General features: G+C 63.1%; 60 protein-coding genes and 2 pseudogenes (1 of these 62 only partly in view). 10 read left to right on the top strand and 52 right to left on the bottom strand.

The genetic code is table 11. The features are described from left to right. Both VJ673_RS11030 and VJ673_RS11025 read right to left on the bottom strand, forming a co-directional pair. Nucleotides 1-1,378 carry the 5' portion of a 2-hydroxyacyl-CoA dehydratase gene (locus VJ673_RS11030; RefSeq protein ID WP_324126150.1) on the bottom strand. 686 nt of this gene lie to the left of the window's left edge, so 1,378 of the gene's 2,064 nt are visible here — the first part of the coding sequence; its start codon is at nt 1,376-1,378; its stop codon lies off the left edge, out of view. Then, nucleotides 1,375-2,322: an acyl-CoA dehydratase activase gene (locus VJ673_RS11025; protein WP_324126149.1), complete on the bottom strand. Its 948-nt coding sequence runs from the start codon at nt 2,320-2,322 to the stop codon at nt 1,375-1,377. Before VJ673_RS11025 ends, VJ673_RS11030 begins: the two co-directional genes overlap by 4 nt. 112 nt (nt 2,323-2,434) lie before the next feature. Here VJ673_RS11025 and VJ673_RS11020 point away from each other — a divergent pair, with 112 nt between their 5' ends. Continuing rightward, the gene (locus tag VJ673_RS11020) at nt 2,435-3,457 is read left to right on the top strand and encodes an AraC family transcriptional regulator (protein WP_324126148.1); all 1,023 of its coding nucleotides are present in this window, start codon (nt 2,435-2,437) and stop codon (nt 3,455-3,457) included. A 199-nt stretch (nt 3,458-3,656) separates the two neighbouring features. Further along, nucleotides 3,657-3,902: a YfhL family 4Fe-4S dicluster ferredoxin gene (locus VJ673_RS11015; RefSeq protein WP_324126147.1), complete on the top strand. Its 246-nt coding sequence runs from the start codon at nt 3,657-3,659 to the stop codon at nt 3,900-3,902. Nucleotides 3,903-4,200: 298 nt separating this feature from the next. Here the strand turns inward: VJ673_RS11015 and VJ673_RS11010 are convergent, their stop codons facing one another. The 12 genes from VJ673_RS11010 to gcvA all read right to left on the bottom strand — a co-directional run bounded on the left by VJ673_RS11010 (nt 4,201) and on the right by gcvA (nt 16,326). Continuing rightward, nucleotides 4,201-4,470: a cytochrome C oxidase subunit IV family protein gene (locus VJ673_RS11010; protein WP_324126146.1), complete on the bottom strand. Its 270-nt coding sequence runs from the start codon at nt 4,468-4,470 to the stop codon at nt 4,201-4,203. Beyond that, a complete protein-coding gene (locus VJ673_RS11005; protein ID WP_324126145.1) occupies nt 4,467-5,063 on the bottom strand; it encodes a cytochrome c oxidase subunit 3 family protein in 597 nt (198 codons plus the stop codon). Before VJ673_RS11005 ends, VJ673_RS11010 begins: the two co-directional genes overlap by 4 nt. Before the next feature lie 159 nt (nt 5,064-5,222). Continuing rightward, nucleotides 5,223-6,473, bottom strand: a complete 1,251-nt coding sequence (locus tag VJ673_RS11000) for an acyl-CoA dehydrogenase family protein (protein ID WP_324126144.1) — start codon at nt 6,471-6,473, stop codon at nt 5,223-5,225. A 27-nt stretch (nt 6,474-6,500) separates the two neighbouring features. Beyond that, the gene (locus VJ673_RS10995; protein ID WP_324126143.1) at nt 6,501-7,265 is read right to left on the bottom strand and encodes an SDR family oxidoreductase; all 765 of its coding nucleotides are present in this window, start codon (nt 7,263-7,265) and stop codon (nt 6,501-6,503) included. Continuing rightward, nucleotides 7,262-8,317, bottom strand: coding sequence for a phosphotransferase (locus tag VJ673_RS10990; RefSeq protein WP_324126142.1), 1,056 nt, complete (start codon nt 8,315-8,317; stop codon nt 7,262-7,264). Before VJ673_RS10990 ends, VJ673_RS10995 begins: the two co-directional genes overlap by 4 nt. 2 nt (nt 8,318-8,319) lie before the next feature. Continuing rightward, nucleotides 8,320-8,982, bottom strand: a complete 663-nt coding sequence (locus VJ673_RS10985) for a histidine phosphatase family protein (protein ID WP_324126141.1) — start codon at nt 8,980-8,982, stop codon at nt 8,320-8,322. Nucleotides 8,983-8,989: 7 nt separating this feature from the next. Then, nucleotides 8,990-10,228, bottom strand: a complete 1,239-nt coding sequence (locus VJ673_RS10980; RefSeq protein WP_324126140.1) for a thiolase family protein — start codon at nt 10,226-10,228, stop codon at nt 8,990-8,992. A gap of 4 nt (nt 10,229-10,232) precedes the next feature. After that, nucleotides 10,233-11,789: a class I adenylate-forming enzyme family protein gene (locus VJ673_RS10975; RefSeq protein ID WP_324126139.1), complete on the bottom strand. Its 1,557-nt coding sequence runs from the start codon at nt 11,787-11,789 to the stop codon at nt 10,233-10,235. Between the two features lie 10 nt (nt 11,790-11,799). Continuing rightward, the gene (locus VJ673_RS10970; RefSeq protein WP_324126138.1) at nt 11,800-12,933 is read right to left on the bottom strand and encodes a saccharopine dehydrogenase family protein; all 1,134 of its coding nucleotides are present in this window, start codon (nt 12,931-12,933) and stop codon (nt 11,800-11,802) included. Between the two features lie 20 nt (nt 12,934-12,953). Beyond that, nucleotides 12,954-14,240, bottom strand: coding sequence for an acyl-CoA dehydrogenase family protein (locus tag VJ673_RS10965; RefSeq protein WP_324126137.1), 1,287 nt, complete (start codon nt 14,238-14,240; stop codon nt 12,954-12,956). 25 nt (nt 14,241-14,265) lie between these two features. Beyond that, nucleotides 14,266-15,018: a hypothetical protein gene (locus VJ673_RS10960; protein ID WP_324126136.1), complete on the bottom strand. Its 753-nt coding sequence runs from the start codon at nt 15,016-15,018 to the stop codon at nt 14,266-14,268. A gap of 405 nt (nt 15,019-15,423) precedes the next feature. Then, nucleotides 15,424-16,326, bottom strand: a complete 903-nt coding sequence (gene gcvA / locus VJ673_RS10955) for a transcriptional regulator GcvA (protein WP_324126135.1) — start codon at nt 16,324-16,326, stop codon at nt 15,424-15,426. A 102-nt stretch (nt 16,327-16,428) separates the two neighbouring features. Here gcvA and VJ673_RS10950 point away from each other — a divergent pair, with 102 nt between their 5' ends. Then, complete coding sequence (locus tag VJ673_RS10950) at nt 16,429-17,304, top strand: DMT family transporter (protein WP_324126134.1); 876 nt, start codon at nt 16,429-16,431, stop codon at nt 17,302-17,304. 133 nt (nt 17,305-17,437) lie between these two features. Here VJ673_RS10950 and VJ673_RS10945 read toward each other — a convergent pair whose 3' ends face one another. From VJ673_RS10945 to cydP, 22 genes are all read right to left on the bottom strand, one after another. Next, entirely contained in the window at nt 17,438-18,286 is an 849-nt protein-coding gene (locus VJ673_RS10945) for a F0F1 ATP synthase subunit gamma (RefSeq protein ID WP_324126133.1), read from the bottom strand. Next, on the bottom strand, nt 18,270-19,772 hold the full coding sequence (locus tag VJ673_RS10940) for a F0F1 ATP synthase subunit alpha (protein WP_324126132.1): 1,503 nt from the start codon (nt 19,770-19,772) through the stop codon (nt 18,270-18,272). The genes VJ673_RS10945 and VJ673_RS10940 overlap by 17 nt, the downstream gene beginning before the upstream one ends. Continuing rightward, nucleotides 19,759-20,511: a F0F1 ATP synthase subunit delta gene (locus tag VJ673_RS10935; protein ID WP_324126131.1), complete on the bottom strand. Its 753-nt coding sequence runs from the start codon at nt 20,509-20,511 to the stop codon at nt 19,759-19,761. Before VJ673_RS10935 ends, VJ673_RS10940 begins: the two co-directional genes overlap by 14 nt. A gap of 8 nt (nt 20,512-20,519) precedes the next feature. Next, nucleotides 20,520-20,786, bottom strand: coding sequence for an ATP synthase F0 subunit C (gene atpE / locus VJ673_RS10930; protein WP_324126130.1), 267 nt, complete (start codon nt 20,784-20,786; stop codon nt 20,520-20,522). Then, entirely contained in the window at nt 20,783-21,481 is a 699-nt protein-coding gene (locus tag VJ673_RS10925) for a F0F1 ATP synthase subunit A (RefSeq protein WP_324126129.1), read from the bottom strand. Before VJ673_RS10925 ends, atpE begins: the two co-directional genes overlap by 4 nt. Continuing rightward, a complete protein-coding gene (locus VJ673_RS10920; protein WP_324126128.1) occupies nt 21,481-21,753 on the bottom strand; it encodes an AtpZ/AtpI family protein in 273 nt (90 codons plus the stop codon). Before VJ673_RS10920 ends, VJ673_RS10925 begins: the two co-directional genes overlap by 1 nt. Beyond that, nucleotides 21,750-22,154, bottom strand: a complete 405-nt coding sequence (locus VJ673_RS10915; RefSeq protein WP_324126127.1) for a F0F1 ATP synthase subunit delta/epsilon — start codon at nt 22,152-22,154, stop codon at nt 21,750-21,752. Before VJ673_RS10915 ends, VJ673_RS10920 begins: the two co-directional genes overlap by 4 nt. Beyond that, on the bottom strand, nt 22,151-23,587 hold the full coding sequence (gene atpD / locus VJ673_RS10910) for a F0F1 ATP synthase subunit beta (RefSeq protein ID WP_324126126.1): 1,437 nt from the start codon (nt 23,585-23,587) through the stop codon (nt 22,151-22,153). Before atpD ends, VJ673_RS10915 begins: the two co-directional genes overlap by 4 nt. Before the next feature lie 186 nt (nt 23,588-23,773). Then, on the bottom strand, nt 23,774-24,169 hold the full coding sequence (locus tag VJ673_RS10905; RefSeq protein ID WP_324126125.1) for a hypothetical protein: 396 nt from the start codon (nt 24,167-24,169) through the stop codon (nt 23,774-23,776). A gap of 42 nt (nt 24,170-24,211) precedes the next feature. Then, the gene (locus VJ673_RS10900) at nt 24,212-24,553 is read right to left on the bottom strand and encodes a TraR/DksA C4-type zinc finger protein (RefSeq protein WP_324126124.1); all 342 of its coding nucleotides are present in this window, start codon (nt 24,551-24,553) and stop codon (nt 24,212-24,214) included. Between the two features lie 67 nt (nt 24,554-24,620). Continuing rightward, nucleotides 24,621-25,580, bottom strand: coding sequence for a cation diffusion facilitator family transporter (locus tag VJ673_RS10895; protein WP_324126123.1), 960 nt, complete (start codon nt 25,578-25,580; stop codon nt 24,621-24,623). Next, nucleotides 25,577-26,323 (bottom strand): sulfite exporter TauE/SafE family protein, encoded by a 747-nt coding sequence (locus VJ673_RS10890; protein WP_324126122.1) that lies wholly within the window; start codon nt 26,321-26,323, stop codon nt 25,577-25,579. The genes VJ673_RS10895 and VJ673_RS10890 overlap by 4 nt, the downstream gene beginning before the upstream one ends. Beyond that, complete coding sequence (locus tag VJ673_RS10885) at nt 26,320-26,484, bottom strand: DUF2789 family protein (RefSeq protein ID WP_324126121.1); 165 nt, start codon at nt 26,482-26,484, stop codon at nt 26,320-26,322. Before VJ673_RS10885 ends, VJ673_RS10890 begins: the two co-directional genes overlap by 4 nt. Further along, entirely contained in the window at nt 26,405-26,785 is a 381-nt protein-coding gene (locus tag VJ673_RS10880; RefSeq protein ID WP_324126120.1) for a thiolase family protein, read from the bottom strand. Before VJ673_RS10880 ends, VJ673_RS10885 begins: the two co-directional genes overlap by 80 nt. Nucleotides 26,786-26,963: 178 nt before the next feature. Further along, nucleotides 26,964-27,521, bottom strand: a complete 558-nt coding sequence (locus VJ673_RS10875; protein ID WP_324126119.1) for a sigma-70 family RNA polymerase sigma factor — start codon at nt 27,519-27,521, stop codon at nt 26,964-26,966. 1 nt (nt 27,522) lies between these two features. Further along, nucleotides 27,523-27,933, bottom strand: a complete 411-nt coding sequence (locus tag VJ673_RS10870; RefSeq protein ID WP_324126118.1) for an OsmC family protein — start codon at nt 27,931-27,933, stop codon at nt 27,523-27,525. Nucleotides 27,934-27,965: 32 nt separating this feature from the next. Further along, nucleotides 27,966-29,018, bottom strand: a complete 1,053-nt coding sequence (gene arsB, locus VJ673_RS10865; protein ID WP_324126117.1) for an ACR3 family arsenite efflux transporter — start codon at nt 29,016-29,018, stop codon at nt 27,966-27,968. A gap of 114 nt (nt 29,019-29,132) precedes the next feature. Continuing rightward, entirely contained in the window at nt 29,133-29,381 is a 249-nt protein-coding gene (locus tag VJ673_RS10860; RefSeq protein WP_324126116.1) for a cyd operon YbgE family protein, read from the bottom strand. A 57-nt stretch (nt 29,382-29,438) separates the two neighbouring features. Next, nucleotides 29,439-29,573 carry a cytochrome bd-I oxidase subunit CydX gene (gene cydX, locus VJ673_RS10855; protein ID WP_324126115.1) on the bottom strand — a complete coding sequence of 45 codons (135 nt, stop codon included), beginning with the start codon at nt 29,571-29,573 and terminating at the stop codon, nt 29,439-29,441. Nucleotides 29,574-29,600: 27 nt separating this feature from the next. Then, nucleotides 29,601-30,740 (bottom strand): cytochrome d ubiquinol oxidase subunit II, encoded by a 1,140-nt coding sequence (cydB, locus tag VJ673_RS10850; RefSeq protein ID WP_324126114.1) that lies wholly within the window; start codon nt 30,738-30,740, stop codon nt 29,601-29,603. A gap of 10 nt (nt 30,741-30,750) precedes the next feature. Continuing rightward, on the bottom strand, nt 30,751-32,370 hold the full coding sequence (locus tag VJ673_RS10845; protein ID WP_324126113.1) for a cytochrome ubiquinol oxidase subunit I: 1,620 nt from the start codon (nt 32,368-32,370) through the stop codon (nt 30,751-30,753). Then, the gene (gene cydP / locus VJ673_RS10840; protein WP_324126112.1) at nt 32,360-32,575 is read right to left on the bottom strand and encodes a cytochrome oxidase putative small subunit CydP; all 216 of its coding nucleotides are present in this window, start codon (nt 32,573-32,575) and stop codon (nt 32,360-32,362) included. Before cydP ends, VJ673_RS10845 begins: the two co-directional genes overlap by 11 nt. Nucleotides 32,576-32,654: 79 nt before the next feature. Between cydP and VJ673_RS10835 the strand changes: the two genes are divergently transcribed. Further along, nucleotides 32,655-33,209 (top strand): sigma 54-interacting transcriptional regulator, encoded by a 555-nt coding sequence (locus VJ673_RS10835; RefSeq protein WP_324126111.1) that lies wholly within the window; start codon nt 32,655-32,657, stop codon nt 33,207-33,209. A 141-nt stretch (nt 33,210-33,350) separates the two neighbouring features. Next, a complete protein-coding gene (locus tag VJ673_RS10830; RefSeq protein ID WP_324126110.1) occupies nt 33,351-33,482 on the top strand; it encodes a helix-turn-helix domain-containing protein in 132 nt (43 codons plus the stop codon). A 351-nt stretch (nt 33,483-33,833) separates the two neighbouring features. Here VJ673_RS10830 and VJ673_RS10825 read toward each other — a convergent pair whose 3' ends face one another. Then, nucleotides 33,834-34,418, bottom strand: coding sequence for a flavin reductase family protein (locus VJ673_RS10825; protein WP_324126109.1), 585 nt, complete (start codon nt 34,416-34,418; stop codon nt 33,834-33,836). Nucleotides 34,419-34,600: 182 nt separating this feature from the next. Between VJ673_RS10825 and VJ673_RS10820 the strand changes: the two genes are divergently transcribed. Together VJ673_RS10820 and VJ673_RS10815 are read left to right on the top strand one after the other, a co-directional pair. Next, nucleotides 34,601-34,816, top strand: coding sequence for a hypothetical protein (locus VJ673_RS10820; protein ID WP_324126108.1), 216 nt, complete (start codon nt 34,601-34,603; stop codon nt 34,814-34,816). Nucleotides 34,817-35,004: 188 nt separating this feature from the next. Next, on the top strand, nt 35,005-36,210 hold the full coding sequence (locus VJ673_RS10815; RefSeq protein ID WP_324126107.1) for a hypothetical protein: 1,206 nt from the start codon (nt 35,005-35,007) through the stop codon (nt 36,208-36,210). 13 nt (nt 36,211-36,223) lie between these two features. Here VJ673_RS10815 and VJ673_RS10810 read toward each other — a convergent pair whose 3' ends face one another. The 7 genes from VJ673_RS10810 to VJ673_RS10780 all read right to left on the bottom strand — a co-directional run bounded on the left by VJ673_RS10810 (nt 36,224) and on the right by VJ673_RS10780 (nt 43,817). After that, nucleotides 36,224-37,060, bottom strand: coding sequence for a Rossmann-like domain-containing protein (locus VJ673_RS10810; RefSeq protein ID WP_324126106.1), 837 nt, complete (start codon nt 37,058-37,060; stop codon nt 36,224-36,226). Between the two features lie 15 nt (nt 37,061-37,075). Beyond that, nucleotides 37,076-38,617 (bottom strand): VWA domain-containing protein, encoded by a 1,542-nt coding sequence (locus VJ673_RS10805; protein WP_324126105.1) that lies wholly within the window; start codon nt 38,615-38,617, stop codon nt 37,076-37,078. Then, complete coding sequence (locus VJ673_RS10800) at nt 38,614-39,981, bottom strand: AAA family ATPase (RefSeq protein ID WP_324126104.1); 1,368 nt, start codon at nt 39,979-39,981, stop codon at nt 38,614-38,616. The genes VJ673_RS10805 and VJ673_RS10800 overlap by 4 nt, the downstream gene beginning before the upstream one ends. 71 nt (nt 39,982-40,052) lie before the next feature. Further along, nucleotides 40,053-40,526, bottom strand: a complete 474-nt coding sequence (locus tag VJ673_RS10795; RefSeq protein ID WP_324126103.1) for a c-type cytochrome — start codon at nt 40,524-40,526, stop codon at nt 40,053-40,055. A 53-nt stretch (nt 40,527-40,579) separates the two neighbouring features. Continuing rightward, nucleotides 40,580-40,870, bottom strand: a complete 291-nt coding sequence (locus tag VJ673_RS10790) for a hypothetical protein (RefSeq protein WP_324126102.1) — start codon at nt 40,868-40,870, stop codon at nt 40,580-40,582. Between the two features lie 36 nt (nt 40,871-40,906). Continuing rightward, on the bottom strand, nt 40,907-41,929 hold the full coding sequence (locus tag VJ673_RS10785) for a 2-oxoacid:ferredoxin oxidoreductase subunit beta (protein WP_324126101.1): 1,023 nt from the start codon (nt 41,927-41,929) through the stop codon (nt 40,907-40,909). Between the two features lie 10 nt (nt 41,930-41,939). After that, complete coding sequence (locus VJ673_RS10780) at nt 41,940-43,817, bottom strand: 2-oxoacid:acceptor oxidoreductase subunit alpha (RefSeq protein WP_324126100.1); 1,878 nt, start codon at nt 43,815-43,817, stop codon at nt 41,940-41,942. Nucleotides 43,818-44,157: 340 nt separating this feature from the next. Here VJ673_RS10780 and VJ673_RS10775 point away from each other — a divergent pair, with 340 nt between their 5' ends. The 3 genes and pseudogenes from VJ673_RS10775 to VJ673_RS10760 all read left to right on the top strand — a co-directional run bounded on the left by VJ673_RS10775 (nt 44,158) and on the right by VJ673_RS10760 (nt 46,800). Then, nucleotides 44,158-44,553 carry a hypothetical protein gene (locus tag VJ673_RS10775; RefSeq protein ID WP_324126099.1) on the top strand — a complete coding sequence of 132 codons (396 nt, stop codon included), beginning with the start codon at nt 44,158-44,160 and terminating at the stop codon, nt 44,551-44,553. 55 nt (nt 44,554-44,608) lie between these two features. After that, nucleotides 44,609-45,937, top strand: coding sequence for an MFS transporter (locus VJ673_RS10770; RefSeq protein ID WP_324126098.1), 1,329 nt, complete (start codon nt 44,609-44,611; stop codon nt 45,935-45,937). Nucleotides 45,938-46,069: 132 nt separating this feature from the next. Next, nucleotides 46,070-46,800 (top strand): annotated as a pseudogene (locus VJ673_RS10760) (sulfite exporter TauE/SafE family protein). Nucleotides 46,801-46,811: 11 nt separating this feature from the next. Here the strand turns inward: VJ673_RS10760 and VJ673_RS10755 are convergent. From VJ673_RS10755 to VJ673_RS10720, 8 genes and pseudogenes are all read right to left on the bottom strand, one after another. Further along, a complete protein-coding gene (locus VJ673_RS10755) occupies nt 46,812-47,225 on the bottom strand; it encodes a rhodanese-like domain-containing protein (RefSeq protein ID WP_324126095.1) in 414 nt (137 codons plus the stop codon). A gap of 208 nt (nt 47,226-47,433) precedes the next feature. Next, a complete protein-coding gene (locus VJ673_RS10750; RefSeq protein WP_324126094.1) occupies nt 47,434-49,986 on the bottom strand; it encodes a bifunctional diguanylate cyclase/phosphodiesterase in 2,553 nt (850 codons plus the stop codon). Nucleotides 49,987-50,003: 17 nt separating this feature from the next. Then, complete coding sequence (locus VJ673_RS10745; protein WP_324126152.1) at nt 50,004-51,743, bottom strand: methyl-accepting chemotaxis protein; 1,740 nt, start codon at nt 51,741-51,743, stop codon at nt 50,004-50,006. Nucleotides 51,744-51,889: 146 nt separating this feature from the next. Further along, a pseudogene (locus tag VJ673_RS10740) lies at nt 51,890-52,112 on the bottom strand (acetyl-CoA C-acyltransferase); the annotation flags it as partial. A 143-nt stretch (nt 52,113-52,255) separates the two neighbouring features. Next, on the bottom strand, nt 52,256-52,639 hold the full coding sequence (locus VJ673_RS10735) for a transposase (protein ID WP_414635649.1): 384 nt from the start codon (nt 52,637-52,639) through the stop codon (nt 52,256-52,258). A gap of 187 nt (nt 52,640-52,826) precedes the next feature. Further along, nucleotides 52,827-53,480 carry a 3-oxoacid CoA-transferase subunit B gene (locus tag VJ673_RS10730; protein ID WP_324126093.1) on the bottom strand — a complete coding sequence of 218 codons (654 nt, stop codon included), beginning with the start codon at nt 53,478-53,480 and terminating at the stop codon, nt 52,827-52,829. A 1-nt stretch (nt 53,481) separates the two neighbouring features. Then, nucleotides 53,482-54,144 carry an acetate CoA-transferase subunit alpha gene (gene atoD / locus VJ673_RS10725; RefSeq protein WP_324126092.1) on the bottom strand — a complete coding sequence of 221 codons (663 nt, stop codon included), beginning with the start codon at nt 54,142-54,144 and terminating at the stop codon, nt 53,482-53,484. A gap of 137 nt (nt 54,145-54,281) precedes the next feature. Further along, a partial coding sequence (locus VJ673_RS10720) for a putative sulfate exporter family transporter (RefSeq protein WP_324126091.1) occupies nt 54,282-54,528 on the bottom strand: 247 nt, incomplete at its 5' end.

Raw genomic sequence — 54,528 nt, 5'->3', positions numbered from 1 at the left:
TGTCGTCGTCCACCGGCTTGCCGGTGAGCTTCTCGAGATCCTTCTTGAAGGCGATCATCTCGCCGCGGAAGAAGTCGCGGGCGCTGGGCTTGTCGGCCGTGCGCGGCACCACGTACCCGTAGGACGGCTTGAAGTAGTGGTTAATCGCGTTGGATGTCGCACGCATCGTGTCGCAGGTGTAGAAGGTCACCACCTGATCGAGCGCGTCATGGAACGGGTCCTTCGTGCGGAAGTGGCCGAGCACGCTCTTGCTCATGTCGCAGAACACGCTCTTGACGATCACCTCGCCCTCGGCGACGACCGACGGCGTGCCGCACTTGTCGATGCGGCCGAAGGCGACACCAGCGGCGGTAAGCAACTCGGGCGGGGTGTAGGTGCAGAGGTAGCCCACCTTCTTCACGTCCTTGCGCTCGATCAGCGACACTTCGGCGTCCTCGATGCGGCGCGACACGTCCGACAGGTCGCAACGCTCGGCCACCATCGTGGACTTGATCCTGCGTTTCTCCACCGCCAGGCGCTGTGCGTACATCGCGGCGCCCAGGCAGCCTGCAAAGACCATGTCGAGCTTGGGCTGCACGATCTTCTGGCCCAGCAGCCTTTCCAGCGCGTGCTTCATGCCCGCGTTGTTGGACACGCCGCCGGTAAAGACGATGTCCGATTCCAGCGGGATGGCGCGCAGCAAGCCGACGACGCGCTTGGCAGAGGCCATATGCACGCCGGCGGCAATGTCGCCCGCCGTCTCGCCCTTGGCGCGGTGGGAGATCACTTCGGATTCGGCGAAGACCACACACTGGGCGCTGACTTCCAGATCCTTGGTGGCCTTCAGGGCCTCGGGGCCGACGTCGTACATCGTGAGGTCGAGCAGGTTGGCGGCCTTCTCCAGGAAGCGCCCGGTGCCGGCCGCACACTTGTCGTTCATGCGGAACTTCACGACCTTGCCAGTCTGCGGATCGACCTGGATCGCCTTGGCGTCCTGGCCGCCGATGTCGATGATGGTGCGGGTGCCGGCGTTCAGGTAGTGCGCGCCCATCGCGTGACAGGAGATCTCGGTGAGGATCTCGCTGGGCACGGTCTCGAACTTCAGGGACACGCGGCCGTAGCCGGTGCCGACGATGAAGTCGATGTCTTCCATCGTGATGTTGGCGTTGTCGTACAGCTCCTCGAGCAGTTCGGCGGCGGTCTCCTGCATGTTGAGGCCGGTGGGCAGCAGCGCGGTGTAGAGCCGCCCGTCGTGGAGCAGCACGGCCTTGGAGTTGCGCGAGCCGATGTCGATGCCGAGCGAGGTGACCCCGGTCAGCTCATGGACCAGTTTCGGGTCGATGACCTCGGCGAAGGGCAGGCTGCGCTCTGAGGGAATGTTCTCGTGTCTCATGTTCATGCCTCCACCTCCATCTCCTGCGGCGCCGAATCGACGTCGGCGATGCCGCAGATCTTCTGCTGGGCGATGACGGCCGCCCCGAGGCAACCGGCGAAGACGGCGTTCAGCCGCGGTGTGACGAAGCTCCGCCCGAGCAGGCTCTCCAGCGCGTGCTTGACGCCGACATTGTTGGAGACGCCGCCGGAGAAGGCGAGCTCAGGATCGAGGCCGATGCGGTTCACCAGGTTGCAGACGCGGCGGGCGATCGCGAAATGCACGCCGGCGGCGATGTCCTCGCCTTTTTCGCCGGTGGCCTTCAGCGACACGATTTCCGACTCGGCGAACACCACGCACTGGCTGCTCATCTGCAGCTGCTTGGTGGACGCCATGGCGCGGCTGCCCAACTCTTCCAGTGAGTAGCCCAGCATCTCGGCAGTCTTCTCCAGGAAGCGGCCGGAGCCGGCTGCGCACTTGTCGTTCATTGCGAACTCGGTGACGCGGCCGTTGCTGGTATCGAGCTTGATGGCCTTGCAATCCTGGCCGCCGATGTCGATGATGGTGCGGGTATCGGCATTGAGGTAATGCGCGCCCATCGCGTGACAGGTGATCTCGGTGATCACCTCGGCCGGGATATCGCTGAATTGCAGTGCGATCCGGCCATAACCGGTGCCGGCAATCATCGAGATATCGCTGCGCGGCAGCGCGGCCAGCTTCAGCAATTTATTGACCAGGCGCGCCGCCGTTTCATGCGGATGCACGCCGCTGGCGGTAATGACGGTATGAACATGCTCGGCGGTGAGCATCACCGCCTTGGATTGCCGGGAACCGATATCGATGCCGACGGTGGTCACCGGCTGCAATTCGGGTATTTTTCGCGGATCGATTACATCCACGATCTTGAAACTGCTCTCGCTCATTGCAGGCTCCTCCGTTTGGAACTTTTGATTTGATCTGCGATGCCACATTAAGCGCATCCCCAATCGCGGGCTTGACCTGCAAAGACACGAACTTGACATTTGGTCACAGGCTGTTAGAGTGGATATCAAACAATCTAGCGGGTGAGAGTTTGATATGGCGATGAAAAAGCTCCACCGCAGCGCTTGCCTGACCAACTACGTCGAACTCGCTCAGTCGCTGAACATTTCGCCGTTCGACCAGTTGCGCCGCGTCAACATCAACCCGGCCTGCCTGACGAATCCGGACACCAAGATTCCGGTCTCCGCGCTGTTCCAACTGCTCGAGAATTCCGCTCAGGCGGCGGGCGTGGAGAACTTCGGCCTGCGCATGGCGGAAGGCCGCCAGTTGTCGAACCTCGGCCCGCTCGCGCTCGTGATCAAGAGCCAGCCGACGATGCGCCAGGCCCTCGAAGCGATCCGCAGCTATGCCCACCTGCAGGCGGAAGAGCTGATGCTGATGTTCGAAGAGAATGACGGCGTGCTGGTGATCCGCGAAGAACTGATGCCCGATCAGTCGGAGCCGACACGCCAGGCGACGGAGATGTCGCTCGGCATCCTGTATCGGACCTTGCGGGTGCTGCTCGGCAACGAATGGCGGCCCGCCGCGGTGTGCTTCCGGCACTCGGCCCCCGCCGATTTGCGCGTCCACCAGCGCGTGTTCGACGCGCGCCTGCAGTTCAACAGCAATATCGACGGCTTCATCTGCCGGGCGGCGATCCTGGACGACCCCCTGCCCAGCTACGACGCCGAAACCGCCCGCTACGTGCGGAAATTACTGGACGTGATGAACACCGAACCCGTCCATTCGACGGCGGAAAATGTGCGGCAACTGATCTGGTTGCTGCTGCCGACGGGGCGATGCTCCGTCGAGGTCGTGGCCCAGCACCTCGGTCTCGACCGCCGCACCCTGCACCGCCATCTGCAGAAGAACGGGCAGACCTTCTCGGACATCCTGGACGCCGCGCGGCGCGACTTGGCGGTCAAGTACCTGAGCAACTCGCAACGCCCGCTGAAGGACCTCGCGGAGCTGCTCGGCTTCTCGGAACCCTCCGCCTTTTCGCGCTGGTTCGCGGGCCGCTTCGGCTGTACTGCGTCGGCTTGGCGCCAGCATCAGCTCAGCGAAAAGAATCCCTTCCTGCAGTAAGCCCTCCGGGGCCTCCACGCCCTCTCCTCGCCGACGCGGCCGCCCTCACGGCCGCCCCTCGGACTGTCCCATATCGTCAAGTCGATGACTTGAACGGTCAAAGGCACTCGACCTCCCCAAGCGCTAAATACCGCCCAAGGGCATCGGGCAAGGCATCACCAAAACCGGTGCTCGCGCTATCCATAAAAAGGAGGAAGACATGGCACTCATCATCAATGCGGACTGTATCAATTGCGGCGTGTGCGAAATGGACTGCCCCAACGAGGCGATTTCTCCGGGAGAAGACATTTTCGTGATCGACCCCACGAAATGCACCGAGTGCGTCGGGCATTACGACAAGTCGCAGTGCGTCTCGGTCTGTCTGTCGGACTGTATCTTCCCTGATCCCGCCTTCAAGGAAAGCCGGGATCAACTGCAGGAGAAATACGCCCGCATGGCGTCCTGAACGGCACGAATCCGCGACGGGGAGGCGCTACAGCCATGGAAACGACCGTGATCCGGCTCCTCCTCGTCGCACTGGCGTGCGCGGAATGGGTCGCCGTGTGGAGCTTGGTGTACCGCTCGACGCTCGGGATTTGAGGCGCCGTCGGCGCCTCGATTCCGCGTCTGCCCTTTAGCCGTATCGCGTCGATGCGGCAATTCGTCTTTAGATGTCTTTCGCAGCGGCTATTTCGGCCGCGACGGCACATTTTTGCCCGTCGTCCGTGTGGAGCCTCACCGCTGTTGGCGGGGACTGTATTCCGTCATTTCAGGCTGAGCCCGTAGGCGAGAAGAATGAGGCCGCCCACCAGGATGAGCCAGCCTTCGAGAAGAAGGCGCCACATCAGGGGCGCGCCCCGCAATTCCATGAACTCCAGAATGACCAGCCGCCCCTTGATGAAGGCGATAGCCAGCATGGCGAGAATGGCGCCGATACCGGCGGCGCCCACATCACCGAGCCACCAGGTGGCGCCGGTGGCGACGACGAGAACGAGCCAGGCCCGGTTGGAGGGATTCAGGAAAAAGGCACTCATCGCATCACATAAACCAAGGGAAACAGCACGATCCACAACAGATCCACCATGTGCCAGTAGGCGGCCCCGCTCTCCAGGCCGTGCGCATCGTGGCTGCCGTAGGCACCTTGGCGGGTCTTAAGCCACAGGATGGCGAGGACCACCATGCCCAGGATGACGTGCATGAAGTGGAAGAAGGTCAGGCCAAAGTAGAACCTGTAGAAGGTGTTGGTGGAGAAGGTGATCCCTGTCCCGAACTTGGCGGCGTATTCGAACACCTTGATGGCCAGGAAGCCGGCGCCGCACAGGAAGCCCAGGCCGATATGACGGCTGGCGGCCCGGCTGTCGTCCCGGCGGGACGCCTGGACGCCCAGGACGACGAACCAGGACCCGGTCACCAGGAGCAGCGTGTTGATCGCGCCGGCATTGCGGTCCAGGGTCTGCTGGTAAAGATTGAACATCTCCACGTTGTTCACCCGGGCGAACGCGTAGGAAGCGAAGAGCACGGCGAAGAGCAGCATTTCGGCCAGGATGAAGGCCCAGACGGGCAGATAGCCGGGGAGGCGCTTGCCGACGGGGACTTCGGCGGGTAAGGCGGTAGCGATGGCAGTCATTGGATAATAGTGACTCGTATCAGCGCTGCGATCAGGTCCCGGTGCGCGCATTCGCGTAACCCCCCCAGTCTCGCGAAGAGCTAGCCTCGCGAATGCCTGACGTACCCGTCGACGAATCGCTGTTGGCGCGTCGTCAGCCGGGTCCGTCATCGTACTGTGTCAGCAGCGCTCCGGGGCCATCAAATAGGATGCACTAACGCCCAGCTTTTCCTGCCCATTCTTGATTTCCATACGGGCGATATTTTGGAGATGGACTTCATCCGGGCCGTCAGCGAAGCGCAAAGCGCGGCCCCAGGTCCACATGTCCGCCAGCGGCGTATCGGGACTGATACCCATGGCCCCGAATACCTGCATTGCACGATCGCACACCGCGGTATAAACCCCAGGTACCAGAGCTTTGATCATGGAGATCTCCTTGTGCGCATGCTTGGCGCCAAACTGATCAATCATCCATGCGGTTTTCAACACCAGCAAGCGCGCCTGATCGATCTCGATCCTCGATCGCGCGATCCACTCGCCGATCGAACCATGCTGATGCAGATACTTTCCGAACGTGCGTCGCTCCAGGCTTCGGTCGATCATCATTTCCAGAGCAAGCTCGGCGGCACCGATCGATCGCATGCAGTGGTGAATACGTCCGGGACCGAGACGCGCCTGGGCCAAGGCGAAGCCACTGCCTTCCTCACCGAGCAGATTGGATACCGGCACGCGCACATTGCGGAAGACGACCTCGCAGTGCCCTTCCGGCGAATGGTGATTCACGATATTGATATTGCGTACAACCTCCAGACCCGCGGTGTCCCGAGGCACCAGGATCATGCTCTGTTGCTTGTGCCGCTCGGCGTCCGGGTCGGTCTTGCCCATGACGATGAAAATACGGCAGTGCGGATGCGCGGCGTTCGTGATGAACCATTTGCGACCGTTGATGACGTATTCGTCGCCTTCCCGCCGGATCGACGTGGTGATGTTCGTGGCGTCCGAGGACGCCACGTCAGGCTCTGTCATTGCGAAAGCCGAACGAATTTCGCCCTCGAGCAGCGGACGCAGCCAGGTTTTCTGCTGCTCCGGGGTGCCGAACATGTGCAGAAGTTCCATGTTGCCGGTGTCCGGGGCATTGCAGTTGAAGACTTCGGACGCCCAACTCACACGTCCCATGATCTCGGCCAGCGGCGCATATTCCAGGTTGGTCAGTCCGGTGCCCGGTTCGTCAGCGTGCAGGCTGGGCAGGAACAGGTTCCACAAGCCTTCCGACTTCGCCAGCGCCTTCAGATCAGCCATGAAGGACACCGGAAAATGGCCACCATGCACTTCATCACGCCATTGGCGCTGGCGCGGCACAATATAGGTGTCCATAAAGCCGCGCACACGGTCACGAAGCTCTTCGACTTTGGACGAGTAGGCAAAATCCATGATATTTCCTTTCTATCGATCCATCTTTTAAAGAGTCATGCCGCCGTCGACGACGATGCAGTCGCCGTTGGTATAGCTGGCAGCGTCGGAGACGAGGTAAAGCACAGCGCCAGCCATCTCGCGCGGTTCAGCGTGACGCCGCAAGGGAATGTTGGAGACCCATTCGCTGTAGAGCTTTTCGTCATTGAATAGCGCTGTCGAAAATTTTGTCTTGGTCAGCCCGGGCAACAAGGCATTGACGCGGATTCCCAACGAGCCGCATTCCCTGGCGAAGGCTTTGGTCATATTGACGATCGCAGCCTTGGTGATCGAATAGATGCCTTGATTCTCCCCGGGCCGCAACGCATTCACCGAAGCGACATTGACGATCGCTCCCTTGCCCTGCTTCTTCATCATCTTGCCTGCCTCGACCGACATGAAGAAGTAACCGCGAATGTTGACGTCGACGGTCTTGGTAAAAGCGGCAAGATCCGTATCCAGCACATGCCCGTAATAAGGATTGGCGGCGGCGTTGTTGATCAGAATGTCCAGGCGGCCGTGAAGTTTTTCGATCTGTTCGAAAGCAGCAGCGATGTCTTCCATCTTGCCGACATTGCAGGCGAGCACACTCGCGCGTCCACCTGCTTCACGGATGGCGTCGGCGACTCTTTGGCAGTCTTCAGCTTTTCGGCTGGAAACGATCACATGCGCGCCCTGCTCCGCCAGCAGCTTGGCGATCTCTTCGCCGATGCCGCGACTTGCCCCCGACACCAAGGCGACCTTGCCTTCAAGATCGAATAGTTTGGTCGTCATGCGATACTCCTTTCCATATCTTTCTCGTTCGCTGCGGCAAAGCCCATTTCGGTGAGCGGTACAACCATCTCTCCGACTTTTTGCGCGTGCTGGCTGGAGGCATTGCCGTCGATGGCACGTTTCTTTACCCCTTGGGCGATAGCAGCAAGGCGGAAGAAACTGAATGCAATATAAAAATTCCAGTTCTCTATTTTTGGGATACCGCGCAACTCACAGTAGCGCTGGACTATTTCAGCTTCTTCGGGCACTCCAAGAGCGCCACGATTCTTGCTGCCCAGCCCGGTGACGTAGGCGTCCGCGGGCAATCGCAGGCACATGCAGAAATATGCGAGATCCGCCAGAGGATTACCCAGCGTCGAAAGCTCCCAGTCCAGAACAGCCAAGACGCGCAGCTCTTTGGGATGGAAGATGAGGTTGTCGAAGCGGAAGTCGCCATGAACCAGCGCCGGCCTACCGTCTTCGGCCGGGCAATGTCTTGGCAGCCAGTCAATCAAGGCTTCCATACATTCCAGCCGCTCGGTTTCAGAAGCACGATATTGCTTCGTCCATGTGCCGATCTGCCGCTCGAAATAATTCCCCGCTCGGCCATAATCACTCAAGCCGGCCTGATCGACATCGACGTCGTGTAGTGCTGCTAGCGTCGCTATCAATGCATCGTAAGCGGGTTTGCGCTGATCGATATCGAGTTCGGGCAGCGCCGGATCCCAGAAGATGCGGCCATCAAGGTAATCCATGATGTAGAACATGCTGCCGATCACGCTCGTGTCGGTGCAGAGATGATGAGCATGCGCAACGGGTACTTGCGTCGGAGACAATGCCGTGATGACGCGATATTCACGATCCACCGCATGTGCCGATTTCAGGAGCTGGCCCGGCGGCTGCCGGCGGAGGACATAGTTGCCGCTTTTTGCGCGCAGCAAGAATGTGGGATTCGACTGACCGCCCGCAAATTTCTCCGCGCTCAATGGCCCGGAAAAGCCATCAACATGGGTTTCCAGGTATTTGCACAGCCCGTCGACATCAAGTTGGTGAATTTCGCTGTTCACAATCATGCCTACCCATAGGTGATGAAATTTTGACGATCCGCTTTGTCGAAATACGGAATGCTGTTGAAAGTTGCGAGATGAAACGAATCGGCGTTGAAGAAGTATCTGCAGAAGCTACAGTTGTTGATTTGCAGGTTGAGCGATATGACTTTTTCCCTGGGAGCGCCAAGTGTCTGCTGTGCTATGGCAGCCATGACTCCCCCCGAACTCACGGCCAAGATCCTTCCTTTTAATCCCTGGATGTAGGTCTTGGCATCGGCAACACGCTGCTGGAATTCCCACCATGTCTCGGGGCCTTCGATGCGATCTTCCATCCACAACAGCAATACTTGCCTCAGGGCCTTGTAGAAATCCTTCTTGCTCTCTTTTGCCAGCACCTTCAATTCATGGTGCTCATCACCGAGACCCTCGAACAGCGCGACAAAGTCGTATTCGTTAAGTCCTGGATGTTCCTTAAGGCTCGCAACTTCAGCGGAGCCATTGAATATGGCCTCCACCGTCTGCCTGTGACGATTCATCGTCCCGAGCAATACATGGTCGAAAACGATATTGCGCTCAGCAAAGTATTCCCCGACCAGCTGCCCCTGCTGTTGTCCCAACGATGAGAGCTGGTCATAGTTATCGGCTCCGAAACTTGCCTGACCATGCCTGACGAGATATAGCTCTGCCATGACGCGCTCAGTGCCGCAGGATATGGATCGCTACCGCGGCTTCCTCGACGCCCTGCAAGCCGCCGCCGTTCTCCTGCATGGCATGACGGGCGCCCTCGACCTGGCGCGCGCCGGCCTCGCCGCGCAATTGCGTCACCAGTTCGTAGAGCTGCCCCATACCGGTGGCGCCCAGTGGATGGCCTTTGGATTCAAGACCGCCCGAGGTGTTGATCGGAATGCGACCGCCGACGGTGAAGTCACCGCGCTCCGCCGCCGGGCCGCCTTCGCCCGCGTCGACGAAGCCGAGGTTTTCGGCCTGGATGATTTCGCCCATCGCCGAGGCATCATGGACTTCGGCGACGTCGATGTCGCCCGGCCCGATGCCGGCGATCTCGTAGGCCTGCAGCGCCGCCAGACGGCCGACCGCCTTTTCCGGCTCGTCGATGCCGCGGTGGCTGAAACTGCGGATCACGCTGGCCGCGACCTCGACCGCCCGGCGGCGGTCGGCGCCGATCCGCTTCAGCCCCTCCTCGGTGCAGACGATGGCGGCGGCGGCCCCGTCGGACAGCGGCGCGCACATCGGCAGTGTGATCGGATAGGTGATCGGCGGCGCCGCCAGCACCTCGTCGATCGTGAAGGTCTTGCGGAACTGCGAGTAGGGGTTATGCACCGAGTGGCCGTGGTTCTTCGCGCACACGGCGGCGATCTGCCGTTGCGTGGTGCCGTAGGTCCGCATGTGCCAGCGGCACATCGCCGCGTAGATGGACATGAAACGGCTGTAGGGGCGGTCCGATTCCGACCCAGGCGGCGGCGTGATGCCTTCGCCCATCTTGATCAGGGTGGCGTAGTTTTCTTCGACGCGCGAGACGTCCCAGCCGCCCTCGAACAGCGCCATCGCGCGGGCCTTGTCGGGGATGTTCATCTTCTCGGCGCCGATCGCCAGTGCCACGTCGGTGGCGCCCGCCTTCAGGCTCTGCAGCGCGAGGTGAAAGGCGCTGCTGCCCGAGGCACAGGCGTTCTCTACGTTGAACACCGGGATGCGCTCGATCCCGATCTTGCTGAAGATCACCTGGCCCGGCACCGAGATCTGGCCCTGCAGCGGGCCGTTCGTCATGCCTGAGTAATAGGCGGCGCCGATGTCGGAGGCAGTGCAGCCGGCGTCCTTGAGCGCGCCCTGCAACGCCTCGCCGGCGAGGTCGTGCAGGCTGCGCTCGAGGTGGCGACCGAAGACCGTCATGGCGATGCCGGCAATATAGAGTTTTGTCATGGTCTTAGATCTTCCGCTCGGCGGCGCGCCAGTACTCGGCACGCAAGTCCTTCTTCAATACCTTGCCAACCGCGCTACGCGGCAGGGTGGCGAAATCGACCGTCTTGGGCGCCTTGACCGAGCCCAGCTTCTGCTTGCACAGCGCGATCAGTTCCTCGCCGCTCACGCTCTGGTCGGCGTTCAACTCGACCACCGCCTTCACCGACTCGCCCCACTTCTCGTCGGGGATGCCGATGACGGCGCAGTCGCGTACCGCGGGGTGGGCCCAGATCACCTGCTCCACTTCGCTGGGGTAGACGTTGAAGCCGCCGCTGATGATCATGTCCTTCTTGCGGTCGGTGATGTGGAGGCGGCCGCCGGCGTCGAGGTGGCCGACGTCGCCGGTGTGCAGCCAGCCGTCGACGATCGTTTCCGCGGTCTTGACCGGGTCCTTGTAATAGCCCTTCATCACCAGATCGCCGCGGATGCAGATCTCGCCCGTTTCGCCCTGGGGCAGCACGCGGTTGTCGTCGTCGAGGATTTCGAGTCGGATCAGCGGATGGGGGCGTCCCACCGACGACAGCTGCTCGTCGCTGGCCAGCGCGCCGTCGGCGTTGAAATGCTCGTCGGGGCGCAGGCAGGCAATGGCTCCCGGGGCTTCGGTCTGGCCGTAGCTTTCCATCATCACCGGGCCGAAGACCTCGATCGCGCGCTTGAGCTTGTCCAGCGACATCGGCGCCGCGCCGTAGAGGAAATACTTGAGCGACGAGAAGTCGACCTTGTTCACGTCGGGGATGTCGAGGAGGCGGTAGATCACCGTCGGCGGCAAGAAGAATTCCGTCACCCGATGTGCGGGGATGGCCTCCAGCAGCAGCGCCGGATCGGGCTTGGGGAGGATGACGACCGCGCCGCCGCGTGCCGTGCAGGGCAGCGACAGCAGCCCCGCGGTGTGGGTCATCGGCGCTGCCGCCAGGTTGACCGGGCGATCCTGCGCCCCATAGCTGCAGCCGATCATGAAGTGGGCGACGAAAGTCTGAATGCTGCGGTGGGTGTTCATCACCCCCTTGGGCAGACCGGTGGTGCCGCCGGTGGGCGAGATCGCGACCACGTCGTCGAGATCAACGGCGATGCCCGGATCGGTATCGGCGTGGCCCTCAACCCAGGCGGGCAGCGAGATGGCAGCCTCAGCCTCGCCGTCGATGCAGACGAAGAGTTTGATCTTTGGCAACTGCGGCCGCAGGGCGGCGATCGTTGCCTCGAACTCCTTCTGGAAGAACAACACGTCGCAGTCGAAGCTGTCGAGGACGTGGCGATTCTCGTCGGCGGCGTTGCGCGCGCCCACCGGGATCCACGCCATATTGGCCCGCCACAACCCGAGCGCACAGGTCCAGGCGGTAGTGTCATTGCCGGCCCAGACCGCGCCCTTGCTGCCGCGCCCGTAACCGGCTGCCTGCAGCGCACGCGCGATGCGGCAGCTCAGCCGCCCGACCTCGTTGAAGCTGTAGCTGCGGCTTCCCTGGATGTAGGCCGCACCGTTGGGGTTAAGGCGCCAGCCGCGGTCGAAGAAATCGATGATCGCCATGGTCCGCCCCTCAAAGCGCAACGACGCTGGCGCTGGCCAGCCCGCGCTGCTCCAGGAAACCCAGGAGATAGCGGTGACCGAAGGCCTTGCACGCCGAGGCGAATCCGACTTTCGCGGTCTCGCCGTCGAGGAGCTTCATCACGGCGGCCGTCTGCAGGGCGCCGGTCGAGATGTAGGGCGTGACACCGCGTACCGTTGCGCGCACTGCCGCGAGCTGGCCGCGCCCGATGGCCGTATCGACCGTGCGTGTCAGAGTCGTGCGCTCGCGCGGCGGCATGGAGGGCGTCGTCGAGTCGACGAGCCCCTTGACCACCTGGTCTTGCTCCTCCTTCGACAGATTCTTGTATTCGCTCTCCCACTTCTGGCCCACCGCATGCACGAACTTCATCACCTCGTTGTCGTAGAAACCGACACTGGAGATGCAGCTGTTCACGCGCGAATCGTTCTGGAAGAAGATTGGCAGCGACGTGCCGCCCCAGGGAATCGTGAACACGGGTTGCAGGAGCTCCGGCGTGGCGACGGTGTATGAGGCGTTGGCCGCATGCGGCACCAGCTTCTTCTCCCAGAGGTAGCAGGCCTCATGACGGAAGATCTCGAAGATCGAGGCCGTCGAACCCACCGTGACCCCTGACCCGGCGCCGCGCGGTCCGCGACAAAGCGTGGCGGTCTCCAGGGCATCGACCCCCGGTGTCTCCAAAGCCAGTTCGGCGGCGATCTCGGAGAACGTGTACATGTAGGACGTGGATGGCGCGAGCAGCAGGCCTGCTTGGCGGAATAGCTCACCGAAGCGCTCGCGGGCCGCGCGGATATAACTCTGTTCACCCGTGGTGTCGAGGTAATGGCAGCCCGCCCGGAGCGCGGCCTCGATGCCCGTCAAACCAAAGTTGACGAAGGGGCCCACCGTATTGCAGACGACTTTTGCGCCTTTGAACGCCCGCGCCAGCGATTCGACGTCATGGGTCGCCTCGACGATCTCGTAGGTCGCCGACTCCAGGCGCACGACGCGCTGGGCCATCATCTCCTGGGTCCGTTTGGCGTTGCGCGCGACGGCCGTGAAGGGGATGTTCTGGTCGATCAGCCAGTCCATGATCAGCATGCCGGTGTAGCCACTGGCGCCATAGACGACGACGGGATATTTAGCCATTTCGAATCCTTCGGAGTTCTTCAGTTGTTCGACCAGCCATCGGCATAGAGCTGCTGCGCGAGCAGGCCCAGGCGCATGGTCAGGACATAGTTCTCGCCGTCTTCGATCAGCGCGGACCGCGCGTCGCGGAACAGCTTTTCGATCGGGTATTCGCGCGAGGTGCCAAACGCGCCGAAGAGCTGGAACGCCTCGGTCGCAACCTTCATCGCTTCCTCGGTGACCGTGACCTTGCCCGACGCCGTCGCGTACGGATGTCCGGCCGGCGAGAGCCGGGCATAAGTGAGCGAACGGCGAGCGACGGCGCGGCAGAGTTCGACCCGACGCAGCATGTCGCCCAGCCGCCAGCGAGTGAGCTGGTGATCGATCAGCAATTGGCCACCCTGCTTGCGCTCGTGACAATATTGCAGCGCCATCTCGAAGGCCGCGCGCGCCAACCCGGTCATGATCTGACCCATGTGGCAACCCGCAAAGGCCCACACCGAAGCCAAATTGCCGTAGTACTCGTCCTTGAGCGCAATCGCGAAACGCTTGGGAACGCGGACGTTGTCGAAATAGATTTCGCCCTGCGGCAGCGCGCGCTGCCCGATCTTGTCCAGCGGCTTGCCCTTCGAGACGCCGGGCAGATCGAGCGGGATGATCACCACCAGCCCGTGCGGGCGGCCGTTGGCGTCGAAGAACCCGTCGCCATAATCGGCGTTGATGTAGGCGAGCGCCACCTGGGCGACAACGCCGTTGGTCACCCAGGCCGAACATTGGCCATTGATGACAATTTCGTCCTTACCGACAACCCCGAAGACATTGCCCTTGTTTCCCTGGCCGCCCTTGACCGGCCATTCGCGCGCCATGTCGAAAATCTGGGCATCGCTGCCCCGGTCGGGCTGGGTGATCATCCAGCAGCCGATCTTGTCGCGGCAGAGGTCGACCAATTCGGAATTGCCGGCGGCCTTGGCCATTTCCAGCGGAAAGGTGACGCAGGCGAGCGAGACACCGAGGCCGGCGTCGCCCCAGCCCATTTCCTCGCCGATGATCGACTCGACCCGGATGGCCGTTTCCGGCGGCATCTGCTCCAGCAGGCTGGAGTCGAGTCCGAGTTGCGCGGCCTTGGCCAGAACCTCGTAGTAGGGAGAACCCGGGGCAATCACCTCCTCCGCGCTCATCTTGTCGAGTTCCTGGCCTGCGGGCCGCAGCACATCCTTGGCAAACCGGTGCAATGTTTCCTGGATTGCCAGCTCGGTCTCGTTGAGTGGCGCTTCGAAGCCGGTCAAGCCCACGGCCGGAAGCGTCAGTTCGGTCTTCAGGTTAATCATTCACGTTCTCCCGTTGAAGGCTTGCTTAGTGAGCCAGCGCTTGGGCGCCGACCTGATTACGCTCGACGGCCACCTGGCTACGTTTGAGGTCGATGACACACAACCGGCTAACCCACATGAGATAGAAGAAGAACGTGATCCAGACGAAATACATATTCCAAAGACCGTCATACGAGAAGATGAAGGTATGGTCGAACGGAATGAGCGACAGGGTGGCGTAGCCGACTGCAAGCACGACACCAATCAGGCCCGTGGATTTCGGGATTAGCGGATCTTTGCCTTGGTCATAGATCCCCATCAGGCCAATGGCGCCGAATTGGGCGATGGTGACCCAGTAAGTGCCATCGAACACATACCAGGTCATAACGTGAAAGAACTTCACCATGGCAGGATCCAATTGAGTGGAAAACTCAGCCAGGGCGCACCACATCATGGCGGCCATCATCCCGACCCAGCCTGTCAGGAGACCGCCGACGAGCTGAACCGTTGACAGGATTTGGCTATTCTTTTCCCGCCGCCTCATTTGCGTGGCTATCTGGGAAACAAACAACATGAAGATGCCGGCATCGAAGCTGGCGATCGTCATTCCGATCATGATGCGGGTGCTGTGTTCCTGGTAAAAATCGAAGTGCTGCTGGGCAGTCGCTGCGGGACTGATCATGAATGGCTGGATACACATGCCGAGAATTCCCCAGCCGATCACGTAACCAACGATGCAGAACATTCCACTTCTGGCCAGCCACATCTCGATCTTGTTTGTCGCGCTTTCTGAAACCATTTCGTCACCTCGATTAGGACGTGATTAACTTTTTGCTTGCCTCGACTCCGGCCCGGTATGCGAACTTTATCCCCGAGATTTAGGCGTAAGCGCCCCCCATCTCGGGTGGAAGGGGCAACGGCCGCAACGCGGCGAGTGCGTCCATGGAGGCACCTTAAGCGCTCCGGCCTTGTCGAAATTGACGGGCGGAGACACCGGTTTGACATTTGGTGATTTGTTGCGGCGCACGAAAGAAGGCCAGCACTTGCACGTGGCCAGATTGGAAGCGCGCAGAGCCGATACAAAAACCGGGACGAACCTATCGGGCGCGTAGGTTCGAGGAGATGCTTGCCGTTAGTGGCGTTGAACTTGGCGAAATCGGCCTATGACGACCGCTGCGCCTGACCTCGATGCTTGGCGGGTCTCTTACGCGACCCGGGCCTCTTCCCGCACCCAGTCGCACACTGCCGCCACCGCCGGCCGCACTTCGGCGCCGGGCAGGCGCACCAAGTGATACTGGTAAGGCCCCTTCACCGACAGCCCGTCAAACAACACCCGCAGGCGTCCGCTCGTGATCGCGTCGCCCAATATGTGTTCGCCCGCGAGTGCCACACCCTGCCCGGCGATGGCCGCTTCCAGCGTGAGATAGGTATGCGAGAAGAGGTGTCCCGCGAGGCGGCGCGGCGGCTTGACGCCCACCGCCTCGAACCACTTGGGCCAGTCCACCTCGTCGGGGAGCGCGTCGATCATCTCGTCATGGAGCAGGGGTAGGCGGAAGAGGTCGGCCGGCGTGGCGAGATTCGGGTGAGCCTCAAGAAAGCGGGGGCTGGCGACGGCGACAAAATTCTCGATCAGCAGCTCTTCGGATGCCAGTCCGGGATACGGCCCCCGTCCCAGGCGAATCGCCACATCCGCCTCGCCGTGAAACAGATCCACGTGTTTCACGGAGGCCAGCACACGCACCTCTATATCCGGATGGCGGATCGCCAGGCGTGGCAGGCGCGGCATGAGCCAGCGAGTCACCAGCGAGGGCATGGCCGTCACGGTCACCACGCGATCATCGCGGCGGACCAGCAATTGCCGGGTCGCAGCGGATAGTTGCTCGAACGTGTCGGCCACCGCTGCGGCATAGGCGGAGCCTGCCGGCGTGGGCACCACGCCGCGGGCGTGACGTTCGAAGAGCCGCATGTCCAGCCATTCTTCGAGCTGCTTCACCTGATGGGCCACTGCGTTGGGAGTCAGCGCAAGTTCGTCGGCCGCGCGGGCGAAACCGCCGGTGCGCACCGCAGCCTCGAATGCGCGCAGACAGGCGAGCGGAGGGAGCTTCATCGTGAGCCTCAATAATTTTGCGCCTCAAGCGCAAAACTATCGGTTTGCGGCAGTAAAGGCAACTCGCATAGGCTATGCAACGTAATCAGTCAGGATTCGATCATGCCGCTCTCCGGTTTTTTTCTGGTCATCAGCTCTGCCGCCGGCTTCGGCAGCATTGCACTGTTTGCCCATCTCGCCCACGCGGACGGTGTCAGCACCACCACGCTGATTTTCCTGCGCTTCGCCCTCGGTGCCGCAATTCTGGGGGCGTGGGTCTTCATTAACCGCATTCCGCTTCCGCGAGGCCGCGCCCTTGCCGGTTACAGCCTGATCGGGGGTGGCCTGTACGCGGCGGCGGCCGCTGCCTATTTCGCGGCACTTCAACACGCGAGCAGCGGTCTGGTGTCCCTGCTGCTGTACACCAACCCGATTTGCGTCGCAGTCATCTCGGCCATCGCCGGCTTCGATCGCCTCGGCCGCATCGAGATCGGCGCCCTGCTCCTGGCCGCCGTCGGACTCACCCTTACCCTGGCCGGCGACCACAGCGGCCAACCGATCGGGATCGCCCTTGGCCTGTTGGGGGGTGTCGTCTATGCGCTGTATATCGTCACCGGCAGTCGCCTGCCGGCGCAGACCTCGCCGCTCGCCGGTGCGTTCGTGGTGCTCGCCTCCGGCGCACTGGTGCACGGCAGCATCGCCGCCGTCACCGGTTTCGACTGGCCGGATACCTCCCGCGGCTGGCTCGCAGCAATTGGCATCGGAATCTTTGGTTCGGCGTTCGCCATCGGCGCCTTCCTCGCCGGATTGCGCCAGATCGGGCCCACCCGGGCGTCGGTTCTGTCTACGGTCGAGCCGCTCGTCACCGTCACGCTCGGCGCGGTCTTCCTCGGGGAACGCTGGCAGGCACAACAACTATTCGGCGGACTGGTCATCCTCCTCGCCGCCACGCTCATCGCTACCGCGAGCGGACGCCGCGCGCCCCAGCAGATCGCGTAAGGGCCTGGGCCTCCCCTGCCCGGCCCTACCCCCCTTCCCCTTCCGCAAACTGCTGCAGGCGTAGGCCTTCAGCGCGCGCTCAGGCTCCCGCCAATCCTGCGTACTACAGGGGGAGGAACGACGGCTATTAACCTCAGCACTCGTCCTCCAGCATCCCTGCCGATAGCAGGATGACCTCGATTTCCTCGGTGATGTCTTCCTGGCGTTGGGCGTTGTAGGCCTGCTGAAGTTGCTCGCTCTCCTCATCCAGTTTTTTCAGCGCCCGATCCATGTGGGCATGCCGCTGGCGGCTCTCGGCCATCAGGGAACTGTAGAGCACTTCGTTCAACGCGGCGTAGAGGTAATGGCCGGTCAGAGCGGTCAGTAGATCTTCGGCCGGCAAGTTGATTTCCGGCGGATACGGGCGCGCAACGGGGGCTGGCAGGTCGCGCAGGGGCAGCAAATGACGCAGGCGGATGTCGCCGGTGGCATCGCAATGGTAGAGGACGGACAAGCCGCAACCGGCCATCTCACCGGTGGCGAGCAGGCGATTCAGTTCCCGGGTCAGGCGCAGCAGCACCGTCGGCACCTCGTCCGCAACACTGGCGCCGGGCAGTTGCAACAGCGCGAGCGAGGTGTCGCCATCGAGTCGGCTGGCCAGGCGATGGCCGAGGGTCAGAAAGTGTCCGGGGACCACTTTGTCGCGGCAATGCGCTTCCCGGTAGCGCAGCAGGGCCTCGTTGAAATCGCCGCAAAAGCCCTGTTCCGAGCCGACAAGGATGCAAATTTCCGAATTGGGTTTGGCCGCCGACAGTAGTTCCGGATGCCAGGCGAGGAAGTCAGCCGCGGCCGCTTCGATGCGGGACACCATTCTTCGTTGCGTCGGCAGAAACTCTTGCAGGACATGCGTCTCCATCAGCGCCAGACCCCGCATGGCGGACATGATGCCGGAAATTTCCGCGAGCGCGCCCAGGCGTCTCGACAATTCACGCCGCCGGCTCATGGCTACCACCGTCGAGCGCGGCACGCACCGCCTGCCGCCAGTCCTCCCGGCTGCGTTCAAGGCTCAGGGACAAAGGTTGCAGGTCGGCGAAAAGTTGGGCCAGCGTTGACGTCAGTTGATCGCTGGCCAGGCCATCGAGCCAACCCTCGTTGTAGGCCACCAGCCAGGCCATGTGCTGTTCGGGCGTCAGCGGTGCCAGTCGTTCCTGTTTCAGCAGTTCGCGCAGCAAGCGGCCGCGCCGGATCTTGGCTTCGACACTGGCCTCCAGTCGCGAACCGAAACGCGTAAAGATTTCCAGTTCCTGAAACTGCAGGTAGTCGAGTTTCATCCGCCCGGCTTCGACCTTGATCGCCGGATGCTGGGCCTTTCCGCCGATACGCGAGACGGAACGGGTAATGTCGATCGCCGGCAGAATTCCGGCCGCGAACAAGCGCGGGTCGAGATAGATCTGTCCATCGGTAATCGAAATCAAATTGGTCGGGATGTAGGCGGAAATTTCCCCCTGCTCGGTTTCGACGAGTGGCAATGCCGTCATGCTGCCGCCGCCGCTGGCACTGGCCAGACAGGTTGAACGCTCAAGCAGGCGCGAATGCAGATAGAAAATATCACCGGGATAGGCTTCACGCCCAGGCGGGCGGCGCAACAGCAAGGACAGCTCGCGGTAGGCCTTGGCGTGCGTCGTCAGGTCGTCATAGACCACCAGTACATCGCGCCCGGCAGCCATCCAACCCTCCGCCAGGGCGCAGCCGGCGAAGGGGGCAATGTATTTGAGACCCGGCATGGCCGTCGCTTCGGCGACCACCACGCAGGTGTAGTCCAGCGCTCCGGTTCGGCGTAAGGTTTCGATGGTGGCCACGACGCTTGAGCGCTTCTGGCTGATCAGCACATAGACGCAGAGGACGTTTCGCCCCCGTTGGGCAATCACCGTATCGAGGGCCAGGGCGCTTTTGCCTGTTCCCGCGTCGCCAATGATCAACTGGCGCTGCCCCTTGCCGATGGGGATCATCGTATCGACCATCTTGCTGCCGGAAACCAGCGGGCGATCGACAAAATCCCGGGCCGGGATGGGTGGCGAAGCCGGTTCCAGCGGTCGCCGCGAGGTCGCCGCTATCGGCGCACCGCCATCGAGCGGACTGCCCATCGGGTCGACCACGCGGCCGAGATAGGTATCGCCGACCCCGATATCCAGCGTTCGACCGGTCAAAAAGGCCGCCGCGCCGGCAGTCAGTTCCCGCTCGCCACTGCCCTGATTAAGCAGGATCGCGCCAATCCGTTCGGCCCCCAGGTGGAAGACCAGGCCGCGGCTGCCATCCTCGAAGCGCAGGACTTCATCCATCGCTGCCGAGGGCAAGCCGTCAATCCAGGCGATGCCATCGCCGACCGAAATGACCCGTCCCTGCTCCGCCACCCGCAGTTTCAAGTCATAAGCCTCAAGCCAGTTGGCCTGCCGCAGCAACGGCGAAGTCGCCAGCTTATCCATCGACATGATTGGCGCCCGCTGCAAAGCTCGCCAGTTCATCGGTGAAATTCAGATGCAGTTGCCAAGCCCCCAGGGAAATGCGCAGGCCCGCCAGCAGACCCGGTGTTTCGTCAAAGGCCACGGCCACCGCCCGCCCCAGGCGCTGACTCAGGGCCTCGACAATCCGGTCGCGCTGCGCCGCATCCAGTGGAAAGGCGCTGCTGACCCTGGCCGATAGTGCCGGGTCTTCGACGGCAGCCCGCAGGCCGGAAAGCTGTTGATCGGGAAGTTTTGCCCAATCCTCCAGCAACAGATCGACCATGCGCGACTCCAGCACGGGGGTTGCCAGGCGGCCGAGCAAGGTCGAGACGAATTGCTGTGCCTGAGCCAGAGCAACGCTTTCCATTTCACGCTGCATTTCTTGCCGCCGATGGGCGTCGACTGCAGCATTTCGCGCCCGCTCCTCGGCCAGATCTTTCGCCAAGGACTGCATTTGCCGCGAGCGCTCCAGCGCCATTTCGGTTTCCAGCTCGCTTCTGGCTTTGGCTCTTTCCTTGCCCCAGTCGGCTAAGCGGCCCTCGTACTGCGCCTGCAGCCCCTGCGCCCTCACTTCGGCTGCACACGCCTCGCTCAGCGTCTTCTCGATGCCGGCGCGACGCTGGGCCAGCGTTTCCAGCACCGGCTTGTAAAGAAAACGCTTGAGTATCCAGACCAGCGCCAGGAAATTGATGATTTCAAGCGCAAACGTTGTCCAGTCGATGTTCATGACCGCCCCTACTTGAGCAGGTATTCAAGCAGCGGATTGCGGAACAGGATGATGAGGACGATCACCAGAACATAGATGGCCAGCGACTCGATCATCGCCAGGCCGATGAACAGGGTCCGGGTAATCGATTTTTCCGCTTCCGGCTGCCGGGCCAGCGCTTCCAGTGCCTGGGTAATGGCTTTCCCCATGGCCATGGCCGGGAAAATGATGCCCAGGGCAATCGCCAGCCCGGCGACAACGGTTGAAATCAGAGCAAACCAGTGCATGTCGCTCATGCCGTGTTTCCTTTCTTGGTGGTATGGGTGGATGTTTGGTCGGCTTGGGATTGCATGCCGCCGGCGATGTAGATCAGTGCCAGCATGCCGAAGATATAGGCCTGCACCAGCGCCTCGATAACGTGCAGCATGAGGACTGGCACCGGGACGAGCAGCCCGGCGACGAGCAGGACGAGGAGCGCCGCCATCTCCAGGCTCATGATGTTGCCGAACAGGCGAACGGCCAGCGCCAGCGTGCGCGAGAACTCGCCGAGGATATGGAAGGGCAGCAGCACCGGGCTGGGGGCCAGGTAATGGCGCAGGTAGGCGCGCAGTCCGGCGCTGCGGATGCCGTACCAATGCACGGACAGAAAGACCGCCACGGCCAGCGCCGCCGTCGTCGACAGATCGCCGGTCGGGGCATGCAGCCCGGGCACCAGACCGATGAGGTTGGCGACGGCGACGAAGAGCCAGAGCGTACCCACGAAAGGCAGCAACAGCGTTGAAGCTTCTGGCAACACCGTTGCAATGGCCGATTCGATGGCCTGGACGACACCCTCCAGCGCGGTCTGGATCATCCCCGGTAGGTCGACGGACAGCCGACGCGTCGCCAACCAGCAGCCCACGCCGAGCACCAGCATGATGCCCCAGGTCGTGACCACCGTCCGGGTAATGCCGAACGGTCCGATGCTGAAAATGACGCTGAGCGCTTCCATCACCAGTTCTTCCGGATGAAGACATAAACATTGAAGACGCCGACCGCCAAGCCGAGGATGATCAGGTTGATCGTCCAGCGCACCGAATAGCCTGCGCTCAAGCCATCCAGCCAGCGCCCCAGATAGGCGCCGCCGATCAGGGGCACCAGGAAGAGCACCGACAAGGTGCCGAGAAAGACGCTCTGGGCCAGCAGGGAACGCCGTTCGCGCTCAGCCCCCTTGAGCCGCTCGCTATCCCGATGTACTTCACGACGCCATTTCTCGTCGTTCATCCTGGCCACCGATCGAGTTGATGCAGGCGCCGGAACAACTCCTGTTCGAGACGCTGCAGATTGTCCTTCACCGATTTGAGTTCCGCCTCCTCCGCAGCCAATTGCCCGGTCAACAACTCGGACACCCGCTGGTAATTTTCATCGCGCAGATAACGGCGGGTGTTCAGGTAAAGCTGGTCGTCGACGTACGAAACCACTGCGCCCGGGCAAGCCAGGTACTGCCACGTCCCTTCCGGCAGGCGGAAACGGGCGAGGCCGTAGTCGAGCACGGTCATGAATCGGGCCCGTCCAGGCAGAATGCCAAAACTGCCGCTGGCATCCTGGCCGACAAAACTGCTCACCCCCGTGATGCATTCGTAACGCGCTGCGCTCTGCAGATGAAGGGTGAAGGTCCGGCTCATGACGTACCGCCCTTATCGGCCAAACTGCCCTGCATGTAGCAGGCATCCTCGGGCAAGCCATCGTAGTCACCGCGCAGCAGCGCCTCGCAGTCCGTCAGCGTGGTCTCCAGGGGAACGGAAGCGCCGGCAATCCCGGTGTGATCGGCCACCACGAAGAAAGGCTGGGTCAGGTAGCGCTCCAGCCGCCGGGCCCGGTGCACGATGCGCCGGTCGGCTTCCGAGAGCGCTTCCAGGCCGAGCATGGCGATGATGTCCTCGAGGTCGCGGTAGCGCGCCAGGTGTTCCCGCACCAGCTGGGCTACCCGGTAATGACGGTCGCCCAAGACGCCGCGATCCATCGCCCGACTGCCCGACAGGAGCGGATCGACCGCCGGATAGATGCCCTTGGCCGCCTGCTTGCGGGACAGAATCACCGTCGTATCGAGGTGGGCGAGAATGGCGCCGACCGCCGGGTCGGTCATGTCGTCGGCCGGCACATAGACGGCCTCGACGGCGGTGATACTGCCGCGCCGGGTCGACAGAATGCGTTCCTGCAACTCGGCCACTTCGGAAAGCAGGGTCGGCTGATAGCCCACGGTGGCCGGCATCCGCCCGAGCAGGCCGGACAATTCGCTGCCCGCCTGGACGAAGCGGAAGGCGTTGTCCATCAGGAACAACACCTCCTTTGCGACCGTATCCCGCAAATACTCGGCATAGGTCAAGGCCGACAGACCGATGCGGAAACGGACGCCCGGCGATTCGTCCATCTGCCCGAACACCATCAGCGTCCGCGGCATCACGCCGGCATCCTGCATGTCGTGCCAGAGTTCATGCCCTTCCCGGATTCGCTCGCCAACGCCGGCAAAGACCGAAACACCCTGGTGCAGGCGGACGATGGCGTTCATGAACTCCATGATGAGCACAGTCTTGCCCACCCCAGCCCCGCCGAACAGGCCGGTTTTACCGCCGCGCACAAAGGGGCACAGCAGATCGATGACCTTGATCCCGGTAAGCAGCACGTCGCCGGCACCGGCCACTTCCGACAAAGGCACGGGGGGAGCCACAATCGGGCGCATGGCTTCGGGAACAAGCGGCGGGCCGCCATCCAGCGGCCGACCGAAAATGTCCAGCAGGCGCCCGAGGCATTTCGGGGTGACCGGAATCTGCAAGCCACCGCCGCCATCGAAAACTGGCATTTGCCGCTTCAGACCACTGGTCCGATGCAACGCAATGGCCCGCACGCGCTGCTCATCGAGGTGGCGATGCACCTCGAAGGTGAAGCGCTCTCCGTTGACACAAACATAAATCGCCCGATGCAGCGGCGGCAGGCGGGAACAGCGCACATCGACGACAGGACCCTGCACCTCCTCGATCACGCCCAAGGGCGGGCCGTCAGGTGCTGGGCAATCCGGCACCAGTTCCTGGTAGCAAGCCGATGATCCGCAGGCATTCATGGTCAGGGTGCTTTCGCTAAAGTCCCGATACGGTATTTTGCCAGCAGTTCATCAGCATAAGGAGCATGCGGACGACGTTTGGTTTGGCCAGTTCGGGCAGCGTGATGGTTCTTCCCTGGGCCAGGACATTGCCCTGTTCGACCGGTTTCCACAGGTAATCTCCCTGCATGCCAGCGTTATCGCGCTTCAGCCTGCGTCCTTGCCCTGCTCCTGCTCGGCCTCGAAGAGCATGCTCGCCAGGGCGTTCAGCCCTTCCTTCTCGGCCGCCTCGGAGATTTCCTCCAGACCGGCACCGGCATCGATCAGCCGTGCGGTTTCACAGGCCGGTGGCAGCCCTTGACGGAATTCCTTAAGACGCTCGGCGATTGCCCCGGTAACCCGTGCCGAACTGTCGAGGTGGCCGTCTTCCGCCCCTTCCTCACAGGCTTCAAACAAGGCAGCCGCCAAAGCGTGCAACCCTTCCTCAGTGGCACAGGCGGAAATTTCCTCTGCGGATGCCCCTCGGGCGATGGCGGCAGCCGTCTTGCTGTCATTGGGCAGCGTTCCCTCGAAGGACGCCAGAATCTGTTTGACCAGTTCCATTTCAGTCTCCTCTTGTGATTGGCCAGCCCCACCATAATGCGCTCAATAACCGGAGCAGGGAATGCAAACGGGCTGACCATCCTTGGTCCGCACATAGCGCTCGAACACGTACTCGCCACAGGCGCTGCACTTGGTTTTGTTGAAGGAGCCTTTCACGGGTGTGAACTTGAAGTCCGGTTTATCTTCAACCTTGAAAATGAAGTCGGCCGCTTGCTCATAGACCCACTTGAGGATCTCGTCACGCACCTCGGCAGGAATCTGCGAGGGCTCCATGCCCTGCTTGCGGAAGGCGAAGAATGGGAATTTGCCCATGGCATCGATGAATTCCGGCTTCAGCGAGTAACGCACCGCGCCTTTGGCCGGGTGATCGAAAACCGCGGCCAACGATTTCGGCTACGGCCAAAAAACATGGCCACTTTGGTGAATTCGAACATAAGGCTGGAGATTGTCGCTAACGCTCAACGGGACGCACATCAACATTTCCCGATCTCGAAACGCGGGGGGAAAACCGGATGGATTGCGGCGCGTCGCTGTGCAGTTCAGCCTGAAAGGTGACATGTTTAATCCCCTCATGCTCGGCGATCTCGGATAACCCGACCAGTATCTCGGGCCAGGCTGCGAGATCCGCAATCCGGACATGCGCAGAAAGCGCCACCTTTTCGGATGCGATCGGCCAAACATGAAGATCATGGATTTCCTTGACGCCTTGGACCTCAGCCAACTCCCGTCCCAGTTCGTCGAGATCAATGTGCGCCGGCACTCCGTCCAGCGCGCCATGCAAGGCTTCCTTCAGCAGGCGCACACTCGATGAAAGAATCAGGCCGCCAATGAGCAGCGACAACAGCGGGTCGACCGGTGTCCAGTGCGTGAAGTAGATGACGGCACCAGCAACAATCGCGGCGACCGAACCCAGCACGTCGCCCATGACATGCAGCAAGGCGCCACGAACATTGAGATTCTGCTCGCCACGGGAAAGAATCCAGGCCACCAGCAGATTTACCAGCAAACCAATGATCGCCACGACCCCGACCGTCGCGCCATCAATACTGCCCGGCGATTGAAGGCGCTGCCAGGCCTCGACGCCAATACCGAACACCACCGCCAGCATGGAGAGAGCGTTGACCAGTGCGGCCAACAGCTCAGCCTTGCCCAGACCATAGCTATGGCGCCGATTCGGGGGTAAAGAGGCCAGCCAGGCCGCCAGCGCCGACAGCCCCAGCGCAGCGCCATCGGTCACCATGTGGCCTGCATCGGCCAACAGGGCCAGCGAACCCGCTCGCCATCCGGCCAGCACTTCGACCACGGCATAGCCCAAGGTCAGGACAAGAGCGATCGCCAGCGCTCGGCCAGCGGCGCGATGGGTATGGGGGTTTTCAAGAGCATGGTCAAGCCAGACCGGTGTTGTCGTCATGACAAGAGACTCCAGGCGGTTTTGGTGGCGACGGCAACCAGGATGAGCGCAATGACGCGTTTGAGTTGCTCGGCCTTCAGTTTTTCACTGGCCAGCCAGGCACCAAGCCCAGCACCAATGGCGGTAGCGGCCGCGGTGATGGCCAACAGAGCAGGACTGATTTCAGCGACCTGGACGTGGGCCAGGAACCCGGATAGGGAAGCGAATATCACCACGAACGAAGCACTGGCCGACGCCCGTTTGGGCTCCAGGCCAGAGGCAACCAGGGCCGGCACGATGATATTGCCGCCGCCCACCCCGAGCAAACCGCCGACGAAACCGGCTACGGCACCCACCGGCGTGCCGAGCGCCAGACCGGAATGCGCCGAATGCGGCACCGGCCTCGGTTTGGGCCGGTAGAACCACATCATGCTGCTGGCGAACAACAGGAATCCGACAAAGAGCCACAGCAGAACGGAGCGATCCATTCCCTGCCCGACGCGAACGCCTATCGGCGACGCCAGCACCGCCACCACCAGCATCGGCACGACCAGTTTCCAGGCGACCAGGCCTTTGCGCACGAAGGTGAAGGAGGCAATGCTCATCCCGATGGTGTTGAGGAGCAAGGCCGTGGCCATGGCCGACTGGAGTTCCACGCCGAGGGCGAGAAACACCGGGATCAGCACAAACGCGGCGCCGACGCCGGCCATCGAAAGCACCGTCGTCAACGCCAAGGTGACTACCGCTGCAATAATGAGCGTCACGGCACGCTCCTCAATTTCGGCTCATCACAGGCCCGCAGGCGATTATCCAGCCTATCGACCAGCTCCGCCCAATCGGCATCATCAGCAATTTCCTCGCGCAGAAACTGGGTCTGCGCGGCATTCCAGAAGAGCGCGTCGGCGAGTCGAATCGCACCGGCCAACGGCACTGACAATACCCTCGGCACCCGAGCCGCAGACCCGATTGACGGTCAAGGCCGGAACCCCGACCGGTAATCCCGCCTGGATGCAGGCCTGCCGCGCCGGATTCATCTTGCTGCCAGCCTGGATCACCTGGCCCATGGCCAGGGTTTCGGCTTTTTCACGAGCCAGTCCGGAACGCTTCAGGATTTCACGGATGGCCGTCGCCCCGAGTTCGGTCGCCGGAGTCGACTTCAGGCTGCCTGCGTAAGTGCCGATGGGGGTACGGACAGGGTTGCACAGGACAACATCGATTGCACTCATGATGAGAGCCTCCACAAGGATGAATAGATCATCCGGCAAGCCGACCCAAGCCGAACCGCCGCTCAGTTGTGAAGACGACGGCTTGGCGAAGAAGATGCAGCAGAAACGGCTTTTCGATCGGGAGACGATTGCTACGATCGACCGGAATTTTTGGCAAGAAACCCGAGCCGCGCTGGCGCTATTGGTCTGGCAACTCCGTTAGCGGTGGCCGGGGAACGAGGCAACAGACATCGCCGTTGCCGTCAAAGGTGACCTGACAGGCAGTCACCAGCTGCTCGCGCAGCCGCCGCCGGTCTCGCTGGATTCTGGATTTGGCACCGGGCAAGGAAATGCCGAGCTGTTCGGCCAGGGCTTGCTGCGAATTGCCTTCGATGTCGCAGAAGGTTATCGCCGGCCGATCTTCGGCCGACAACTCAGAGAGCGCCCGCGGCAGGCATTGGCTCAACGCATCCACTGCGGGGGCTTCATCGAGCGGCACCTCTGGGATGTCGTCCGGCAGCGGCAGGTGTTCGTGCGCGTGGCGAAAACGATCGACCAGAATATTTCGGGCGACCTGGAAGAGCCATGCCCGGGGGTTTTCGATAACACAGAATTGCGACTCCTGGCCCAGCGCCCGGATGAAGACCTCCTGCAAGAGGTCGTCGGCCTCTTCGGGCGAACCGGAACGATGGCGCAAATATCCGCGCAATTCGGCTTCGTGAGCCGACCAGGCCGTGAGCAGACAGGGGACGCCCATGCTAATCGGGCAGGCCGCGGCGCAAGGTACCGGTCAGTTCGCAGCCAGCTGCCACCGTGTTGAAGACCGTCCCGTACTTCTTGAGATTCTCATGCAGCAACTCAAGCCGGCGATCGGATTCATCGCAATCAACCCAGACGGTGTATTCAATACGCGCCATCTTCGGCGGCGCCTCCTGCCGCCAGCCATGGATGCGGACCGCCACGCCCCGGAATTCAAACTTGAGAATCGGCGTGACGCGCTCGATGCCCTTCAGCATGCAGGCCGATAGTACAGCGAGCAACAATTCGGCCGGATTGAACGCATCCTCCCGGCCGTCTAGATTGGTATCGAGCGCCACCTCGGCACACTTGGTGGTCGCCACACTGCCATGAGCCGATAGCCTTTGCGCAAAAACGTCGTATTCAAGCATGGAGACTCTTCAGAAAAGTTCGCAGCGTATTATCAGGAAGCTTCGCCCCGGAAGAAGCGTTTCTGGAACCACAGCGAAAGACCGACCAGCGCGATCATGACCGGTACTTCGACCAACGGCCCGATCACGGCTGCGAAAGCGGCCCCCGAATTAATGCCATAGACGGCAATCGCCACGGCAATGGCCAACTCGAAATTGTTGCTGGCAGCGGTGAAGGACAGCGTAGTGCATTTCTTGTAGTTCGCCCCGATCCGCTTGCTCATGTAGAACGAGAACAGGAACATGACCACGAAGTAGATCAGCAGCGGAATGGCAATGCGCACCACGTCGAGAGGAATGGTCACAATCAACTGCCCCTTGAGGCTAAACATGACGACGATGGTGAACAGCAGCGCAACCAGCGTAATAGGTCCAATCTTCGACACGAAATGCGCGTGATACCACTCTTTGCTGACGTAGCGCAGCATGATGACGCGGGTCAGGATACCGGCCACACAGGGAATGCCGAGGTAGATAAAGACGCTCTTGGCAATCTGGCCGATCGAGATATCGACCACCATGCCTGAGAGCCCGAACATGGGCGGCAGCACGGTAACGAAGAACCAGGCGTAGATACTGAAAAACAGCACCTGAAAGATCGAGTTGAAGGCGACCAGGCCGGCGGCGTATTCGGTCGACCCCTTGGCGATCTCGTTCCAGACGATGACCATGGCGATGCAGCGGGCGAGGCCGATGAGGATCAGGCCGACCATGTACTCCGGCTTGTCCGGCAGAAAGATGGTGGCCAGCGCGAACATCAGGATTGGCCCGAGTATCCAGTTCTGCACCAGCGACAAACCGAGCACCTTCTTGTCCTTGAAGACGTCCGGCAGTTCCTCGTAGCGCACCTTGGCGAAGGGCGGGTACATCATCAGGATCAGGCCGAGCGCAATGGGGATGTTGGTCGTGGCGACCTGGAAGCGGTTGATGAAGGCTTCGGTACCCGGCACGAAATAGCCGAGGCCGATACCCAGCGCCATCGCTGCGAAGATCCAGACCGTCAGATAGCGGTCGAGGAAGGATAGTTTTTTGGTAACTTCGCTCATGATTTATCTCTGTCAGGTGGTCACAGGATGGCAATTGTGCGGGCGGAGACGCAGGCAAAATATGAGTACATGCTAAGGCACAAAAGTCCGGGTGCCATCCGCAACACCCTTGCTTCAGTGCCGCAGCAAGAGTGCCGCGGCGAGGGCGATGCCCGCGAGCCAGGCGGGCGCGGAAAACAGCAGGCGCCACGCTGCGGCGCGCGGAGTGAATCCCACGCCCGAAACGAATCGGGCGCTCATGGCCCAGAAAAGTAGCGCGGCGGCCCGATGATCGGCCGTCCCCTTGGCAGTAGTGAGCACTCCGGGCCACGCGGTGATGAAAAGCATGATCAGAATGGCGGCGAGCAGCGCGGGGAAATTCATGCCTGTGTGAGCCTCCTGCCTGACCGACCCGTCACCGTGGCCGCTTGTGCTCATGACTCAGTCCTCCTCACCCTGGGGCAATGCGGGCCGGCGAGAAAAGCTGCGCGCTTCCTCGTTCTCGCCCCACATCGCATTGAGGATCGCGAGCAGTACCGCGAACCCGATTCCCAGCGCCCAAGCGAAATACCACATGGTCGTTCTCCTGTCGGTTGCGGCGGATCAGTACGCCGAATGTTCGTGTTCGCGGATATACGCGGCGGTGACCTTGCCCGACATCACCTTGTAGGCCCAGCTGGTGTAGGCAATGATGATCGGCATGAAGATCAGCGTTGCGACCAGCATGATGCCGAGGGTGCGCTGGCTCGAGACCGCGTCCCACACGGTGAGACTCGCATTTGGCATCGTCGATGACGGCATCACGAACGGGAACATCGAGACCCCGGCGGTCCCGATGACCCCGACAATGGCGAGGGATGACGCGACGAATGCCGCAAGGGCGCGTCCGCTCGCGATAAGGACGAGCGCCGCGATCCCGGCGACGTAGGCGAGCGTGGGCACGATCAGCGTCACGGGAGCGCGGTGGTAGTTGCCGAGCCATGCGCCCGCCTGAGCCGTTACGGTTTTCGCCAGCGGGTTGGGCAGAGCGGACGGATCGACGGCCGACGTGATGGCATAGCCGAAGCTGCCTTGTGCAACCCATACCCCCGCCGCGCTGAAAGCGATGAGCATCAGGATGCCGAACACGATTGCGGCGCGGCTCGATCGGCGCTCGATGTCCCCCTCGGTACGGTAGGCGAGGTAGATTGCGCCGTGGAAGGTGATCATCGCCGTGCTGACGATGCCTGCGAGCAGCGCGAAGGGGTTCAGCAAGCCCCAGAACGTCCCCGTGTAGTAGGGCACGAGGTGGTCATCGAAGTAGAACGGCACGCCCTGCAGCAGGTTGCCGAAAGCCACGCCGAAGATCAGGGGCGGAACCGCGCCGCCCACGAAGAGTCCCCAGTCCCAGGTCTTTCGCCACAAGGGGTTGTCGATCTTGCTGCGGTAGTCGAAGCCCACGGGACGGAAGAAGAGCGCCCACAGGACAGCCAGCATCGCCCAGTAGAAGCCGGAGAAGGCGCTCGCATAGACCAGCGGCCACGCCGCAAAGATTGCGCCACCGCCGGTGATGAACCATACCTGGTTGCCGTCCCAGTGGGGCCCGACAGTGTTGATGATGACGCGGCGTTCCTCGTCGGACCGCCCAACGAACGGGAGCAGCGTCCCCACGCCCATGTCGTGGCCGTCCATGATCGCGAAGCCGACGAGCAGGACCCCGACCAGCAGCCACCAGATGACTTTCAGCGTTTCGTAATCAAGCATTTCTGTCTCCTCACACGGGGGCTTTGTCTGAAATCGGTGCAGGGATAACGGCTGGCGAGAGCGGTCCTTCGTCGGTGGAACGTTCGGACTCGCCGTAATAGCGGCCGGTCCCCAAGCTGCTGGGTCCCATGCGCGCGAACTTCACCATCAGGTACATCTCGACGACGAGCAGCAGCGTGTAGAACCCGACAAAGCCGGCGAGCGAGCCGTACAGGCTCTCCACTGTCAGCGTGGACACCGATAGGTGGGTGGGCAGCACGCCGAAGATCGTCCAGGGCTGCCGGCCGTACTCCGCCACGAACCACCCCATCTCGCACGCGAGCCAGGGCACGGGCAGGAAGATCAGCGCCCATCGCAGGAGGCCCCGGCGTTCGGCGAAATCGCCCTTCACCGAGTGCCACAGCGCGAGGCCGAAGAGCACCAGCATCGCGAAGCCGAGCGCGACCATCACGCGGAAGGTCCAGAACAGCGGGGTCACCTTCGGCAGCGTGTCGCGTGCTGCACGGTCGATGAGTTCGGGCGTGACCTGATCCATCGAGGATACGTACTTGCGCAGCAACAGGCCGAAACCCAGGTCCTGCTTCACCTTGTCGAAGGCTGCCCGCGCGTTCAGGTCGCCGGGCGTCTTACGCAGGTGCTCGAGAAGTTTCACCGCCTCGATGCCCGTGACCACCCGTTCCCGGTTGTGTGCCAGGATCTGCTTCAGTCCCGGCAATTCCTTGTCGAGCGAGCGGGTTCCGATGAGGCCCATCACCCAGGGAATGTGAATGGCGAAGTCGTTCTTCAATTGCGCTTCATTCGGAAGCGCGATGAGATTGAAGCTCGCAGGCGCCGGCTCGGTGTCCCACATCGCCTCCATCGCCGCGAGCTTGGTCTGCTGCGCCTCACCGATCGAATAACCGGATTCGTCGCCCAGCACGATCACGGAGCACACGGACGCGAACCCGAACGCCGCGGCGATGCGGAAGCTGCGTTTCGCGAACTCGACGTCTCGCTCGCGCAGGAGATACCAGGCCGAGATCGACAGCACGAACATCGCGCCCGTGACATAGCCCGCCGAAACGGTATGGACGAACTTGCCCTGGGCCACCGGGTTGAAGAACACGGCCCAGAAATCGGTCAGTTCCATGCGCATCGTCTGGAAGTTGAATTCGGCGCCGACCGGGTTCTGCATCCACCCGTTGGCGATCAGGATCCACAGCGCGGAGAGGTTCGTGCCGACGGCCATCAGGATCGTCACGAGCAGGTGCTGGCGGCGCGGGAGGCGGTCCCAGCCGAAGAAGAAGAGCCCGATGAAGGTGGACTCGAGAAAGAACGCCATCAGGCCTTCGATCGCGAGCGGCGCGCCGAAGATGTCGCCGACGTAATGCGAGTAGTAGGCCCAGTTCGTGCCGAACTGGAATTCCAAGGTGATGCCGGTCGTGACGCCGAGGGCGAAATTGATGCCAAACAGCTTGCCCCAGAAACGCGTCATGTCTTTGTAGATGACCTTCCCGGTCATGACGTACACGCTCTCCATGATGACCAGCATCCAGACCATGCCCAGGGTGAGCGGCACGAAGAGGAAGTGGTACATCGCTGTCGCCGCGAACTGCAGGCGCGACAGGTCGACCAGTTGCTCACTGAGCATGTTTATCTCCAAGCGGTTGGGGTGTGCGGAGGGCATCCGGGCTGTCCGCAGGGTGCGGAGCGATGAAGCGGGCCGCGGCGGCGGGCGCATCCACCTCGACCTGTACGTCGCGCAGGGCGAACCACCACAGCGCGGTCAGCAATGCGAGTTTCAGAGCAATGACAAGAACGAGTTCGCGGCGCAGACCGCGGTCTTCTGGAGTCATGACATTGGTTTCTCCATGTCCATTTGGAATGGTAGGAACCAAGAAGCGTGCCAGAAGGTAAAACGAGCTATACCTTGATGTGGATCAAGGATTTGCCGCGGGGCAGAACGCGGCCGCGAACGCCGCCTACCGCGAGGCGTTTCCCGATCGCCGGCAAGTCGTGGGGCGGCGCTGCTACGAGGTGTCCCACCACTACACCGTCCCATGCGAGCAGGCGGGCGAATCCTGCCCGCTCGCGATGAGTCTCGCGTCGGGGCACCGCGGGCGCGTGCTGCGCCTGCATCACACCTCCCGTGGCGAGGAGTACGTGAATATCGAGCTGTCGCGGCTGTGCGATGCGAGCGGCGAGATCGTCTGGTTCGTCGAGAAGACGGAGCCGCTGCATGTCGCCCGCGGCGTCTCGGGCCGCTCCGGCCTGATCGGGCGCAGTCCGGCTTTCCAGCACATGCTGGAGCTCGTCGCCCGCGTGGCCCCTTCGAACGCGAGCGTCCTCCTGCAGGGCGAATCGGGTACCGGGAAGGAGCTCGTCGCCGCAGCGGTCCACGAGGCGAGTCGCAGGGCGGAACATCCCTTCGTTGTCGTCGACTGCTCGGGCCACGCGAGCTTCGCGATGTGCTCGAGCGCGCGAGCCTGATGTGCGATGGCAAGCGCATCGAACCCGAGGATCTTCCCTCCGAGTTCCGAGTGATGGAGGAGTTTCGCTCACGAAACCTCCTGCCTGTCGCCTCCCAAGGGAGAAACCGGGGACGACGGGGGGAGCATCGATATTCGAAAGGTGGAGCGGGAGATGTTAATGGGCGCGCTGAGGACGCATCGCGGCAATCGCCGGGAGCTCGCGCAGAAGCTGGGGCTCAGCGAGCGCACGCTGTATCGACGCTTACGCGGGCTGGGCGGCGCTGGGAAGTAAGCGAGGGCGGTGCGGAACGACGCGACCGAGAGACTTCCGGCGCGTGCAAAACGTTGCAGCTTGCGATTGTCACTCGCAGCGTCGAACCGCCCACCGGCGCGGTCTGTCGTTCGCAAGCCAGACCGGTTTGTCAGGCGACACCTCCCCGGGGCCTTCTTCAGGGCTGAAATCCAACGCGACATAGCCGCAGGAAGACTTTGCCGGGCCGAGTTGCACACATAGGCCATCGGGCACGCATCAGCGCAAAGCAGGCGTTTCGAATGGCAGGCTCGTCGAAGGACGAGCGGCAACTCGTGGCCGACGTCACATCCATCTGCCCCCATCAACCGCGGTCAGGATCCAGAGCGTTTCCTACAACGGGCGAGCCTGAATCGCATTGCTGGCACGCACGAAATTCCCGCCACCCAAATGGTGGATCGTGTGCAGGGCGGCATTCTCGTCAGTGAAAGACCAGCGCCCGTTGGCAAACACGCGCTCATCGGCGGCTGCGGCGACGACTTCGCCGAAGCAGGTGTCGTAGGCGTCTTCGGTGTGGGGTTCCGGGATCAGGCGGCATTCGAGCCAGGCGGCGCATCCGGTCTCGATCAGGGGCATGCCGAGTTTTGGTCCGGGCTTGGCCTCGATGTCGTAGCGGGCGAATTTGTCGAGGTCGCGCCCGCTGGCGCTCCCGACCGCATAGGTCAAATCCACGAGTTCTGCGCCGGGGATGCAGATGGCGAATGCGCCGCTCGCGGAGATGAGTTCGCGCGTGCAGGTGCGTTTGTCGATCACGATGGCGATACGTGGAGGGGTGAACTCCACGGGCATCGACCACGCGGCGGCCATGAGGTTGCGCCTCGTGCCGTCGGAGGACGTAACCAGAACCGTGGGGCCGTGATTGACGAGCCGGCTGGCGTGTTCGAGCGCAACGGGTCGGAAGAAATTCGAATGGGTCATTCTTGAGCGACGCCTACCGTGGATGGAACCGGAACGATAACGCACTCATTGGCGAAGGCGACCCTCTCCTTCCCTTTCGATGCCCCCACCCTTCCAGAGGGGGTCGATTTGCCCTTCAGCTGCCTACTCTGACACTAGCCGCGCACGGTCACAGACGCGGATATGGGCAGACGGAGACGAGCATGCAGCAACGGATCGAGAGGTCTCGCAAAATAGTCCGCGCTATGGCAATCGGCGCTTGCTTGCTTGCCGCCGGCACAATCCCGGGCGGAATTGCAGGCCTCGTGGCGAGCGACATGACCGCGCGCGATTCGACAACCCTGGTCGCGTCGTTCCAGCCGGAGTCATTGCATAGCCCTCAATCCGGACTGGACTCGTTCTGGAACTACTGGCGGTAGCCGCAGGGCCGCGAAATCGTTACCGTCATTACGGCAGCGATACCTTCTGCAAGCGCATCGATGGCAAGGGGCTCGGCGCCCCTGCCCTGTAACCTTTGGTCGGCGCTTGTCATCCAATGGGCGGCAACACAAGGGGAGCCATTCAGGCCCCCGACGAAGTCGTTCACGCTTTCACTGGAGAAGTGATCATGCTCCGACCGCCTGCGCTCAAGCCATTCAAAAAACCACTCGCGCTTCTCGCCGCAATCCCGCTCGGCGTCATGGCGCTGACGCTGCCCATCGCCCCGGCGTTTTCCGACACGCAAATGCCGGCAAGCAAGCAGATCGGCCAACGCATTTTCCGCTTCGATACCTTCGGCGACGATACGAAGTGGACCGACACGCTGCGCATTCACGAGGTCATCCAGGCGGCCGTCAGCCCAAGTGTCGCGCTCTCCGTCGGCCTGAAGGTGGATGCGACAGTCTTGCCTGCGGACTTTCTCGCGACGCACAGCCTCGACGATCCCGCGACAACGGTCGAGCTGATCCAGCGCAATGCGGTCCTGGGGGTGGTCGGTAAGGTCGAAGACGGCCAGCTCAAGTCGGTCGGCGTCACCTGCGCGCTCTGCCATTCGACGGTCGATAACTCGGTCGCGCCGGGCGTCGGCAAACGTCTGGATGGCTGGCCGAACCGCGACTTGAATCCCGGCGCGATCATCGCGCTTTCGCCTGCGCTCACCGACGAGCAGAAGGCCGTCTACAATTCCTGGGGACCCGGCCGCTACGATCCGCGCTTCAATATCGACGGCATCAACGGTCCGGTCCTGATCCCGCCGGCCTTCGGCCTGAAGGACGTGCCCTTCGAGATCTATACCGGCGACGGGCCGGTCTCGTACTGGAACAACTACGTCGCCGTGACGCAGATGGGCGGGCATGGCTTCTTTACCGACTCCCGGTTGGGTATCACCGTCGACAACACGCCACCCGACCTGGTGACGGCGAAACTCCCTGCCCTGCTGGCCTACCAGCTAAGCCTCCCGGTCCCGCGGCCCCCGGTCGGATCGGTCAACGCCGCGGCCTCGCAACAGGGCAAGATGATCTTCAATGGCGTTGCCCGTTGCAGCACCTGCCATATTCCGCCCACGTACACCGACGTGCAGAACGGCCCGGACGCGAATACGCCCAAGTTGCACGAACCCGCCGAGACAGGGATGGATCCGGCGTACGCCCTGCGCAGCGCGACGAAGAAGTACCGGACCACGCCCCTGCGCGCGCTCTGGCAGCACCCGCCGTACTTCCACGACGGCAGTGCCGCGACGCTGCTGGAGGTCGTCAACCACTACGACGGCATCTTCACGCTCGGTCTGAGTCCCGCACAGAAGTTCGATCTCGTCGAATACCTGAAGTCGCTGTGAGCGGACCGCAGGACTACTTCAGCCGCTGCAGCAATGCGTCGGCTCCGGGGTAGTCCTGCCGCAACAGCGCAAACTTGCGTGCGTGCGCGCCCCAAGCGCCGCCGTGTTTGAGCGCGTCGATGAACCCTTCGCGGTCGGAGATCCAGTTCCCACCGAGGAGGGTCACGCCGCGCGCGAAGAGCGGATCCGGCAGGCAGCTCGCGCCGGGTCCGATCATCGCGAAATACCGCGCCGAACGGCAGTTCGCGAGCACGGCGTCGAGCGTGTCGTTGAGGAGGACGGTGCTCGTCGACAACACCTTGCTGCAGCTTGCGAGTTCGGAGGGGTCGAGCGTCACGCGATAGCCCGCGCCTTCGCCCGACAGCGCCGGGTCCAGCTCTGCGACGGTGAGCCTCGCGCCGGAGGACACGATGCGCGGCACCAGCGGCCCGAAGAAGCCGATCATGCCGATGTGTTCGCCGGGCTGCGGATCCAGGAGGCCGATCGAATCGGCCGCCGAATCCGGGATGAAACCGGTCCGTTCGAAGAGGCAACGGGTCAGGGCATTCACGACCGCGAAGCCGATCGTGCGTCTCGCACCCGACTCCGTCTCGTACCAACGCGCGACGGCCAGGCTGTCGCTGCCGGCGAGTGCGGCGATATCCGTGTCCGCCGCGAGCGAGGCCAGCGTGTCGCCGAGCAGCATGTAGCTCAGGCCGATGCTGCCGTCGTCCAGTTCGATGGCGCAGAATTCGGCACTCTTCGTGCCCGGAACGAATGTCGGCGGCAAGTGCAGCGCGCGAATGCGCGGCAAGGGGGAGCGGGCACCGAAGCGCTCCAGCAGGGCGATGAGTTCGCTGGCGATGGTCATGGCGGGTGAGTTCCTCTATCCGTTGCTGTCCTGTTTTCCCCAAACCACCGTCGCGGCCCGGTTCTCGGGCGAACGCAGCGCGCCGGGGAAATACATGGCTGTGAGGCTTTTCGAATGCACGGGTGACTCCACCTGTGAGCCGCCGAAGTGGCGCCAGTCGCGCAGCCAATAGATGTCGTCGGCAACTTCGAGGAAGCCGATGGTCTCGCGATCGCCGATTAGCACACCCTGCACGCGCAGCCCCTGCTCGGCCTTGGCACGCTCGACGGCAGCCGCGACCTCCCGTGTCGCACCGAACTCGCCGTCGGAGGCGATCAGCAGATCTGCGAGCTGCCACTGCGCATCGGCGAGCCGCCCGATCGCGCGTTCGAGCGGCCCGCAAATGTCGGTGCCGCCACTGAAGCTCTGTCCGAGAAAGCGCGTCAGCCGCTCGATGCCTTCGGCGTTCGGGCTCATCTCCAGTTCGACGATTTCGTCCGGACCGCCGAAGCAGAACACGTGACAGCGACGCTTCTGGCGGAATGCCGTGCGCGCCGCCTCCAGCACGATCGCCTTCGCGACGGCTTCCGCCCCGCCACGCATCGACCCCGAAGTGTCGACGCACACGAGCAGCGGCCCCATCTCGAGCCGCCGCTCGGGTCGGCGCTGGAGGCTCGGCCGCAGTGTCGGCTGCTGGCGATGGACGACCTCTTGCAGGCGGTCGTTGTCCTCGTAGCTGAGTAGCGTCCTTTCGGCATGCCGCGCGTGCCAGACGAGGCGCAGCCGCCGCAGGCGCCTGTTCGTCAGCAACATGGTCTCAACCGGCAGCATGCGGGCGATGCGACCCGAGCGATAGACGCCACAGGTCTCGCCGGGAAGCTCGGGGACCGGCGTGACGCGTTGTTCCGCGCGCGGCGCGCTCGCCTCTTCGAGCACTTCGCTGTCGCGTGTGCGCGAATCCTCCCGCGTCTCGCTCGGCAGCATCCGCCCGAGACCCCGGATCAGGGCGGCGAGCTCGGGCAGGCGCTCGATCAGACGGCGTGTGCGCACCACCTCCTGCCAGGCGTCGCTCTTCAGCGTGCCTTGCAGCTGGTCCCAGTTGGCATTCTTGAAGAGATCGTCGCAATCGCCGAAGACCTCGGTCAGCTCGTGCATCACCCCGCAACGCTCGCGCCAGTCCGCGCCGAACTCTTCGAGCATGCGCGCGACCGCTTCCGCCTCCGAGTCGCCCCGGTCCTGGAAGTCCACGATGCGGTCGAGGTGCCACAGCAGCGAGCTGACGAGCTGATCGGCGAGCTCGGGCTTCTCTTCGCAGAAGGCCGGCAGGTCGAGTTCGGAGAACAGCGCGGCAAGCGCCCCGCCGACCGGCACTTGCGGCCAAGCCAATGCGTCGGGATGCGGCAGATCACCCGCTACGAGGGCATCGCGGCAGGCGACGAGCCCGGTGAGTCGCGGCTCCAGACGCCCCTGTGAATTGATCAGGGATCCGAGCCACAGCTTGCGCGCCAACGCGTCGAGCGGCGCCAGCGCCGCCTCGCGGTGCGCGAAAAGCAGCGGGGACGGGAGTTCGGGTGTCACGCTACGAGCGGATCGTACGCGACGGGCTCCGGCTCAACACCAGGGTCGCCGGACAGCCGCGGCAAGGCGAGGAAGCCGGCGCGCGCGATGTTCGTCCGGTCGCGCAAGGCCGCAAGCGCATCGGCCGTCCCACCGAGGTGGCCTGCCGCGTACTCCGCGAACGCCTGGTCGAGCCACAGGCTTTGCGCCGCATAACTGTCGAGATCCTGGCGCAGCGCGTCGAGCTCGCCCGCGTAACCGGCCAGGCGTCCGGCGAGTTCGTCGATCTGGCGGACACGGGCAGCGATGTGGCGCTCGCCGTAGCGACGCCGGCACCGACCCGGCATCCGTAGCGCCGCTTCGCCATGCTTCCCGTCGCTGAACTCGTCCGCGAATCGCAGGCGGCCGCTCTCGTCATAATCGAGGTCGTCGGCGTCCTGCTCGACCTCCAGTTGCGCCTCGAAGGCTTCGACGACGCGGGTGAGGCGCGCCGGCGACATGGCCTCGCGCACCCCGAGCCGCGCGCAGAGCCAGTCCGCAACCTGCTGCTGGCGGGCGATGTCGGGCGCGACGCACCAGGGCAGCAGCCACAAGTCCCATCGCGACACTTCGGCGCGGCCTTCGCTCGCGGCCGCGACCCGCAGCAGCCGGACGAGCTTCACCCATCGCCGGTCGGAAACGTAGAGCTCCTCAGCGATAAGGTAGTCGCGCAGTTCGAGGAGCCGCGCCGTGACGGCTTCGGGCACCCCGACGCGCTGAGCGGCCTCGTCCAGCGCTTGCCGATCCGCGGCGTCGAGCGGCGAGAACGGGGGCGGCAGCGTCTGCGCGTCGAGACCGAGCAAGGCGCGAAATCCCTCGGCGCTCACGGGCGCGACCGGCATGCGCACCAGAAAGCGGTCGAAGAAGGCCTCGCCGACCTCGTCCTCGGGCACCTCGTTCGTCGCACCGATCACGCTGATCAGGGGGCAAGCCTCACGGCGCGCGCCGTTGTCGAATTCGCGCTCGTTGAGCAGCGTCAGCAGCGCATTGAGGATCGCGCTGTTGGCCTTGAACACCTCGTCGATGAACGCGATCGAGGCTTGGGGCAGGAAACCGGCGGTCTGACGCTCGTATCGATCCTGTTCGAGCGCGCTGATCGACAGCGGCCCGAAGAGCTCCTCGGGCACCGAGAAGCGCGTCAGCAGGCGTTCAAAATAGCGCGCGTCGGCGAACGCGAGATGCAGGCGGCGGGCGAGTTCGCTCTTCGCGGTGCCCGGTGGGCCGACCAGCAGCGTGTGCTCACCGGCAAGCGCCGCAAGCAAGGCCAGCCGCACGGCACGGCCGCGCTCGATCAGTCCGTGTTCCAGGGCCGCCAGGATGGCGGGCAGTTTCGCAATTGACGACACCTACAACTCCTTCCGACGCGAAAGCGCCCACTCCATCCATGATAGCGAACGCCCTGTCGCGCGCTACGCCCCTACTCCTTGCGGAACCTGTCGTGGCAGGCTTGGCACGCGTCGCTGGTTCGGCCGAACTGCGCTTTCACCGCACCGGCGTCCCCGGTCGCGGCGACCCTTGCGAGTTCGTTCGCTTCCTTGTTCAACGCCAGCGCCAGCTCCTTGACCTTGTCCGGCTGCTGGAAGAACTCCGGCTTGACCCGCGTCTTTACTTCGCCGAGGTCCTGGTCCGTGCCCGGTCCGAAGAGGGCGCCCAGGCCTGAATTCGACACGGCAGCGACCGCCGCCGCGGCCTTCGCCACCTCGTCATTGTTATATGGGCCTTCCAGATTGCCCTTGATCTTGCGCATGTTCCACGCCATGAACCCGTAGCCGGCCTTGCGGAACTTCATCTGCTCGTCCGGTTTCAGCGGCGCCGCAAGAACTCCGCCGGCAACCACGCCCAGGACACCCGCCAGGACACCCATCGCACACAGTCGCTTCCACAACTTCATCAGTAGTCTCCAGAGTTTATTTAAACGCGTTCATTTCCGTCGGAGCCTCGTGCTCACCAGGAAAGCGGATAGCCTTCCGGACCGGAATAGAATGCCGCCCCGGTCAGGAACAGGTATTCGGTCCGGGAGAAATGGGCGCCGTTGTCGAGAAGTTCGGATTTCGCAGCCCGACTTCTTGCATCGTCCATTTCTGCCGCGGCCTCATGTGCGGCATGGGCATCCGCTGCGGACGACAATCGACCGCCGGACAGGAAGGCCGCATCGCCCCCCTCTTCCGCACATCCTGAACCGATTCCTGCACACATCATGAGGAGTGCCGCAAGGGGATGAAGTGGATGTTTCATGGCTTGTCGTCTCCTTGATTTGTTATGCCAAACGGATCAATCGATGGTCCAGGTATCGCCGCTGTTGAAGAGCTTTTCCAGTGTTCCCGACCCTCGTTGCGCACGCGCATCGGCAGCGAGCTGGGTGCTGAGCGTTTCGTAGGCCGGGGCTTCGACTGCGCGGAAGACCCCCAGCGGAACAGGCAGCGGCGCCGCGAACTGCGACAGGAAGAAGGCCAGGCCGCCATTCGCAGCCGATTCGTCATGAACCGAGAGATCGGCCTCCGTGACGCCGCCTTCGCCGACCGTCACGACCTCGGGCTCGAAGCCGCGCATGCGGATGCCCTTGCTGCCGTCCTTGCCGAAGCGCATCGGCTTGCCGTGTTCGAGCAGCAGGCGCGCGTCGTCCCGCGTCTCCTTGTTCGCCAGCGCGTCGTAGGCGCCGTCATTGAAGACGATGCAGTTCTGCAGCACCTCGACGAAGGCCGTGCCACGATGCTCGGCGGCGCGCCGCAAGGTATCCAGCAGATGCGGGTGATCGCTGTCGACCGTGCGCGCGACGAAGGTCGCGCCCGCGCCGAGCGCCACGGAGATCGGGCTGAAAGGCCGGTCGATGCTGCCCAGCGGCGTCGTCTTGGTCTTCTTGCCGAACTCCGAGGTCGGCGAATACTGCCCCTTCGTGAGACCGTAGATTCGGTTGTTGAGCAGGATGATCTTGAGGCCGATGTTGCGCCGCATCGCGTGGATGAAGTGGTTGCCGCCGATGGCAAGCGAATCGCCGTCGCCGGACACGACCCACACGGACAGTTCCGGCCGTGCGAGCTTCAGCCCGCTCGCGATGGCCGGCGCCCGCCCGTGGATGCTGTGCATCCCGTAGGTTTCCATGTAGTACGGGAAGCGGCTGGAGCAGCCGATGCCGGAGATGAAGGCGAATTGCTCGCGCGGGATGCCGAGCGTCGGCAGCAGTTTCTGGACCTGTGCGAGCACGGCATAGTCGCCGCAGCCGGGGCACCAGCGTACGTCCTGATCCGACTCGAAGTCCTTTCTCGTCAGCGGCTTGATTTCAGTCATCTGATTCATGGTCGGTTCCTCAGCACAGCTCCAGGATGCGGTCGTAGATTTCGGACACCTTGAACATCTTTCCCTGCACCTTCGACATGACGATTACATCGCACAGGTAGCGTTCGCGCAGCAGTTTCGAGAGCTGCCCGAGGTTGAGCTCCGGCACGAGCACGGTCTTGTAGCGGGCGAGGAGGTCACCCAGATCGGCCGGCAGCGGATTAAGGTGGCGCAGATGGACGTGGGCGACCGACTTGCCCGCGGCCTCGGCCTGCTCGCGCGCCTGCACGATCGAGCCGTAGGTGCTACCCCAGCCGACGATCAGCAGGTCGCCGCTTTGTGGGCCTTCCACCTCCAACTGCGGGATGTCCTTTGCGATGCCCGCGATTTTCGCGGCGCGCAGGTCGACCATGCGCTCGTGATTGAAAGGGTCGTGGGAGATGTTGCCGGTGAGGAAGTGCTTCTCCAGACCCCCGACGCGGTGCTCCATGCCGGGCGTGCCCGGACGCACCCAGGCGCGCGCGAGGTTCTCGTCGCGGGCATAGGGCTGGAAGCCGTCCGGATCGGTGCGGAACCAGACGTCGAGCGGCCGCAGCTTGGCCGGATCGGGAATCCTCCACGGCTCAGCCGCGTTGCCGATGCCGCCGTCGGACAGGAAGATCACCGGCGTCATGTACTTCACGGCAATCCGGAAGGCTTCGATCGCGCAGTCGAAGCAGTCGGCCGGCGAGCGGGCGGCGATCACGGGAATCGGACATTCGCCGTTGCGTCCATAGATCGCCTGCAGCAGGTCGGACTGCTCGACCTTGGTCGGCAGGCCCGTGGAGGGGCCGCCGCGCTGGACGTTGGTGATGACGAGCGGCAGTTCGAGCATCACCGCGAGGCCCATCGCCTCGGTCTTCAGCGCCATGCCGGGGCCGGACGTCGTCGTCAGCCCGAGCACGCCGCCATAGGCGGCGCCGATCGCGGAGCAGATGCCGGCGATCTCGTCCTCGGCCTGGAAGGTCGTGATGTTGAAGTGCTTGAGCGCCGACAGTTCCTGCAGGATGTCGGTGGCCGGCGTGATCGGGTAGGAGCCGAGGAAGAGCGGCACCTTCGCCAGTTCCGACGCCGCCACGAACCCCAGCGCGGCAGCATGGTTGCCGGTGATGCTGCGATAGCGGCCGGGCTTGATGTCAGCCGCACGCACCTGATAGGTGCTGACAAACATCTCGGTCGATTCCGCGTAGGCGTAGCCTGCGCGCAACGCGATCACGTTCGCCTCGGCGATCTCCGGCTTCTTCGCGAACTTCGCGCGGATGTTCTGTTCTTCGTCCTCGATCGGGCGGCTATACAGATAGAGCATCAGGCCGAGCGCGTAATAGTTCTTGCAGCGGCCGATCTCCTTCTTCGAGATCCCGGTGTCCTTGAGCGCCTGATTCGTCAGGTCCGCGATGTCGATCGTGTAGAGACGGAAATCGGTCAGCGTGCCGTCGTCGAGCGGATTGCTCTGGTAGCCCGCCTTCTGCAGGTTCGTCTTGTTGAAGGCGCCGCTGTTGGCGATGATCATCCCGCCGTGCTTCACGTCCGGCAGATTGGTTTTCAGCGCCGCGGGGTTCATCGCGACAAGGACGTCCGGCGCATCGCCGGACGTGAATACCTGGCCCGACGAAAACTGGATCTGATACCCGGAAACGCCGAACAGCGTGCCGGTCGGGGCGCGGATTTCCGAGGGGTAATCCGGGTGCGTCGCGAAATCGTGGCCGGCACGGGCGACTGACTTCGAGAATTCGTTGCCGGTGAGCTGCATCCCGTCGCCCGAATCGCCGACGAAGCGGATGACGACACTCTTGATTTCCTCGATCGGCCGGGTCTTCTGAATTCCGCCGACGACCCTGGGTTCGTCCATGGTCATGGTTTGAGTATTCATACGAAAGCACCTGATGTCCGTTAATGGAGTGAGGCGACCGCCGAACGCATCGGTCATCCACACGTCGCTTGGCGGAATCGATTAGGCGCTTGGGGAATGGACCGCCGATTGACCGGGCGAGCCAAATTTTTGACTTTCTGTCTCATACCTCCCCCCGCCGCACGGGTGGGGAGCGGTGATCGCCTTACCGTTCCCGGCACTGGTCGCGGCTCGCATTCGGCTCCCCGTCGCCGCTGGCACGAAACGTCAAGGCGATGCCCCGGCAGGTCAATTACCCCTTCGCCAAAGTGCTTAACGTGGTCGCACAAAAAAGCAATTCATAGACGAAGGAGACGCCGCCATGACGACGAAAAAGGTCATCCACCTCAGCCTGATGCGCACCGATAGCCCGGACGAAATCGACGCCCTGCACGAACGCCTCGAACGCGCCGGCTACATGCGCATGATGCAGATCGGGGAGCCGCGGCTTTCCGAGCTGGTCGCGAAGTACAAAACCAAGGGCTACGAAGTCGAGGTCGTCCCCTTCGTCGATGACGGAGAGGACGGCGCCGCCCCCGCTCCGACGAGCGGCTGCGGGCCCGGCTCCTGTAGCTCGGCCGCGAGTTCCTCCGGCTGCAGCTCGGGTGGATGTAGCTCGGGCTCCACCCCAATGCGCCGCACCGGACCGCGCGTCGTCATTCCTGACGTCGGCACCATTTACATACGGATGAACGAGGCGCCTGCCGCATCCGCCTGACCCGCAGCCACCCGCCCAAATAAAAACAAACGGGCGCAATTTGGAGGAGACAACCTTGGCCACTCACGTCGCCGACGCGAGCACGATCCCGTATACCCCTGGCGTATCCCGCAGCTTTGCGTGGATCGTCTTTGCGCTGACCTTCGGACTGCTGATCTCCGACTACATGTCGCGGCAGGTGTTGAACGCCGTGTTCCCGGTCCTGAAAGCCGAATGGGGCCTGTCCGATACCCAGCTCGGCTCCCTGAACAGCATCGTCGCCCTGCTCGTCGGACTCCTGAGCTTCCCGCTGTCGGTACTGGCCGACCGCTGGGGGCGGGTTCGCAGCATCGTCCTGATGGCGGGCCTGTGGAGCCTTGCCACCCTGGCCTGTGCGTTGGCCGAAGGCTTTGGCCAGATGTTCGCCGCGCGCTTCTTCGTCGGGGTCGGCGAAGCGGCCTACGGCAGCGTGGGCATCGCCCTGATCCTGAGCGTCTTCCCGCCGCACTTGCGCTCTTCGCTGACCGGAGCCTTCATGGCTGGCGGCGCGGTCGGCTCGGTCCTGGGCATGGCGATGGGCGGCGTGGTATCGACGCACATGGGCTGGCGCTGGGCCTTCGGTGCCATGGCCTTGTTCGGACTCAGCCTCGTCCTCCTTTATGGCGTGATCGTCACGGAAACCCGCTTGTCCGCGGGAAACAACGGGAGCTCCCCGGCACACAAGATCGGAGCCGCAGGGCGGTGCGCGCCTCCGTCGTTGCGCAGCCTGTTCTCCGCATTGTTCTCGTCGGTCTCGGTCGTCTGTGCCTATGTCGGCAGCGGCCTGCAACTCTTCACCATGGCGTCGATGATTGCGTGGCTGCCAAGCTACGCCAACCGCTACTACGGGCTACCGCCCGACAAGGCGGGCCTTGCGGCGGCGGCCTTCGTCCTCATCGGTGCGGTCGGCATGACCACTTGCGGCATCATCACCGACCGCCTCAGCCGCGATCACGCCGTGCGCAAATGGCTGATCGCGATCATCTATTCGGTCACCTCCTGCGTCCTGCTGGTTGCGGGCTTTCTGCTACCGGCGGGTCCGCTGCAGTTCGTGGTCATAGGCTTGGGCATGTTCTTCGTCGCCGGAACCACCGGTCCCGCAGGTGCGATGGTCGCCAATCTGACCCACACCTCGATCCATGCAACGGCTTTCGCCACACTGACGCTCGCGAACAACCTCCTGGGACTGGCGCCGGGCCCGTTCGTCACGGGGATGCTTGCCGACCGCATCGGCCTGCTCTCCGCGATGCAACTGATACCGCTCGTCGCCCTGTCCGCCTCGGTCGCCTTCGGAATCGGCTATTGCCATTACGGGGCGGATCTCATGCGGATCCGCGCGCGGCATGCCGCCCAGCGCCTGCAGTGAGGAATCGAAGCGCAACACTCGTGGCTGACTGGCACGCTTATTTGGGGCATACGACTCCGCACTTGTCATCCACGAGGTATTCCGCTTGCGCCATCCGATACCTTCCCTAATTCCCGATCGCACGCTTCCCCAATGAGCGTGGGGATCGGGCTGATCGTCGGTCTGGTGCTGGGGCTGACGGGGGCGGGCGGCTCGATCTTCGCCGTGCCGCTGCTGATGGCTGGACTCGGTTATTCGATTACCCAGGCCGCGACCGTTTCATTGCTGGCCGTTGCAATATCGGCGGGGTCGCGGACCGCATGTCACAGACGAACCTGACACTGATCTTCGCTCTGGTGCTTGCCGTGGTCGCTGTGCGCATGTTCTACACCGCGACGGTATCGAAGGACGACGCCACCGTCGTGCGCTCGGCAGTGGCGGGTGAAGGCCGGCCTTCCATCGGCAGAGTCGGCCGTGTGCATGCAACGACCGGGCGGCTGATCTGGACTCGCCCGCTTGCCATCACCGTGTCCCTGATCGGCGCTGTAACCGGTTTTCTTTCTGGGCTGCTGGGGGTTTGCGGGGGATTCATCATCGTTCCCGCGATCCGTACGACATTGCCGCTGTCGATGCATTCTGCAGTCGCGACCTCGTTGATGGCGATCGCGCTCGCCAGCTCGCTCACCTTTGTCGGAGGCATCCTGCAGGGACGGCCCGCCCCCCTGGCGACCGCCCTGCCCTTTGTCGCAGGAGCGGTTCTCGGCATGATCCTGGGACGCAGGGTGGCCCCCCTGATCTCCGGCCCTTCGCTGCAGCAGGGATTCGCCATCACGGCCGGGATCATCGCGGTCGTCATGGCCCTCAAGTCCTGGTCGGCGCTGTGAACGAGCCGGACCTAGGGGCCGCATTTTCCGCATCCGCTGACGATCCACGGCAAACCGTCGAAGCGCCAACCGTTCACTTCACCGCGTCGAAGCTTAGGTCCGACATCCCCCTCGCAGCCATATATGACAGTGGCTACGTTCGAAAAACCGGCTTCTTCGAGCGCTCCACCCGCCTCGACCGAGCGCTCCCCAGTCCGGCAGATCAGCGCCACGGGGCGATCGTGCCGACCGCCGGCCATCCGCGTGATCTCGGCGATGAAGCCGGGATTGATCTCCCAGCCCGGCCCGTCATTCCATGACACTTGCTGTGCACCGACCGGATGACCGGCGAAACGGTATTCCATTTCGCTGCGACAATCGATGAACAATGCGTCGGAATGGTCGCGCAGGTACTGCGCGGCTTCCTTCGGAAATAGATGCTTCACGCTACCCTCCCATCGTCGATTGGGCCATCCGCCACGCACGGGGATACGCCCCCGACCGGAGCCGTTCAACGCCCGGGGTAATGCCCCCCAGCCCCCGAAAGCCCTGCCCCATAATGCGGAGGCGATGGGCCTCTCCTCTTGCCGGATGGGGACGACAGTTTGACATTTCGCGACACGCCGACGAACTGCACGGTCTCGTCGCCGCCAATCACCGTGCTTCCGGCAACACGGGGGACCGACCGGACACCGAACGGTCGACGAGTCGCGCGAATCTGGCGGCAAACTCGTCAGGCGGAAGGGGGCGACTCCAGAGGTAGCCCTGCCCTTCGTCGCAGTGCATGGTCTCGAGGATCTCCAGTTGCTCGGCGGTCTCGACACCTTCGGCAATCACCTTGAGGCCCAGCGAATGACCCAATGCCGCGACCATCGAGGCGATGGTGCGGTCGTCGGGATTCTCGACAAGGTCGCGCACGAACGACTGATCGATCTTCAACTTGTCGATCGGCAGACGCTTGAGATAGAGGAGACTGGAATACCCGGTGCCGAAATCGTCAATCGCGATGCTTAGCCCAAGCGCGCGGCACTGGGCGAGCAGCCATTGGGTCTTGGTGATGTCCTTGATGATCTGGGTTTCGGTGATCTCGAGTTCCAGGCGCGACGGAGGCAGGCCGGAATTGCGCAGGGCAGCGCTCACCGTTTCGAGAAGGGCGTGGGGCTGCAGAAACTGGCGGGTCGAACAATTGATCGACATGCTCAATGCCGGCAGACCGAGGGCGTCCCAGGCGGTGGCCTGACGGCAGGCCTCCTCGATGACCCACGCGCCGATCGGCTCAATCAGTCCCGATTCCTCGGCTACCTCGATGAAGTCTGCCGGCGAGACCATGCCCCACTCCGGGTGCTTCCAGCGCAGCAGGGCCTCGACCCCGACAATTCGCGCATCGACCAGCGACACCTGCGGCTGATAATGCAGTTGCAGCTCGTTTCGCTGCAGCGCGCGACGCAGTTCGCTGGTCAGCGTCAGGCGTTTGCGTGCCGTGTCGTTCATCTCGGGGACGAACTCGAAGAACATGTTGCGGCCGCAATCCTTGGCCTCGTACATGGCCGCATCGGCGGCCCGCAACAGGGCGTCGTAGCTGTCGCCGTCGCGCGGAAACAGGCTGATCCCGATGCTGGAAGTCACCGTCAGTGCCATGTCCTCGATCTGGAAGGGCCGCGCGAGCGCCGCAACGAGTTTCTGTGCGACGACGCGCGCAGCCTCGTTGCCATCGAATGGCAGCAGGACGATGAATTCGTCGCCCCCGAGCCTGCCGACGGTGTCCGAGGCCCGCACCGCCGCCCGCAGGCGTTCGGCGACCTCGATCAGCAACTGGTCACCGGCGGAGTGGCCGAGCGAGTCGTTGACGTGCTTGAAATAGTCGAGATCGACGAACAGCAGGGCCAGGTCGCGCCCGTCACTCGCGGCCTGGCGTATGGCCAACTCGACCTGTTCCCTGATCCGCATCCGGTTGGGCAACTGCGTCAGCGGGTCGAAGTAGGCGAGCCGATTGATCTGCTGTTCGGCATGCTTCTGCTGTGTGATGTCGTCACCGACGTAGATGAAATGGTCGATCTGTCCCTGTTCATTGCGAACGGCGGAGACGGTGACCGCCATGGTGAAGGGTTCGCCGTCCTTGCGCCGGCAGGCCAGTTCGCCGGTCCAATGACCATCCCGGAGCAAGGTGAAGCGCAGCTCTCGTTGCCGTTCGTCCGTTGGGTCCGATCGCAGGATCAGCTCCTGCGGACAGCGCCCTACGACCTCATCCGCCGTATATCCCGTCCGTTCGCAGAATGCCGGATTGACCTGAATCGCCCGCCGCGCGATGTCGGTGATGACGATCAGGCTGCGGCTGTGCTCGAACACCGAAGCCGCGACACGCAGGCGCTCTTCGTTTTCCTTCTGCTGCGTGATGTCCTGGGTGAAGCCCTGCAGTTCGTGCGCACTGCCGTCGGCGTCACGCATGGCATGGGCCACGCTTTTCAGGTAAACCCAACGCTTTTCTCCGTGATGCCACGCACGGTACTCATGTTCAAGCGGTTCGAGCGCCCGGCAACTGTGAGCCAGCGCCGCGAGAATGCCATCACGGTCCTGCGGATGAAAAACGTCCAGTGATTCTTCGTCATCCATCGCGACAAAGCCGGGAGTCCCGTTCCCCAGCAAGCGCATCGCACTGAGGCTCCTGTGGAGCACCCGGGTGCGGATGTCGAATCGCCAGGTTCCCATTCGCCCCAGGATCTGCGCGGACTCGATACGCTGACGCTCCTTCGCGAGTTCGGCCTCGGCGAGTTTGTGACGCGTCACATCTTGGGTGAAGCCATAAAGCGCGGCCGGCCTGCCTTGTGCGTCGCGACCGAAGAAGAGAAGAGAACGCAGGAATATCCAGCATCCATCATTACCGTGCCAGAACCGGAATTCGATTTCCGCAGGCTTGTCGTCGCGAACGGCCTTACGGCGCTGACGAACGACGGTCGGCAGGTCGTCGGGATGAATCCGGGAACTGAAATATGCTTCCGGTACCCGCGTGATGCCGTTGGGCCAACCGAGAAGTTCGGGTGCGTTGTCGCTGGTCTCGTAATGACCATCCGCACAGTCCAGCGACCAATAACACATCCGTCCGACTCGACTCGCAGCGCCGAGCAAGCTGCGGTATCGGTGCAGGATTTCCGCGCCGTCGTCCGCACGAACGAGGTCGGTACCGCCCGCATGGCTCCCGGCAAGGCTCATGGTGTCGCCCCGGCGGCTCAGACCTTGAAGGCGCCTACGGCTTCGCGCAGCGAGAGGGCCATGGTCTGCAGTTCCTGGGCGACGTCTTCGGCCCGCGTCGCGGAGGCGGCGTTGCCCTCGCTCATCCGCACCACGCGTTCGACCTGGCGGGAGATTTCCTCCGACGATGCCGAGTGCTCGCGCAAGGTCAGCGAAATGTCATTGACGGCCTCGGAAAGCTGGCGGGTGTTGGACTGGATCGCAACGATGCGCTCGGCGGCCTGATTGGCGTGCGCCTGCCCGTCCCTGACCTTACCCCCGACGGTCGCCATGTCGCTATTCACATTGCCTGCGAGTCGCTGCATTGCATGCACCATGCCGCCGATGTCTTCGGTGGCGTTGCGCGTCCGCTCGGCCAGTCCGCGCACCTCGTCGGCAACGACCGCGAAGCCGCGCCCTGCTTGGCCCGCCCGGGCAGCCTCGATCGCCGCGTTGAGCGCGAGCAGGTTCGTCTGGTCCGCGACCTCCTTGATGAGCTGGACGATGGCCGAGATCCGCGTGGAGTGGGTGCCGAGTTCCTGGACAGTGGCTTCCGCCTCGCGTACGCGGTCGGAAATGTGTCCCACCTCGACCGCCGTCTGCGCGATGATGGCGGCGCCCTCGTCCGCGGCTGTTCCGGCCTCGTGCGAACAATCGACCGCGTCGCCGGACGACTGGGCGATGTGGCCGATGCTGACGGTCATCTGCTCGACGGCGGCGGCCATCGCAGCCGCAGAGTCGGTCTGCTGGCGCGAGGCTTCGGCCACTTCCTCGGCCGCGCCCAACGTCGTGTCGGCGGCCGTGCGGATGCCCTCCGCATTGCGCAGCACCAGCGTGAGAAGCGTGCGCACCGATACGAGCAGGCTGTTGAACGCGCGTGACGTGTCGGCGATCTCGTCCTTTCCGTCGAACTCGACGTTCAGCGTGAAGTCCCCGCGTTCCGCGACGGTCACCATGGTTTTGCGGAGCTTGTCCAGCGAGCCGGTGATGCCGCGCACCGTGAAGAAGATCAGCAGGGCCAGCCCCGCCGCCGCCACGAGCGATACAAGGGCGATCGCCCCCTGCGCGCTGCTTCGGGCTGATTCCGCCGATTCCTTTATCAGTTTGGCATTGCCCTTCACGACCGCGTTCAGCTGGTCCATCTCGGTCTCGGTGCGGTCCCACACCGCGCCGACGCGATCGTCGATCATCTGGAAGCGCTGCATCACGTTCAGCACCTGATCCCAGGTCTGCGCGCTCGCCATCTCTTCGAGGAGCGGCACGACCGGTTCGAACGTGTCGTCGAACTCCTTCAAGCGCTCCTCGACCACGGTCCATTGCCTGGCTTCATCATCGCTCTTCGGCAGGGCAACGTAGCTCGAGAGGGCATGATGCGCATGGTTTTCGGCCTCGGTTCGCCGCCCGATCACCGAACGCGCCAGATCGTTCGCCTCGGCGATGCCATCCTGACGCAACTGTTCGGCAGCGAAGCGCTCGGGACGCCACGTCGCGATGTCGCGCGTCACGAGCAGGGACTTCGCTTGCCACATGCGCATTTCTGCCATCAGGACCACCGCTGGCGTGCTGCGATCGGTAATTTCCTTCAGCGCGCCGGCCAGGTGACTGACCGAGAACCACCCCACCGCGCCGATCACCGCCAGATTGAACAGCGAGAAGGCCGCCATCGACCAGAGCTTGGCCCTGATCGTGATCCGGTCCAAGCGGAAACGCAGCGTAGGCATCATGCTGCGCGTGCCCATGTTGTTCAAGACGACCTCCTGACCGTGCATACGTTGTTCCGGCAAGATGAATTTGGAGAAAATCATTCTCCAGTATTGGGACTGGCTTGCCCCCCCACTTGCTTGGGGGGGATCTCACTCGGTTCGGGCGATGTCGGGCGGGGTGTTTACAGCACCTCGAAGATCCTCGCTGCGCCCATGAGGGTGCCGATGCACATCGTGACCATCCCGTAGCGCTTGCCGGTGCGACGCATGTCATGCACGAGGGTGGCGGGTGCGGATCACGCCGGTCGCGCCCAGCGGATGGCCCAGCGCGATCGCGCCGCCCTGGGGGTTCACCTTCGCCGGGTCGATGTCGAGGCTGCGCATCACGGCGAGCGCCTGCGCGACGTGCTCGTCCTGCATCCATTTGGGGTTGGCCGAGTAGGGCACGTAGCGGGGGAATTGAAGAAATGCACGCTGCAGAAGTGCGCACGCTTGTCCGAAGGTTCAAGCGGCAGCCCGCGAGGGGCCGCGCTGAGGAATAAAAAGGTTCATCGCGTCTTTCCGGGAAAGGCAGCCTTGATCTTCAGGAAGAAATAGGCTGAGTCTCGGAAGCCGTAGGCCATGCGCTTGATGACCTTGATGCGGTTATTGACGCCTTCCAGGACGCTGGTGTTCAGCGGGAAGATAGCTGAGGCGAGGATGCCACGCAGGTACTTGCGCAGTCGTTTGGCAAAGGCGATGGCCGGCGCAATCCCGCTATCGATGGCCAGGCGATACCAGTCTTTCCATCTTCGTGCCCCCTCTCGCACGGTCGGGGTGAACCAGACTTCCTTGATCGCCGTCTTCAGAAGACAGCAGCAGCGAACCGTCGGTTCGCTGCTGGGAGGAATCGACGACATGGCCTTCCCAGAAGGCCAAGCCCAACATAGCATCTCGCATGACGGGGAAGAGGAAAGGGATCGGTTTGTTTGGCGACTACCAATCTACAACCTCCGACCCGTCAACCTCTACTTTCCCCTGATCGCGCGAAGAACCCATAAAAGGAGGGGTGTCCGAATCCTGGAGAGGAGGAATATCAGGTGGCCTTGTGGACACCCCCGTGAAAGCGGTGGCCCGCGCCTACAGGCCGAGATTCATTTCCTTGACCTCGTCCGACACTGCGAAGCGGGCCTGGGTACGGGCCCGGATATCGCTCACCGACACGCCCGGCGCGTGCTCGATCAGCACGAACTCGCCGTGCGTGATGCGGAAGACCGCCAGTTCGGTGACGACCATGGCGACGCGCCCCTTCGCCGTGAGCGGCAGCGTGCAGCGGTCGAGAATCCGCGGTTCACCCTCCTTGGTGCAGTGCTCCATCGCGACGATGACCTTGCGTGCGCCGGTGACGAGATCCATCGCGCCGCCCATGCCCGGCACCATCTTGCCCGGTACCATCCAGTTCGCAAGGTTGCCCTCCTCGTCGACCTGCAGCCCGCCCAGCACCGTGACGTCCACGTGGCCGCCACGGATCAGCGCGAAGGACATCGCGCTGTCGAACATCGCTGCACCGGGCATTAGTCCGCAGGGGGCACCCCCCGCGTTGACCACACCGGGCATTGGCTCGCCTTCGAGCGGCGCGAGGCCGAGGAAGCCATTCTCGGACTGCAGCGTGATGTGCATCCCCTGTGGCAGGTAGCGCGGCACCATGGTCGGCAGGCCGATGCCCAGATTGACGACATAGCCTTCGTGGAACTCCTGCGCGACACGGCGCGCGATCACTTCTTTCGCCTGCATTTCAGTTCCCCCGCGCCAGGACGATCTTGTCGACGAGCGCCGCCGGCGTCATGACGAGGTCGGGATCGATTTCGCCGATCTCGACGATCTCGTCGACTTCGGCGATCACCAGATCCGCTGCGAGCGCCATGATCGGGTTGAAATTGCGCGCGGAGCGCTCATAGACGAGGTTGCCCGCGCGGTCCGCGCGCTTCGCCTTCAGGATCGCGACGTCGGCACGCAGCGGCAGCTCAATCAGGAAGCTCTTGCCGTCGACGACCATCTTCGTCTTGCCTTCCTCGACGACGGTGCCGACGCCAGTGGGTGTCAGCACGCCGCCCAGCCCAGCCCCACCGCAGCGGATGCGTTCGGCGAGCGTGCCCTGCGGCACGAGTTCGACATCGAGCTCGCCGGCGATCATCTTCTTGCCCGTGACCGGGTTCGTGCCGATGTGCGACACGACCACCCGCTTCACCTGCCCCGCCGAGATCAGCGGCCCCACGCCCTTGTCCGGCATGGCCGTGTCGTTGCCGATCAGCGTGATGTCCATGGTGCCCTGCTCGCTCAGCACGGCGACGATGCCGTCTGGGGTGCCGACGCCCATGAAGCCGCCGAACATCACGCTGACGCCGTCGCGGAAGTGCCGACCGACGTCGGACCAATCCACCTGTTTATCCAAAGCCATTTTTCCGTGTCTCCTCGATGCGGACGGAGCTTCCCCCTCCCGGCCCGTTTATGGGGCAGGATTCGGGACCGTCTGCGTTTGTATTTTTTTGGGGTTGGCGGTGCGCCGTTCAGCGCCTCGGGGTCAGTGCAGCCACCTCAGTGCAGCCACCACAGTCCGCCCAGGATCAGCGCCGCTAGGAAGACGGTGTTCGCCGTCAGCATCGCCACCGGGCGCCACCCGACCGCGGCGAGCTGCTGGAAGGAGGTCTTCACGCCGAGCGCCGAGATTGCGACGACGAGGCACCAGCGCGAGAGACTCGAGGCCGCCTGCGTGACTTCCTTCGGGATCAGCCCGAGGCTATTCACCAGCACCAGCACCGCGAAGCCGACGAGGAAGCCGGGC

This window comes from Aromatoleum sp., assembly GCF_035254505.1.
In the GTDB taxonomy this organism is placed as follows: Bacteria; Pseudomonadota; Gammaproteobacteria; order Burkholderiales; family Rhodocyclaceae; genus Aromatoleum.
Note: the sequence above shows the minus strand (reverse complement) of the source record. Positions and strands in the feature narration are given on the sequence as shown.

What these genes read in the sequence shown, in the direction of transcription:
- arsB (WP_324126117.1), bottom strand. Translation starts at nt 29,018, where the DNA reads ATGAGCGAAGTTACCAAAAAACTATCCTTCCTCGACCGCTATCTGACG.
- VJ673_RS10985 (WP_324126141.1), bottom strand. Translation starts at nt 8,982, where the DNA reads ATGGCAGAGCTATATCTCGTCAGGCATGGTCAGGCAAGTTTCGGAGCC.
- atoD (WP_324126092.1), bottom strand. Translation starts at nt 54,144, where the DNA reads ATGGCTTTGGATAAACAGGTGGATTGGTCCGACGTCGGTCGGCACTTC.
- VJ673_RS10860 (WP_324126116.1), bottom strand. Translation starts at nt 29,381, where the DNA reads ATGAATTTCCCCGCGCTGCTCGCCGCCATTCTGATCATGCTTTTCATC.
- VJ673_RS10895 (WP_324126123.1), bottom strand. Translation starts at nt 25,580, where the DNA reads ATGACGACAACACCGGTCTGGCTTGACCATGCTCTTGAAAACCCCCAT.
- VJ673_RS10795 (WP_324126103.1), bottom strand. Translation starts at nt 40,526, where the DNA reads ATGAAGTTGTGGAAGCGACTGTGTGCGATGGGTGTCCTGGCGGGTGTC.
- VJ673_RS10980 (WP_324126140.1), bottom strand. Translation starts at nt 10,228, where the DNA reads ATGACAAAACTCTATATTGCCGGCATCGCCATGACGGTCTTCGGTCGC.
- VJ673_RS10935 (WP_324126131.1), bottom strand. Translation starts at nt 20,511, where the DNA reads ATGAACATCGACTGGACAACGTTTGCGCTTGAAATCATCAATTTCCTG.
- VJ673_RS10730 (WP_324126093.1), bottom strand. Translation starts at nt 53,480, where the DNA reads ATGCAGGCGAAAGAAGTGATCGCGCGCCGTGTCGCGCAGGAGTTCCAC.
- VJ673_RS10875 (WP_324126119.1), bottom strand. Translation starts at nt 27,521, where the DNA reads ATGGGCGTCCCCTGTCTGCTCACGGCCTGGTCGGCTCACGAAGCCGAA.
- VJ673_RS11005 (WP_324126145.1), bottom strand. Translation starts at nt 5,063, where the DNA reads ATGACTGCCATCGCTACCGCCTTACCCGCCGAAGTCCCCGTCGGCAAG.
- VJ673_RS10735 (WP_414635649.1), bottom strand. Translation starts at nt 52,639, where the DNA reads ATGCTATGTTGGGCTTGGCCTTCTGGGAAGGCCATGTCGTCGATTCCT.
- cydB (WP_324126114.1), bottom strand. Translation starts at nt 30,740, where the DNA reads ATGCTTGATTACGAAACGCTGAAAGTCATCTGGTGGCTGCTGGTCGGG.
- VJ673_RS10745 (WP_324126152.1), bottom strand. Translation starts at nt 51,743, where the DNA reads ATGGGCACGCGCAGCATGATGCCTACGCTGCGTTTCCGCTTGGACCGG.
- VJ673_RS10960 (WP_324126136.1), bottom strand. Translation starts at nt 15,018, where the DNA reads ATGGTTTCAGAAAGCGCGACAAACAAGATCGAGATGTGGCTGGCCAGA.
- VJ673_RS10975 (WP_324126139.1), bottom strand. Translation starts at nt 11,789, where the DNA reads ATGGCGATCATCGATTTCTTCGACCGCGGCTGGCGCCTTAACCCCAAC.
- cydX (WP_324126115.1), bottom strand. Translation starts at nt 29,573, where the DNA reads ATGTGGTATTTCGCTTGGGCGCTGGGAATCGGGTTCGCGGTACTGCTC.
- VJ673_RS10940 (WP_324126132.1), bottom strand. Translation starts at nt 19,772, where the DNA reads ATGTCGATGGATAAGCTGGCGACTTCGCCGTTGCTGCGGCAGGCCAAC.
- VJ673_RS10870 (WP_324126118.1), bottom strand. Translation starts at nt 27,933, where the DNA reads ATGCTTGAATACGACGTTTTTGCGCAAAGGCTATCGGCTCATGGCAGT.
- VJ673_RS10825 (WP_324126109.1), bottom strand. Translation starts at nt 34,418, where the DNA reads ATGACCCATTCGAATTTCTTCCGACCCGTTGCGCTCGAACACGCCAGC.
- atpD (WP_324126126.1), bottom strand. Translation starts at nt 23,587, where the DNA reads ATGAATGCCTGCGGATCATCGGCTTGCTACCAGGAACTGGTGCCGGAT.
- VJ673_RS10780 (WP_324126100.1), bottom strand. Translation starts at nt 43,817, where the DNA reads ATGAATACTCAAACCATGACCATGGACGAACCCAGGGTCGTCGGCGGA.
- VJ673_RS10750 (WP_324126094.1), bottom strand. Translation starts at nt 49,986, where the DNA reads ATGAGCCTTGCCGGGAGCCATGCGGGCGGTACCGACCTCGTTCGTGCG.
- VJ673_RS10915 (WP_324126127.1), bottom strand. Translation starts at nt 22,154, where the DNA reads ATGAGCCGGACCTTCACCCTTCATCTGCAGAGCGCAGCGCGTTACGAA.
- VJ673_RS10995 (WP_324126143.1), bottom strand. Translation starts at nt 7,265, where the DNA reads ATGACGACCAAACTATTCGATCTTGAAGGCAAGGTCGCCTTGGTGTCG.
- VJ673_RS11000 (WP_324126144.1), bottom strand. Translation starts at nt 6,473, where the DNA reads ATGGATTTTGCCTACTCGTCCAAAGTCGAAGAGCTTCGTGACCGTGTG.
- gcvA (WP_324126135.1), bottom strand. Translation starts at nt 16,326, where the DNA reads ATGAAGCTCCCTCCGCTCGCCTGTCTGCGCGCATTCGAGGCTGCGGTG.
- VJ673_RS10965 (WP_324126137.1), bottom strand. Translation starts at nt 14,240, where the DNA reads ATGATTAACCTGAAGACCGAACTGACGCTTCCGGCCGTGGGCTTGACC.
- VJ673_RS10905 (WP_324126125.1), bottom strand. Translation starts at nt 24,169, where the DNA reads ATGGAACTGGTCAAACAGATTCTGGCGTCCTTCGAGGGAACGCTGCCC.
- VJ673_RS10990 (WP_324126142.1), bottom strand. Translation starts at nt 8,317, where the DNA reads ATGATTGTGAACAGCGAAATTCACCAACTTGATGTCGACGGGCTGTGC.
- VJ673_RS10775 (WP_324126099.1), top strand. Translation starts at nt 44,158, where the DNA reads ATGACGACGAAAAAGGTCATCCACCTCAGCCTGATGCGCACCGATAGC.
- VJ673_RS11025 (WP_324126149.1), bottom strand. Translation starts at nt 2,322, where the DNA reads ATGTGGCATCGCAGATCAAATCAAAAGTTCCAAACGGAGGAGCCTGCA.
- VJ673_RS10785 (WP_324126101.1), bottom strand. Translation starts at nt 41,929, where the DNA reads ATGAATCAGATGACTGAAATCAAGCCGCTGACGAGAAAGGACTTCGAG.
- VJ673_RS10845 (WP_324126113.1), bottom strand. Translation starts at nt 32,370, where the DNA reads ATGCTCAGTGAGCAACTGGTCGACCTGTCGCGCCTGCAGTTCGCGGCG.
- VJ673_RS10925 (WP_324126129.1), bottom strand. Translation starts at nt 21,481, where the DNA reads ATGGAAGCGCTCAGCGTCATTTTCAGCATCGGACCGTTCGGCATTACC.
- cydP (WP_324126112.1), bottom strand. Translation starts at nt 32,575, where the DNA reads ATGACTCCAGAAGACCGCGGTCTGCGCCGCGAACTCGTTCTTGTCATT.
- VJ673_RS10920 (WP_324126128.1), bottom strand. Translation starts at nt 21,753, where the DNA reads ATGAACGACGAGAAATGGCGTCGTGAAGTACATCGGGATAGCGAGCGG.
- atpE (WP_324126130.1), bottom strand. Translation starts at nt 20,786, where the DNA reads ATGAGCGACATGCACTGGTTTGCTCTGATTTCAACCGTTGTCGCCGGG.
- VJ673_RS10970 (WP_324126138.1), bottom strand. Translation starts at nt 12,933, where the DNA reads ATGGCTAAATATCCCGTCGTCGTCTATGGCGCCAGTGGCTACACCGGC.
- VJ673_RS10950 (WP_324126134.1), top strand. Translation starts at nt 16,429, where the DNA reads ATGCCGCTCTCCGGTTTTTTTCTGGTCATCAGCTCTGCCGCCGGCTTC.
- VJ673_RS11010 (WP_324126146.1), bottom strand. Translation starts at nt 4,470, where the DNA reads ATGAGTGCCTTTTTCCTGAATCCCTCCAACCGGGCCTGGCTCGTTCTC.
- VJ673_RS10815 (WP_324126107.1), top strand. Translation starts at nt 35,005, where the DNA reads ATGCTCCGACCGCCTGCGCTCAAGCCATTCAAAAAACCACTCGCGCTT.
- VJ673_RS10810 (WP_324126106.1), bottom strand. Translation starts at nt 37,060, where the DNA reads ATGACCATCGCCAGCGAACTCATCGCCCTGCTGGAGCGCTTCGGTGCC.
- VJ673_RS10880 (WP_324126120.1), bottom strand. Translation starts at nt 26,785, where the DNA reads ATGAGTGCAATCGATGTTGTCCTGTGCAACCCTGTCCGTACCCCCATC.
- VJ673_RS10820 (WP_324126108.1), top strand. Translation starts at nt 34,601, where the DNA reads ATGCAGCAACGGATCGAGAGGTCTCGCAAAATAGTCCGCGCTATGGCA.
- VJ673_RS11015 (WP_324126147.1), top strand. Translation starts at nt 3,657, where the DNA reads ATGGCACTCATCATCAATGCGGACTGTATCAATTGCGGCGTGTGCGAA.
- VJ673_RS10790 (WP_324126102.1), bottom strand. Translation starts at nt 40,870, where the DNA reads ATGAAACATCCACTTCATCCCCTTGCGGCACTCCTCATGATGTGTGCA.
- VJ673_RS11020 (WP_324126148.1), top strand. Translation starts at nt 2,435, where the DNA reads ATGAAAAAGCTCCACCGCAGCGCTTGCCTGACCAACTACGTCGAACTC.
- VJ673_RS10945 (WP_324126133.1), bottom strand. Translation starts at nt 18,286, where the DNA reads ATGAGCCGGCGGCGTGAATTGTCGAGACGCCTGGGCGCGCTCGCGGAA.